We start from the raw sequence: 57,418 nt of genomic DNA, 5'->3' as shown, positions 1-57,418 counted from the left end.
GGGTTGGCGACCAGGGTGTCCGGGTGGATGGTCCGGCCCTCGTCGACGAAGCTCTGCTCGATCTTGGCCTTCGGCGGTTTGACCGTGGTGAGCGAGCCGGGGGCGGTGGCGTCGGTGGCGGCGAACCGCAGCCCAACCTCACGCGCGGCCGGGTCGGGCCAGTTGGCGTACGTGGTGTAGGCTTGGTCCTCGCGTTGCAGCACCGCGGTCGGCTCGTCCATGATGCCGTTGCGCACGTTCCACAGCCAGAAGTCGAACCAGCGGTTCTCGGTCTGCTTGTACGTCCAGGTGCGGCCGTCCGGCAGGGTCACCGACGCGCTGCTGCCCGGGCCGCCGTGCCCGCCCTGGTGCAGCCAGATCTTACGAGGTACGTCGTGCTTGGCGAGCTGGTCCCACCAGCCGGCGAAGTGCTCGGTCTTCACGTTCCAGTCGTTGAGGCCGTGTACGACGAAGACGCTGGCCTTGACGTCCCGGGCGTCGAGGTAGTCGCGATCCTCCCAGTATTTCGAGTAGTCGCCGGTGACCCGGTCCTGCTTCTCGGTGATCGTCGCGAGTTCGTCGGCGCAGGGCCCCTCGGCGCGTGCCTGCCCGGCGGTGAACTGGGCCAGGATGTCGAGGTCCTCACCCTGGTACGTCCCGGGCGCGACGACCAGACCGTTGGCCCGGTAGTAGTCGTACCAGCTGCTGATCGCGGAGACCGGCACGATGGTCTTGAGTCCCTTGACCCCGGTGGTGGCCACCTGGTTGGGCAGCGTTCCGTTGTAGGAGACGCCGGTCATGCCGACCGCGCCGGTGGTCCAGCCGGCGGTGATCGGGGCACCGTTCGCGTCGTACCCCTTTGCCCGGCCGTTGAGCCAGTCGATGACCGCCTTGGTGCCGAGGGTCTCGGCCTGGTCGCCGCTGGTCGGGCAGCCGTCCGAGTCGCCGGTGCCGACGCTCTGACCGAGCACGACCGCGTACCCGCGTGGCACGTAGTAGTCGTCCAGCGAGCCGGGCAGGTTGGCTTTCGCCTGGGCCCGTTGGGCGTCCGCGTCGAGCGCCCGACGCCCGGATCGGTCGGTGCGGCCGTTCTGCGGCAGGTCGTCGACCAGCACGCTCGGGTACGGCACGTCACCCCAGGTGTCCTTGCGGTAGGGGCTGTGCTCGAAGATGACCGGCACCTTGAAGCCCTGCGTGGCGGTTTCCCGGGGGCGGGAGATGTCGATCGCCACCCGGTCGAGTCGGCCGTCGTGATCGGTATCCACCGGCGTCTGGACGAACACCCGTTCCTCGATCGCGTCGGCGAGCGAGAACACCGGTTGGGTCATGCCGTCGACGACGACGATGCCGGTGGGTGTGGGCGCCGTGGGCGGGGCTGCTGCCGCTGTCGCTGCCGCGCTGAGGACCAGGGCGCCGGACACACCGACGCTGAGTAGTGCCAGATGGCGGGGTCGACGCATGCGCGTCTCCCTTCGGTTGGGCTGGTTGCCGGGGGTCGGCAGGGGCCAATCTCGAAGATCCATTCGTCGCCATGCTAGGTCCGGGCGGGCGTTCCGTCGATCCCTGCGGATGTGGATGAGTCTGGTCGCCCACGGTGGTGCTCCCGAAGGGGAAATCAAATCGACATCGAACCGAGCCCGGTGGCGAAACACTGCGGAAACTCCAGGCCGGGCGGGCTGTAAATCACTACGAAGAAGTCTCCCGAAGATCACGTAGCCGTGCATATGATCTTGCCGGGAGTGCCCGAAGAGGCACTTTCGTCCACTTAAGACGAGGAGCAAGATGCTCAGGAAAACGCGGTGGCTGATGGCCGTCGCTGTCACGGCCACGGTGCTGACCGCCGTACCGGGCGGCGCTGCCACGGCTGGGCCAAGCGGCATCGGTCTGACCGGCACCCCCGGTGCCTCCACCGACGGGAAGACGCACACCGTCACCTTGCTGACCGGGGACGTGGTGACCGTACGGAGCACCGGATCGGGATGCCCGCAGGCCACGGTGCAGCCGGTCGACGCGAACGCGGTGATCCGCCAGACCTGCGGGCCGGACGGCCACCTGCACGTCATTCCCGCCCGCGTCGCCTCCCAGATCGGCTCGGTCCTCGACCCCGACCTCTTCGACGTCACCACGCTGATCGCGGACGGTTACGACGACGAGAACGCCACCGAGTTGCCGCTCATCGTGCAGCCCGCCACCGCGTCCGCCCGGGTGGCCGCACTCGGTGACGTGCTGTCGCTGCCCAGCATCGGTGCGGTGGCTGGCCGCGTACCCAAGAAGAGCCCGGCCACCGCGAAGCTGGCGACCAACTCGCTGCTCGCCGGCGCGAAGAAGGTCTGGCTCGACCGCAAGGTCCGCGCCACCGCGCTGACCAACGGCGGACAAAAGGGTGACCTCGACCCAAACCTGGGCCAGATCGCCGCACCCGACGCCTGGAAGGCCGGCTACACCGGCAAGGGAGTCAAGGTCGCGGTGCTCGACAGCGGTGCCGACTTCACCCACCCGGACCTGGTCGGCCGGGTCGCCGACCGGGCCGACTTCAGCGCCGAGGGCGGTGACGCCGTCGACCACAACGGCCACGGTACGCACGTCGCCTCGACCATCGCCGGCACCGGCGCGGCCGCCCACGGCCAGCGTCGCGGCGTGGCGCCGGACGCGCAGCTGGTGATCGGCAAGGTCCTCGATGACCACGGCTCCGGCGAAGACTCTCAGATCATCGCCGGCATGGAGTGGGCCGCCACCCGGGCCGATGTCATCAACATGAGCCTCGGTGGCAGCGACGGCGACGACGGCAACGACCCGCTCTCGCTCGCCGTCGACGGACTGAGCAAGTCCACCGGCGTGCTCTTCGTCATCGCTGCCGGCAACAGCGGCGGTGCGATCTCCTCGCCCGGCTCGGCCGCTACCGCGCTGACCGTCGGCGCCGTCGACCGTGACGACAAGCTCGCCGACTTCTCCAGCCGCGGACCGCTGGTCACCAGCCACGTGGCCAAGCCGGAACTTGTCGCCCCCGGTGTCGACATCGTCGCCGCCCGTGCCGCCGGCACCAACCTGCAGGACCCGATCGACCAGTACTACGAGGGCAGCACCGGTACCTCGATGGCCAGCCCGCACGTCGCGGGCGCCGCTGCGCTGCTCGCCCAGCGGCACCCCGACTGGACCGGTGCGCAGCTCAAGGCCGCCCTCGTCGGTGCCGCCGACCCGCTGACCGGCCTCGACTCGTACGCCGTCGGGGCCGGCCGGCTCAACGCGGCCCGGGCCCTCGGCGGCCCGACCAGCAACCAGCCTGTGGTCAACCTCGGCACCTTCGTGTACCCGCAGTCCGGGACCAGCGAGGCGAAGCTGAGCTGGACCGGTGCGTCGAAGACGGCGACGTCCGTCCTCGACCTCGATGTCGCGGTGGTCAATCACGACGGCCAGCCGGTGCCGCGCGGCGCGGCAGCGCTCTCGACGAGCCGGGTGACGATCAAGGGCGGCGCCACCGCCGGGGCGACCCTCCGGATCAACCGTGGGGCGCTGGCGGCCCGGCCCGGCTTCTACCTGGCCACCGTGACCGCCCGCACCTCCGGCCACAAGTTGGTGTCGACGACACCGGTGAGCTTCTACGTCGAGCCGCCCAGCTATGACCTGACGATCCAAACGAAGCCGATGCCCGGTCTCAAGGACGGCGCGGAGAGCTGGCTCGACGTCGTGATCACCAACCTCACCGACCCGGTGATCTACTACGGCGGGCCCAGCGGCACTCCCGGAGACACCTTCACCACGCGGGTGCCGGCCGGTCGGTACGCGGTCCTCGGCTCGTCGGTCGCCTACTACGTCGACAGCGACGTGCTGGAGACGACGCTCGCCGGCGAGACCGACCTGAGCATCACCGGCAACCGGAGCATCACGCTCGACCCGGCGCGAGCCAAGCCGGTGACGGCGACGGTCGACGGAGTCGCCACCACGGCCAGCAAGATCGACCTCACCAGTCTCCAGACCGCGCCGAACGGTCTGTCCTGGTCGAGCCAGATCAGCGCGTTCGGGGCCGGAACGACCGTACGCACCACTGCACTGCCGAAGCCCAGCGTCGGATCCCGGCGCAGCTGGGCGGCCGTCAACCTCGACTCGCCGGCCGGCACGGCCAAGCCGTACCGCTACAACCTGATCCACGAGTACCCGAACGGCGTACCTGTCGATCCCGCGTTCCGGGTGACCAAGGCGGAGCAGGCGAAGCTTGCCCAGATCGAGGAGCGGTTCCACCAGGCGGACTCGGAGGGGATGGTCACCCAACTGATCCGTACCGGCCTCACCCTCGACGGGCTGGGCCTCACCCAGACCACCGAAGGGAATCTGCCCCCGTACCGCACCGACTACCTTTCGCCCGGCATCCTCTGGTCGGACGAGGGAGTTTACGGTGGCCTGTCGGCCCAGGAGGCGCCCCGCAGCTTCCAGCCGGGCAGTCGGCAGACGAAGGTCTGGGCGCGGCAGCCGCTGCACTCCGGGTTTTACGACGACCCGGCCGGTGCCGGTCGGAGTTGTGCCACCGCACCGTCGCGGACCCGCGGCAACCTGCACATCGACCTGGTGTCGTTGACGGACCAGCACCAGCGCGCCGACTGCCTGCAGGGCAACTCGATCGGCGTGAACCGCAAGCTGGCGCTCTACCGCAACGGCAAGCTGATCGAGGAGAGTGCCCTCCCGCTCGCCGACGTCACCGTGCCGCAGCAGATGGCGGACTACCGGCTGACCCTCGACGTCGACACGAGCCTGATCCTGCCGATCTCGACCAAGGTCAACACCTCGTGGACGTTCCGGTCCGCCGGGCCGGACGGGACCGGGAGTGTGCCGTTGCCGCTGCTCGCGCTGGACTACGCGCTGCCGATGGACACCAACAACCACGCCATCGGCGGAACCGCTGAGCTGACCGTCCGGCAGGCGCACGGTGTCAAGGCGCAGAAGGTGACGTCGTTGCAGGCCTGGGCCTCCACGGACGACGGTGCCACCTGGAAGTCGGCCCGGGTCACCGGGAACGGCGACAGCTACCGGGTTGCGCTGCCGAAGGCCGCCGCCGGGCAGTCCGTCTCGCTGCGGGTGAAGGCAGCCGCGAACGGCGGCAGCGGCATCGACCAGACCATCATCCGGGCGTACAACGCCAGCTGATGGTCACCCCGCTGGTGCGGCCCGGGCCCCCGACCGGGTCGCACCAGCACCCCGCCACGATCATGGGTGGGCGGTGGAGGGGTCACTGGCCCGTCCAGACCGCCTTCGCGCCGGAGTCGCCGGTGCGGACCACGTAATACACGGTGACGATGGCAGCCACCAAGGCCAACACCTGCAACGCCGGGGTCAGCACCCGACCGGACCGACTGCCGTCGGTGGCGCTCGTCTCGGCGGCTCGCGGCGGGACGAACCGGACCAGCGCCAATGCCACGATCGCCAACCCGATGGTGGCCCAGAGCGTGCTGTCGCCGAACTCCTGGTGTGTCTCCAGCGTCGGGACGAATTCGGGAGTGACCCGGTTGGCGGCGCGCATGCGCTCGAAGAAGGCGTCCCCGGAGAGCTTCGCCAGCAGAGCGGCGACCGGCGCGCCCAGGGCCAACAGCCCCAGCACCCAACGGGTGTGTGGCCGGATCGGCGCGACGAGCGCGTAGCCGATCGTCAGGAGAGCCAGCAAGGGCACGAACACGACTGCGGCGTGCAGCACCAGAGGGTGGGCGGGGATGCCCATGAACTCTTCGAACATCGGCGTCTCCTCCGGCGGCATCGCGTGGACGTCGCTCGTCCAACAAGGGACGGTACCGCAATGGCCTGTCAGCCCCCTGCAGCTACGCAGTTCGATCAGCGGTCGCAGCGCAGTGCGGCCAAATCGACGGCAGCGGCCATCGCCCGCATGCCCTCGTCGTTCGGGTGGAGATGATCTCCGCCGTCGAAGAACGGCGAGATCGCCAGCGGGTCGTACGGACTGCGGGTGACCTTGTCGAAGTCGACCACCGCGTCGAACACGCCGCTGTGCCTGATCCAGTCGTTGACACCTTGGCGCACGGCCTCACCGGTGGCGTCGTACGTCGGCCAGCCCTTGTAGGCCGTGACCGTGGCGCCGACGACGCACTTGCCCGCCGCGTGCGCCCGGTCGACCAGTTGCCGGTAGCCGGCGGCCAGGTCGTCCACGGTGACGCCGGACCGGGCCTTGATGTCGTTGATACCGGCGAACACGAACACCGTGCTGACCCCGGGGTGGGCGAGCACGTCGCGATCCAACCGGTGCAGTGCGGCCTGTCCGGCACCGTTGACGAGCACCTTGTTGCCGGAGATGCCCTCGTTGGCCACGCCCTTCACCGTGCTGTCGGGCGCGGCCTGGAGCCGCCGGGCGAGGTAGTCGGGCCAGCGGCGGTTCCGGTCCGTCGTGGAGGCCCACCCGTCGGTGATGGAGTCGCCCAGCATGGCCACCGAGCTGATCGTGGTGGACGTCTGCACGCTGACGGCGTCCAGCCAATACCAGAAGGTCATCGCGTCGGTCCAGTTGGTCGCCGCCTCCTCGGCGGCGTGATCACCCGCGCTCGCGTACGACGTCTGCATGGCCATGCCGTGCCCGCTCATCGGCCCCTGGGCACCGGTAACGTAGAGGCTCACGACGAGATCGCTCTGGGCGGCCAATTCCCCGGGCAGCGGGTCGCTGAGGATCGTCTCCCCGGCTGGGACGGTCACCGACGGCCGCCCGCCAAACATCAGCCGCCGGTTACTGCCCCGGATCAGCTCGGCGCCCTGCCGCTGCAACCCCGCGTAGGCGCTGGCGAAGGTGACCGGGTGGTCGCCGAAGGCATTGGTCAGGCGAATCCGTAGGGCGTTCCCACCGACGCTGGTGCGGACGACCAGCCGGTAGCTGCGCTCGGCGGGCCCGGCGTTCTGCCGGTCGGCACTGGCCGCCCAGGTGACCGCGAAGTGCTGGCCCCCGACGGCCGCCGGTTCGTGCCGCGCCCGCGCCGCGTACCCGACCAGGGGTATGCAGAGCGCCGTGACCAGCGCCGCGAGGGTGGACGCCGCCAGGCGACGCGATGACCCAGCCCGCATCAGAGACTCCCAGTTCACGGAAATCAGTGCGGGCTCTTGCCGAAATTGCTGCCCAGCGCGGTCGACGCAGCGCAGGGCAGCTCGCCCGGGGCCAACTGGGTGTGCGACGGCCGCCAGAGCTCCGCACCCTTCGCGGTGACGCGGGCCAGGATGCAGTCGTACTGGGCGGCCCGCAGGGCCACGCCGACTCTGCCGCCCTGTGCGGTCACCTCCTGCGCGATGGCAGGGTCCAGACTCAGGTCGGCGATCGCCCGGCGGATGGCGGACTCGTCCGGGCCGGCGGCCTGCAGAGCGCTCTTCAACCGTTCGTCGACGCCCCTGAGTGACGGATCCTTGGTGACCGTTGGGGGATGACCGGCCGGGCAGTCGACGTCGTCGTCGCGGCTGTCGTCATCCGGGCCGAGCTGAAGGCGGAAGCAGATCGGCTCGTCGCGTTCGTCGATGACCGAGCCATCCTTGCCGATCTCCACCCCGTGCCCCAGCACACGCAGCACCAATGTCACGCCGGTCTCCCAGTGGGTCTCCCCGGCGACCGTGAGGACCGTGACGCCGGGGTGCTGACCGGCGGAGTGCACGTACTTGTCAGCCTGGTAGAGGTGATCGTACTCGAACCTGAACAGGACCTTGTCGATCTTCTCTGCGGCGTCGGCGACGGCAGTGTCGTGAATCTGGTCAGCTGGGCTGTCAAGAAGGTGCCACAGACCACCACCGACCAGCGCCACCACCAGCAGCATGGCTCCGCTGAGAACCCAGCGCCGTCTTGTCGTGGTCACGGACGGGATTATGTCGCAGCCGGGGCGGCACTGATGCCCCTCGGACGGCTGAACGCGATCCCCGGACGGCCACTTCGGACTCAGGTCACCGCCGCACGCACACCGAGGCCGAGCAGGATCGCACCGGTCAACCGATCGAACACGCGTCGCACATTCGCCCTGCGGAGCAGCCGGGCGGCGGCGCCGGAGACCACGGTCCAGCCGGCGAGCCAGCAGGTGTGCAGTGCGGCGTGTGCCGTGGCGAGGAGCAGCATCGGCACCAGCACCGGTCGACCCGGTTCGAGGAACTGTGGTGCGAGGGTGAGGTAGACGGCGGCGGCCTTGGGGTTCAGGACGTTGCCGAGCAGCCCTTGCAGATAGGGGTGGTCGACGCGCCACGGCAGTCTGCGGGCACGAACCGTCGGTGGCCGCTCGGTTGGGCGGCGGGACGCGGTCCAGAGCAGCCAGACCCCGAGCCCGACCAGGTAACCGGCGCCGACCAGCTTGACGACCCAGAACGCCTGGGACGAGCGGAGCACCAACGCGGCCAGGCCGACAGCGGCCAGGGTGGCGTGCACGTAGAGCCCGGTGACCGTACCCAGGATCACCCACCATCCCCGCCGCCGCCCGCCGGCGGCGACCCGCGAGACGACAAGCGTCAGGCTCGCCCCCGGAGTGGCGGTGATCGGCGCGACGGCGACCAGGAAGCCGAGCACCGCTACGCCGCGCATGCTCAGACCACCACCCGGAAGTGGGTGGTGAGCATACCGGTGTCGTCGTACACGTGGAATGCGACGCCGGGCGGCTGGGTCTGGGTGGTCAACCGCCCCTCGCCCTCCCAGGGCATCCGGAGGGTGGAGACCACGCCCGGCGCGATCCGCAGTGGGCGGCCGGCGAAGGTGCTCGCGGCGGCGGTGTGGAAATGCCCGGTCAGCACGGCGGCGACCTGCGGGTGGGCGGCGACCAGCTCAGCCAGGGGGTCGGCGGGCAGCAGCCGCGTCGGGTCGATGACCGGGTGGTGCAGCACCACCGGCGGGTGGTGGAAGGCGATGAACGTCGGCGTTTCGGCGGGCACCGTGCGCAGTTCGTCGGCGAGCCACGTCATCGTCTCGTCGTCCAGGTGGCCGTCGTCCTCGCCGGGCACGGAGGAGTCGGCGAGGAGGAAGACCGCGCCGGCCACGTCGTGACGGGCGTTGATCGGGCCGGTGCCACCGCTGTCGTCACCGAGCAGACCCTTGCGGTACGCGTCGCGCACATCGTGGTTGCCGGGACAGGTCAGGACCGGCAGCGGGGAGTCGAAGAGCCTCGCGGCCAGCTCGTACTCGGCGACCTCGCCGTGGTCGGCGATGTCCCCGGTGACCAGGATCGCGTCGACCGGTCGGGGCAGGGCGTGCAGGTAGTCCATGACCCGGGCGGTCCGCTCGGCCGATCGGGGATGGCTGTCGAGGTGGGTGTCACTGAGATGCGCGATGACCAGCACGAAGACTCTCCTAATGGTTATTACCGTTAAAGCCATTAGGGAAGCTACGCTAGGCCAGGCCGGCCACACAAGCCGCAACGGGAGGAGAACCACCCATGTCACCGCAGCTCGCGCTCGCCCTGGCCAGCACGATCCGGCACGACGGCAACGGCGGGGTCGCCGACGACCTCGGCGATGTCGCGGGCCTGACCACCTGGCTCCGCGAACAGGCCGAGCCACTGCGGGAGTACGTCGGCGGACTCGACGGCCTCGCCAGCTCGGTCGACGAGCAGATCCGACTCGACGTGGTGGCGGTACGGCGCGCCACCCGTACCCTCTTCGCGGTGGCGGTCCGTCCGGGGCCGCCGAGCCGGGCCGACTCCTCCTCGCTGCTCACCCCGCCGGAGGCGGTCAGCCGGCTCAACCAGGCCGCCGCGGCGCTGCCGGTCCGGCCGGTGCTGAGCTGGGAGGAGGGGGACGCGCCAACGCTCACCTGGCAGGGCGAGGCGGTCGACGCGCGACTGAGGCTCACCGCAGGGCTGGCCCGCGCGGCCATCGAGTTCCTCGCCAGCCCCGCCCACAAGGAGTTGCGCGCCTGCCCCGCGCCCCGCTGCGTACGCTATTTCGTCAAGGACCACCCGCGTCAGGAATGGTGCAAGCCCTCCTGTGGCAACCGGGCCCGCGTCGCACGGCATTACCAGCGTCAGGCCGCAGCTCGATAGCGGATTCCGGCAGCTATCGGGAACGCGGCAGGCAGTCCTTCTTGTACTTCAGGCCCGAGCCGCACCAGCAGGCGTCGTTGCGCTCCGGTGGCCACGCGATTCGCGCGCTGGGTCGAGCCGACACCTCGGCCGCGTAGCCCGCCCGGACCGCCGCGTCGGCCGGGTCGCCGTCACGTCGACCGGCGAACGCGTTCAGCCCGGCCACGGTCGCGGTGAACACGCCCAACCCGGCCTGACCGGCACTCGTCAGCCGGACCAGCTCCTTCTCCAGCCGGCCCCGGTGCGCGTCCCAGTCCGGCCCATACACCTCGGTCAGCGCGGCGTGCTCGGCGAGCAGCCGATCGAACTCGGCCCGAGGCCAGAAGAGCAGGTCCGACCCGGCGCCCCTGCGCTCCCCGGCCCGGCGGACGAGTTGGGTTTCCAGCCGGTCCGCCAGGTCGTCCTGCCGGTCGTGCGGCAGGTTGAGATTCCGGCGTACCCGGTGTCGTTGTTGGAGCAGGAAGAAGAGGACACCGGGAGCGTCCGGCGGGCCGAGATCCACCACAGGGTCGGTCGCGGTGCTGGCCGACGCGGACGCCCCGGCGGCGGTCGCGCGCTCGCCGAGCAGGGTGTCGACCGCCTCGCTCAGCCACGTCTCGGCGGTCGCCGAACGACCACTGGCATCCAGCGCCGCACTGACGTAGGCGGGGGCGTCGGGCTGCACGAGCAGCAGAGGGCGCAGCGCGGTCAATTCCGTCATCGCCTCGTCGTCACGACCGCCGGCCCGGAACAGGGCCCGGGCCCGCAGTGCCCGGGCGAAGCCGGCCCGGGGGTCGTCTTCGGACGGGTACGCCGCCAGAGCCTGCTCCGCGTACCGCAGAGCGGCGTCGGGTCTAGACCGGATCTCGGCGATCTCGGCGGCCAGGGTCAGGGCGTCCCCGGCGTCGTCCGGATCCTCCAGCCGGCCCTGCTCGGCCGCCTCGGCGAGATCGGCGGCGACACCGAGCGGGTTGGCCGTCCCGAGCGCCGAGCGGCGAAGTTCGGCGAGGTCAGCCTTGGTGAGCACGTCTTTCGTCGGCACGATCTCACGGTACGACGGGGTGCTTCCCCCCGGCCCGAGTATGGCCATCTCGTGTCAGCCGTGTCACCCGGGCCGCTGCGCGGTCGTGGCGGTTGTGCCGGTGAGCGGTATGACTCTGAGGTATATCTATACCTCAGAGTCATACCGCTCGTTGTGGTGTCCGCGCGCGCGGACGTCACGCTGCGCAGCGTCCGTTCCGTGCTGTCGGATCCGCGCGCCTCGCGGGTTGATCGGATCGTGCGGGGTCAGCCGTCGCCGCCGCGCCCGGCGGACGCGGCCGGGGCGTTGCCCCAGACCGCCTTCGCCCCGGAGTCACCCACCCGGTAGACCTGGACCAGGTTCGCGGCTGCCACGACCACGGCAAGCACCGCGATCACCACTGCGACCGGAGCAGAGGTACGGCGGGAGGTGGTCTTCTCGCCGGCCGGGCGGGCCTCGTGGCGGTGCAGCCAGAACAGCGCGACGGCGGCGACCAACAGCGGCAGCGCGAACCAGATCAGCATGTCCCCGAGTTCGGCGTGCACGCCCGGGTCGCCGACCCGGCGCTCCAGGTCCTCACCAGTGGAGGAGGCGACCGGAACCGCGGCTGTGGCCAGCGCGGTGATCAGCACGACGAGCCCGCCGTAGCGGCCCCGCCAGGACGGCCGGATGGCCAGCGCGGCGACGCCGATCGCGGCCAGTGGCAGCAGGACCACCACGGCGTGCACCACGAGAGGGTGCAGCGGCAGTCCGTTGACGGTGTCGGGCATGAAATCTCCTCGGCGCTCGGGATGTCACTCCCGTCACCATATTTCGCCATTCTTGCGAAGTTCTTGCGCTCTCCGTTCAGAGTGCGGGCAGCAGCAGCGTGAAGGTCGCACCGCGACCCGGAGCGCCGGCCACCTCGAGCGACCCCCGGTGGGCCTGCGCGACCTGCTGCACCAGGGCCAGGCCCAAACCGAAGCGGCGGCCCGTCCCGTCGGTGCCGTGCGTAAAGCGGTCGAAGAGGCGGTCTGCCTCGGCCGGGTTGAGGCCCACCCCGTCGTCGGTGACCTCGGCGGCAATCCGACCATCGCGGCGTTGCACGGTCACGCTGATGTGCCCGCCAACAGCCACGTGCCCGATGGCGTTGTCCACCAGAGCCGTCAGCGCCCGCCGCAGGGCGGTGCGGGCACCCCGGACCATGACCTCCCCGGTCGCCTCGACGCGAAGCTCGATCTCCCGTTCCCGTGCGTACGCCGACATGCTCGCCACCACCTCGCGGGCCACCTCCGCCAGGTCGACCGCCGTGTTCGGCGGCGGCTGGTGTTCGGCGGCGGCGGACACCAGCAGATCGTCGACGACCTCACCGAGCGCCCGTGTGTCGGCCACCAACTGGTCGAGCTGATCGGTGAGCTGTTCCGCCGGCTGAGTCCGGGCTCGGCGGGCCAGCAACTGCGCACGGGTGTGCAGCACAGTGAGCGGGGTGCGCAACTCGTGTGAGGCATCGGCGACGAAACGGCGTTGCAGGGTCAGCGCGGTGGCCAGGGGAGCGACGGCCCGCCGGGCGAGCAACGCCGCAGCCGCCAGGGCTCCGGCCAGGCCGGCCAGCTCGGCCACGAGCAACGCGATGCCGAGCTGCCCTTGGCGCTCGCGCAGCGGCGCGAGGTCGGCGGCGACCGCCCAGCGGCTGCCATCCGCCCGTTGGGAGACCAGCACGCGGACCGGGTGATCGTCGCCCGCGTCGGTGTCGTATCTGCCAGGCTGCCGCCGCAGCGCATCGTCGAGCACTCGTGTGAGCTTCGGCGACGCGCTCGCGGTCACCTCGGCCACGTCAGCTCCGATCGCCAGCCGGGCCAGGAACTGGCCGGGCGGCGGGTCGTCCACGTCCTCGGCTGTGGTGAGCACCTGACCCAGCTCCGAGTCCAGTGCCTGCGACTCCTGGCGGCTGGTGAGGACGAACATCAACGCTCCGACCAACAGCAGGACGGCGCCGATCGCCCCGGCGGTCTGGGCCACACTGCGTCGTCGGGCACCTTTCAGCCGGACCTCGTCCACGCAGTCAGCCCGTACCGATCCGGTAGCCGAGACCGTGCACCGTACGAATGGCGCCTCGGCCCAATTTGCGGCGCAGGTGATGAACACAAGCGTCGACGCTGCCCGGAGCGTCGGCGTGGTCGAAGGTGGTGCTCAGCAACTCCGCCCGGGTGAAGACCTTCGTCGGCCGGCCGGCGAAGGCACGCAGCACGGCGAACTCGCGGGCGGACAGCGGGATCTCCTCGCCGTCGTCGAGCACCCGGCGGTTGCCCACGTCCAACCAGCGCCGTGGCCCCAGCGGCAGTCGGCTCGCCGCGTCCTGGTGTCGACGGCGCAGCGCCCGGAGCCGTGCCAGCAGCTCGGGGACCTCGAAGGGCTTGACCAGGTAGTCCTCGGCGCCGGCGTCGAGCCCCTCCACCCGGTCGTCGAGGGAGCCCCGCGCGGTGAGGAGTAGCACCGGGAAGGTCACCCCGCGCTCCCGCAGCCGGGTGACCAGGTCCAGACCGTCCAGCACCGGCAGCCCTCGGTCGACGATCATGAGCTGGTAGTCGCGGGCCAGCGCGTGGTGCAGGCCGCTCTGTCCGTCCCCGGCCAGGTCGACCTCGTACCCCTCCTCGGCGAGCAGGTCGGCGAGCAGCGCGGTCAGCGCGCGGTCGTCCTCGACCAGCAGCAGGCGGGGGCGGGCACTCTCCACCCGCCCAGTATTCCTCCTGCCGGATCCCCGTGATCGGAAGCCGCCGCACCGAGCGTATTTCCCCACCGCTTGTGCGCATTAAATACTTGTAGCCGTCAATATAACAACTGCTCCTAAGGCTCTCCGAGTGGACGGTCGGATACCGCCGTTGACGCTTCCCGGATTGGCATTTTAACGCATTATTGCTCCATAGGGATCCGTTACCGTCAGTGATAGAAGAATGTTGCCCAGGTCAACCTTGTGCTCAGCGGACGAGCGCATTGATGCATTGAACTGCGGTTACATCAACAACTGGCTGTCGATGTCGATGGCAGAAGGTCGCCCCGGTTACCCTGCGTGACTGGGTGACTGCTGCACTGCAATCGCTGGTGGAAGGTGGCGACTGGGGGCCTGGAAGATTGCTCGGGGGCGGAGTTCACGTTATAAAGCTGTAACAGGGCGGAAGCATTGGGAAATCATTTGCCGGGCTAACGTTCTACAACTAGAGCCGCCATCCGACGGAAACCCGTTCGGGTGGCGGTGCCATGTGTCAGCACGATGAGGAGGGCGTCCCGCGTGGAGCCGATGGTCACGGAGCCCCAGGTGCTCCGCGCCGGAGAGCCGGACGACGGACGGGTGCAGAGCGCGACGTCGCCCGCCCCGGTCCGGACGGTCAGCAAGTCGCCGACCCGGATCGCCCTCGCCCGGCTACGCCGCGACCGGATCGCGATGATCTGTGCCGCGATCTGTGTCGTCTACGTCCTGATCGCGATCTTCGCGCCGCTGCTCGCCCGGCTGGAGGGGCAGAACGTCAGCGACCTGCACCAGAACCTGATCGACGAGTTCGGCTTCCCGACGATCGGGCCGACCGGCGAACACTGGTTCGGGGTGGAGCCCCGCCTGGGCCGCGACCTCTTCGCCCGCTGGGTGTACGGCGCCCGCCCGTCGCTCATCGTCGCTATCGCCGTCACCACGATCACCACCATCGTCGGCGTGGTCGTGGGCCTGGTCGCCGGCTTCTCCGGCGGCTGGATCGACCGGGTGCTCTCCTGGCTGATCGACCTGGTGCTCAGCCTGCCGTACCTGCTCTTCGCGATCGCGAGCTCCGCGGTCCTGGTCGCGATCTTCGGAGGTGCCGACGGCGCCGGCTCCGAGGACGTCGCCCAGATCCGCTTCATCTCCCTGATCTGCGTGCTGTCGTTCTTCGGCTGGGCGAGCCTCGCCCGCCTGGTCCGGGGGCAGGTGCTCTCCCTGCGTGAGCGTGAGTTCGTCGCGGCGGCCAAGGTGCTCGGCATCCCGACCCGGCAGGTGCTCTTCAAGGAGTTGCTGCCGAACCTGGTGGCACCGATCGTCGTCTCCGTGTCGCTGGCCCTGCCCGGCTACGTGGTGGCCGAGGCCGGTCTGACCGTGCTCGGAGCCGGGCTGATCGAGCCCACCCCGTCCTGGGGCCTGACGATCTCCGCCGCCACCACCTACTACCGGGCGGACCCGCTCTACCTGTGGCTGCCCGTTCTCGGCATCACGATCCTGGTGCTCGCCCTGAGCCTGCTCGGCGACGCCGTGCGCGACGCCTTCGATCCCCGGACCCGTCGATGAAGACGCCCTGGGTTGGAGGGGAAACACGGACCCCGCACGTCGGAGGTCCGCTGACTGAAAGAAAAGGCAGGAGTATGTCTGTGAGGCAACTCAAGGTTGGTCTCGCCGCCGCCCTGGCCGCCACCATGGCGGTGGCCGGCTGCGGCAGCCCTTCGTCGAACAACGGCAGCAGCGACGGGGGTGGCGCCAAGGGCATCGAGACCCAGGAGAGCGCGTTCGACCCGGCCGCCAAGGGCCCAGCGGCCGAGGTGCCCGGCGCCAAGAAGGGCGGCGTCATCACGGTCTTCTCCCAGCTGACCCCGAACACGTTCGACCCGACCGACACCTACTACGCCGACGCGCTGGCGATCGAGAAGCTGATCTTCCGCAGCCCGACCCAGTTCGCGATCCGCAACGGCAAGCCGGTGCTCGTGCCGGACCTGACCGACCTCGGCACCGTCTCGTCGGACAAGCTGACCTGGACGTTCAAGATGCAGTCGGGCATCAAGTACGCCGACGGCAGCGAGGTCAAGGCCGAGGACATCGCGTACGCGATCAAGCGTTCGTTCGCCCACGACGTGTACGCCAACGGCCCGACGTACCAGCTGACCACCTTCAAGGACGGCGACAAGTACAAGGGCCCCTACGCCAGCGGCGACTCCTTCGCCGGCGTCGAGACCCCGGACCCGACCACGCTGGTCATCCACCTGGCCCGGCCGTTCGCGGACCTGCCGCTCTTCATGACCTTCCCGGTGTTCACGCCGATCCCGAAGGCCAAGGACACCAAGGAAAACTACAAGAACAACCCCCTCGCGACCGGGCCGTACCAGTTCGACACCTACACCCCCGGCACCGAGCTGAAGCTGAAGAAGAACCCGAACTGGGAGCCGAACACCGACGCGGTGCGGCACCAGTACGCGGACGGCTTCGACTTCAAGTGGGGCGGCGAGGAAGCGAAGACCCAGCAGCAGGTGCTCAACAGCGCCGGCGAGGACGCCAACGCCCTCAACTACGGCCCCATCGACGCCTCGCTGATCCCGCAGGTGACCGGTGACAAGAAGGCCCAGCTGATCCAGGGCGAGCAGCCCTGCACCTACTCGGTGCAGATGGACACCCGCAAGATCCCGCTGGAGGTGCGCAAGGCGGTCGCCAAGGCGTACCCGTACGACCAGATCAACAAGGCCGGCGGCCTGAACAGCTTCAACTCCCAGCCGGCCAGCACCGTCCTGCCGCCGAGCGTGCCGGGCTACACCAAGTACGAGCCGCTGCCGGGCCTGAGCGGTGTCGGCCAGGGCGACCCGGCCGGAGCCAAGGCCGACCTGGAGGCGGCCGGCAAGGTCGGCTTCGAGCTCAGCTGGTACTACGACAACACCAAGCCGATCCCGCAGCAGAGCAACCAGATCCGGGTCGACGCGCTGAAGGCGGCCGGCTTCACCGTGAAGCCGATCGGTGTCACCACCGCGGAGCTGCGCTCCAAGATCGCCGGCTACGACGCTCCGGTCAACATGGGTCAGCAGCCGCAGGGTTGGTGCTCGGACTGGCCGAGCGGCGGCAGCTGGTTCCCGGTGCTCTTCCAGACGCACAGCATCTCCGACAACCTCAGCTGGGGCGAGCTCAGCGACAAGGAGCTGGACGCCAAGATCGACGAGATCGCCAACCTCCCGGCCGACCAGGCCGTCGCCAAGTGGGGCGAGTTGGACAAGGAGATCATGGGCAAGTACGTGGCCCTGCCGCGCTACTACGGCAAGCTCGCCTTCGCCATCGGCACGAACATCGGTGGCGCCGAGGGCGACGCCTCCGCAGGTGAGCCGTTCTACCTGAACATGTTCCTGAAGAACTGATCTCCCGCACTCCCCGTCGTGGACGCCGGCCGGCCTCCGGCATAGTGCCGGCCGGCGTCCACCCCTCTCCCCGTTCCGGCTTGGGCTCCCAGCCCGGGCCCGCTGCCACCAGGAGCCTCGGCGGTGCTCATCTACATCCTGCGACGGATCGCCAGCGCGGTCTCCGTCGTCATCGTGACGCTGGTCGCCAGCTTCGGGCTGTTCTTCATAGCGCCCACCGACCCGGCCGGGACGATCTGCGGCCAGCGCTGCACCCCGGAGCGCTACGCCGACATCAGCGCCAGCCTCAACCTCGACGAGCCCGTCGTGGAGCAGGTCGGCGGCTATCTCAAAGGGCTGGTGGTCGGGCGGACGTTCCACTCCGGTGGTACCGCCATCGACTGCGACGCGCCCTGCCTCGGCTACTCGTACACCCTCGGCCAGCCGGTGACCAAGCTGATCGGGCAGGCACTGCCGATCACCGTCTCGATCGTCCTCGGCGGCGCGGTGGTGTACCTGATCGTCGGCATCCTCGCCGGCGTCATCGCGGCCCGAAGACGAGGCACCTACGTGGACCGACTCATGGTCGGCACCTCGCTCGGGATCAACGCCGTGCCCTACTTCGTGTTGGCGCTACTCGTCTCGCTGTACGCGACGTTCCTGCCGCACGCCGCCTACCACCCGCTGCTGGAGAACCCGCTCACCTGGGCGGGCGGGCTGCTGGCCGCCTGGCTGACGCTCGGCCTTGCCAACGCCGCCTCCTACACCCGCTACTCCCGAGCGTCCATGATCGAGACGCTGGGCGAGGACTACATCCGCACCGCCCGCGCGAAGGGCATCAGCGAGCGCCGGGTGGTCTACCGCCACGGCCTGCGCGCCGCGATCACCCCGATCGCCACCATCTTCGGCGTCGACCTGGCGATCCAGTTGACCGGGGCGATCTTCACCGAGGCGATGTTCGGGTTGCCCGGCCTCGGTGTGCTGACCCTGCGCGCGTTCAACCAGTACGACCTTCCGGTGCTGATGGCCGGCGTGCTGGTCGGCTCGGTGGTGCTGGTCGTGATGAACCTGCTCGTCGACATCCTCTACACGATCCTCGACCCGCGAGTGAGGCTGGGATGACCGAACCGCAACTGCTGTCGACCTCGGACCGGCGACCCGAGACGGTCTCTCGCGCCCGTCGGACCGCCGGCGACCGCGCCGCTGGGCAGTCCTACCTGGAGGTCAAGGACCTCACCGTCACCTTCCCGACCGCCGACGGCCTCGTGCGGGCTGTGCAGGGGCTCAGCTACTCGCTGCCACTGGGCCGCACCCTCGCGGTGGTCGGCGAATCCGGCTCCGGCAAGAGCGTGTCCAGCATGGCCATCATGGGCCTGCACGATCCGCGCAACACCCGGATGACCGGCTCGATCACGGTCGGTGGCGAGGAGATCGTCGGCATGCCGGCGGCCGAACTCCGCAAGCGGCGGGGCGCCAACGCGGCGATGATCTTCCAGGACCCGCAGTCGTCGCTGCACCCGTACTTCACCGTCGGCAACCAGATCATCGAGGCGTACCGGGCACACCACCAGGTGTCCAAGCGGGTGGCCCGGGACCGCGCGGTCGACATGCTCGGCCGCGTCGGCATCCCCAACCCGGGACGCCGCCTGGACGACTACCCGCACCAGTTCTCCGGCGGCATGCGGCAACGCGCAATGATCGCGATGGCTCTGGTCAACGACCCCAAGCTGCTGATCGCCGACGAACCCACCACCGCCCTGGACGTCACTGTGCAGGCGCAGATCCTCGACCTGATCATGGAGTTGCAGCAGGACTTCGGCTCCGCGGTCCTCTTCATCACCCACGACCTCGGTGTCGTCGCCGAGATCGCCGACGACGTGCTGGTCATGTACGGCGGACGCGGCGTCGAGTACGGCCGGGCCGAGTCGATCCTCGGCCAGCCACTGCACCCGTACACCTGGGGTTTGCTGGAGAGCATCCCGGCGGTCTCCGGCGAACCGGCCCGGCTGCACCCCATCCCCGGCACGCCGCCCAGCCTCCTCGCGCTGCCTACCGGCTGCTCGTTCCACCCACGGTGCGAGTTCGCCGGCCGGGTGCCCGGCGCCGCCTGCTCGGTCGACCTTCCGGAGCTGGCCTCCCGCACGGCGGACACCACCCGGACCTCCCGCTGCCACCTGACCGACCCGGCCGGGATCTTCGAGACCGACATCCTGCCCCGGCTGCCCTGAAGGAGCACGAGATGACCACCACGACCGACACCGCGACCCGTCCGGTGCCCGCCGAGCAGCCGGGCGGGCCGGGGGCGCCGCTGCTGGAGCTGCGGGATCTCCAGATGCACTTCACCGCTCGGGGCGACGGATGGTTCGGCCGCGAGGCTCACCAGATCCGGGCCGTCGACGGGGTGTCGCTGCAACTGCGCGCCGGCGAGACGCTCGGCCTGGTCGGCGAATCCGGATGTGGCAAGACCACCACCGGCCGCATGATCACCCGGCTGCTGGAGCCGACCGGCGGGCAGGTCCTCTACCAGGGCACCGACATCACGCACCTGAAGGAAAAGGACCTGCGCCCGTACCGGCGGGAGCTGCAGCTGATCTTCCAGGACCCGTACTCGTCGCTCAACCCGCGGCACACGGTGGGCACCATCATCGGCGCACCCCTGCGGGTGCACAACCTCGTACCCAAGGGCAAGGAGCTGGACCGGGTACGCGAGTTGCTGGAGGTGGTGGGCCTCAACCCCGAGCACTACAACCGGTACCCGCACGAGTTCTCCGGCGGCCAACGGCAGCGCATCGGCATCGCCCGCGCGCTCGCCGTACAGCCCAAGGTGATCGTCGCCGACGAACCGGTCAGCGCCCTCGACGTGTCGATCCAGGCGCAGGTGATGAACCTCCTCGAAGACCTGCGCAAGGAGTTCAACATCGCGTTCGTCTTCATCGCGCACGACCTGGGCGTGGTGCGGCACTTCTGCGACCGGGTAGCGGTCATGTACCTCGGGCGGGTCGCCGAGATCGCCGACCGCGACGCGCTCTACGGCACCCCGCAGCACCCGTACACCCAGGCGTTGCTCTCCGCCGTACCCGACCTGGGAGTCGTACGCGGCGGTGCGCCGAAGTCGCGGATCCGGCTCGCCGGCGACGTGCCCGGCCCGGCGGACCCGCCGGCTGGCTGCCGCTTCCGCAGCCGCTGCTGGAAGGCCGAAGACGTCTGCGCCACCACCACCCCGCCGCTGCTGCAGGTGGGCGACGGGCACGGGGCCGCCTGCCACTTCGCGGGCGCACTGGAGGAGCCGACCGCCGCAACGGCGGCCTGATTGCCGGCCGGGCGGCGGCGTCATGGACGCCGCCGCCAGCCTGGTTCGCTCAGAACTCCTCGTACACCGCCGGGTCCTGGTCCGCGAGCCGTCCGTCCGGGCGGCCCAACGCGGTGATCGCCTCGACCTCCGCGTCGGTCAGCTTGATCCCGAACACGTCCAGGTTTTCGAGCTGCCGCTGCGGGGAGGCGGCCTTCGGCAACGGAATCACCTGGCGGGTCACGTGCCAGGCCAGGATGATCTGCGCCGGGCTGACGCCGTGCGCGGTCGCGATCTCCACGATGACGGGATGCTGCTGCAGGTCGTTGCCGTGGCCGAGCGGACTCCACGCCTGCACGAGGATGCCCTGCTCCCGGTGGTAGTCGACCGCCTCCTGCTGCGGGAAGTACGGATGCACCTCGATCTGGTTGACCACCGGGGCGACCCCGGTCTCGGCCACCAGCCGTTCGATGTGCCCAGGCAGGAAGTTGGACACGCCAATGTGCCGGACCAGGCCGCGCTCGCGGGCCTCGATCAGCGCCCGCCACGCCTGCACGTACAAGTCGACACTCGGGTTCGGCCAGTGGATCAGATACAGGTCGATCCGGTCGAGGCCAGTGCGGAACACACTCTCCTCAATGGTGGTCAACGCCTCGTCGTAGCGGTGGTGCCGACCCGGCAACTTCGACGTGACGACCAACTCGTCCCGCACGTCGCCCGCCGCACGAGCGGCCCGGCCAACAGCGCCCTCGTTCTCGTAGTTGAACGCCGAGTCGAGCAACCGGTAACCCGAGCGGATCGCCTGACCGATCGCGTCGACACCCGCCGAGCCGTTCAGTTGATACGTGCCGAGCCCGATCGTCGGCAGGGTGGTGCCGTCGGCAGCCGTCAGGTGCGGAATCGTCATGGTTGATATACCTTTCGTCGACCCTGACTGGACCCTACCCGCACGAGCTGCGCTCCTGTGCAGGCATGATCCGAGGCAGGCTGCGGCCCTGCCCCGGATCGCGATCAGTGCCGCTAGCGGTTACCGGTGATTGCCCGCCCCGTCGACGACTCGCCGCTCAGCAGCGGGTCGGTACGCCGCTCGCTCTCTGGTAGATCCATCGCCGCGGTCAGGAGGTTGGCGAGCCGGCAGGTGTCGTCCAGCCGTTGCCCCTTGCCGGCCCAGTCGTCGAAAGTGAGCCTGATGTTCTCGTCCGTGGTGATGACGTCCAGGACGGGGCCCCGCTTGTCGCGTTCGCGGAACCGCACGTAGCGAATGTCCGAGAGGGGAAACTCGCGTTCGATCGTGCCTTGTTTGCGCACTGCGTTCTGTGCCGAGATGAAGAAGCGTTCGGATGTCACTCCCAGGTAGGCGTCCTCGCCGAGGAAGCGGTCGAGATTGACATCGGCGATGGCCAGCAAGGGCTCCTCGCCAGGCACGACCCAACGCAGGATCCGCAGTAGGTCGTCCGGCACAGCCTCATTGAACACCGTGAGAGGCGGATCCAGCCGAGGGGGTTGAGTGTGAGCACGGTTGCGCAGGGTCGCCACCCGCTCGGCCAACGCCTCGGCCATTCCAACCGAGTCGCGGATGTTCTGACGCTTGGCGGTGAACGGCAGGCTGAGCTCGGTCGGAAGCTCGGCGAGCAAACGGCACTGACGTTCAAGGCCGGCGAGGAGACCCGCCACGTCGTCCATGGCTCGGGTGTGCTCACGCTGAGTCTCGGCGACCAACTCGGCCAGAAGCCGTTCGTTCTCGACCGCATTCGCCTCGTCGCGGCTGATGTGACCGGCGCGTAACACCTGAGAGCGATACCAGGACCACTCCGCCATGAGCATGCCGTGCGCGTCGGCGAGAATCTGCTCGATGTTCTTCAAGATGTAGGCGCGCCGGCTCTGTCCGTCAGTGTCGAGCGCCTTGATGTGCCTGCCGACGAGCGACTTGAAGAGAAGCCGTTGCTTGCGCAGGTCTGGGTCCCTCGTAGCAATGGTGGCGAAGATGTGGTCGTTGACGGTGCCGGCGGCCTGGGACTCACGCACAGCGCGCATCGTCGTTTCGTGCAGGCCGAGCAGCGTCGTCCACTGATCCTCGTGCAGAGCCTGGAGAACATTACGGGTGAGTTGAACGTTCTCGTCGATACGACGTGAGATTGATGCCAGCTGCACCTGCAGCGCCAGGAGCGCAGCGGCCGGCCCGAGCACAGCGAGTATGGATGCGGTCTGCAACCCTGCCGCCGGCGCCCAACGCACCGACGCGGCGATCTTTCCCTTGCCTGTGACGAGCGAACCCAGGTTCCAGCCGCCCGATGTCATCGGTCGCGCCGTCTTGAGCGCCTGCAAAGTCTCGGGCGCCAAACGCACCAGCCCCTGCACGGTGCTCGCGCCCTGTGCGCCCTGCGCGGCCAGATTGCCGATGCCCGAGGCCATCGCGAGTTTGTCGGTCAGATCTTGGCGCGTCTGAGCGCTCATCATCTCGAAGGGAATCACGTCGAGGTCGACGGGCGGCTCGTCCGCGAAGAGCACGGCCACTCCCGGCTCGACCTCGACCAGGCTGACCGTCGGCCCATCGCTGGGGGTCACGGTGGCCGCGGGCACGTTGTCGACGGTTATGGAAAGTTCGTTCTCGGATCCCTCGGCCTCAGGCGCCATCCCACATCCTTCATGATCGACAACGGGAATATCACAGTAGGTGTCAATGTGGTCACCCCGGCTCAACCGGAGCGGCACCTGAGCGCGCGGACTGTCCACACACGAGTGGCCGAATAGATTGAGCACGAGGTGTGCCAGCGCCTCGGGTCGCCACAGGTTGGCTGAGTCAGCTATCGGTTCGTGGTGCTGACGGTCGGCTGGAGGCGCGCGAGCAGGGTGCTCACCTCGGTGTGCAGGCGACGCAGTTCCGCCGCCGTGGGGGCCAGCTCGTAGCAGTGGTGGTGCGTGGCGGCGGAGAGCGTCGCCCAGGCGAATGCCACCCGGCGAGCGGTTTCGGTGCCCGGACCGAGGCGGCCGCGCAGCATCAGCTGTTTCGCACGGCCCTGCCGGCACGCCGCCACGGTCGGTTTCACCCGCCGCCAGTAGGCGTCGATGCCACCTTCGAGGGCGAGTCGGATGAGGCAGGCGCAGGCGCGCGGCCACCAACCCCCGGTCACCGCGACGCTCCCGAGCAGACCGGACCCGTGCAGCAGCTGATCGGCCGCCGCCAGGCAGCGCTGTGGCGTCGGCGCGGTCACGACAGCGCCGTCGCGAGGAGGCGGGCGTCCGCGACGAGGCCGGGCAGGTCCGCCGGGTACGCCCCGTGCACACCTTCCCGGCATGCCTGGTACGCGTTGACGGCCCGCCGTCCGTGTCGCCGGCTGAGCCAACCGAGCACGTCGCCGCCCTTCTCGGCGTCGTCGAACGCCGCCAGGGCGATCGTGGTGGCGACCCTCCGGGACGCGTCCTCGATCGCCTTCTCGACGTCGGCGTGCGGGACGCCCCGGGCGACCCGGTTCCGCCAGACCACCCGATGGCAGGCTGCCTCCACCGCCGAGCGGCACAGTTCAGCGACCACCGGTCCGCGTACCTCGGCGGGGATCTCCTTGCTGTGCGCCAACGCGGACGCGTCGTCCAGGTAGCGGGTCACCGGGTCCGAGCCGGGCCGCAGGGTCACCACCGACTTTTCCGCACGGTGCACCTCGATGATGCGGGCGTCGCCGAGACCGAGCCGGGTGACCGCGTCGGGCAGTCGCGTGTCGTGGGTGAAGACCACCACCTGCCGCTGCTCGGCCAGCTCCGCGAGGACCCGGGCGAGACCGTCCACCTTCGCCGGATCCATGCTCTGCACCGGGTCGTCGACGATGATGAACCGGAACGGGCTCTCTGGGGCGCAACTGCGGGGCAAGAAGGTGGCCAGCCCGAGCGCCTGCATCTCACCCTGGCTCATCACCCCCAGCGCGGTGCCGTTGTCGGCGCCATCCACGCTGACCGGGAACACGACTCGCCGCCGGGTGTTCGCGCCCTCCAGCGTCATCGAGCCCAGCTCGACGTTGCTCTCCTGCCGCAACTGGGCCCAGATCCGCTGCGAGTGCCCGGCGAACGGCGCGACCCGCTCGTTGCGAATCTTTCCGCCGGTGTCCTTCAGCCACGCGCGCGCGGCCTTCAGCCGGGTCAGGGTCGCCTCCCGCGCCGGCAACCCGCTGGCAGCGGCCACCCACTCGCGCACGTCGGCCGCAGCCGCCCGCCAGCCCGTGTCGCGCTGCCGCAGAAACCCTTCGGCGTACGCGCGGGCCGCGTCCGCCGCCGCCACCACCGCTGGGTAACGCGCGGCCAGGTGGGCAGCCAGTTCAGCCGGCTCCCCGGGTACGCGCCGCAGCGCGGCCACGGCGTCGCGCAGCGCCCCGACCGGCGGCTCCGACCCAAGGCTCTGGTTCTCGGGCACCGCGAGGTCATCGATCAGGTGGTGCGTCTGCCGCAGCAGAGCCGTCAACCGGGTCGTGGCCGTCTGGGCGGCGACGCTGCGCTGCCGAAGCTGGGTGAGCGACTGCGCGGCGGCGGCACGCCACCCACCGTCGAGGGTGCCGGCGGCGCACACCGGGCACGACCCGTCGCCCTGATCGTCGTGGTGTTCGAGGGCGAGGCGCAGCAGTTCGGCGCTGCGCAGCGCGGCCCGGGACCGGCCACCGTCGTACCGCTGGGCGTCGACCGCCGCGTCCCGCAGCTGACCGGCCAGCCGAATAACCTCCTCGACCGGCGGCGGGGCGAGGGCGGCGAGCTCCCGGCAGAGCAGCATCGCTCGGTCGCTTGTCGCCTCGTCCGGCTCGTCGAGGATCGCCGTCACCGCGGCGAGGTCGACCGCACCCCGGCCGCGCAGGAGTGCGGCGGTCCGCCGAGCACGGTCGTCAGCGATCCCTTCGAGCGCGTCGACCAGGGCGGTGCGCTGTCCGCGTACCTCCTTGATGGTGGTGTCGTGCGGACGGGCGGCGCGCAGCAGACGCTGGTCGGCGTCGGTGAGCGCGTCCAGCCCGAGGATCGCGAAGAGCGCGTCGAAGAGCTGGCTCTGCGTGCCGGCGGCGAGCTTGCCCAGCTCGGCGGCGGTGAGGAACGGTCGGTACAGCTCCAGCGCACGGGACAGACCCAGCTCGGACAGGTCAGCGTGCCGGCCCTGGGCGCTGGTGACGGTCACCTCGGCGTCGGCCAGCTCGGCCCCGACCGGCCAGGCCCGGTTCACCCGGGTCGGCGTGGCCACCCCGTCGACGCGCAACTCCACGCCGACCCAGCACGGGTCCGGGTTGTGCAGGTTGCGCCACCCCGTACGCCAGACGCTGGTCTTGTCGGCCCACCGGGCGCTGTCACCGGTCAGTGCGAGTTCGGCGGCCTCGGCGAAGCTGGACTTGCCGGAGCCGTTGCGGCCGACAACCAGCGTGAAGCCCGGCCCAGGGCCGATCGGGACGGTCCGTTCCGGGCCGACGCCGCGGAACCCGGCGACGGTCACCGACTTCAACCAGATCCGTTCCGCCGGACCATCGCCGGTCGAGGCGCGGGGGTCGAGCCGGGTGGGAGCGCCGGCGAGGGCGGCGGTCAGGTCGTCCTCGCCGGCGAGTGCGGCGAGGACGAGCTCGGCGGTCTCGGTCGGTACGTGGTCGGTGGCGGCCAGCCGGTCGAAGATCAGCTCGATCAGCGGTGCGGTGGGAGGCTGGGTCATGGTCGTCTCCAGGCGTGTGGTGTCCGCGGGCCGACGGCTCGTCGGCCCGCCCGGGGTGAGCGGTGGATGTGCGGTTGCGGCGGTCGCGCGGTCAGAGCGTGGCGTTCGCGTGCCAGTCGCGCAGGAACGCGTCGACCAGGGCGTACGCCCGGGGCCGCAGGGCGAACGATTCCTCCCGGCGGCGGCGGGCCATGTGGCACAGTGCGTCGGCAGCCTCGTTGAGCGGGTGGCCGCTGTGGCCCTTCACATGCGCGAAGGTCAGGTCGGGGCGGTGGGCCACCTGCTCGGCAAGCCGGACGAGGGTCGGTTTGTCGGACCAGCGGCGTTGCCGCAGGCTGTAGCCGACGGGCATCGCGTCGGTCTCGCCGGCCTGCCAGCGGTGTAGGTATCGCAGGGCTGTCAGGCTGTCCAGCAGCACGGTCATGCCCGCTGGCACTTCCTCGTACCCGGTGAGCAGGTAGTCGACCGCGCGCAGTTCGTCGACGAGCACCCGGGACTTGCCGGTCGGGTCGAGCCGGCCGGTGCCTCGCCCGAGCAGACCGTAGTGGCCGTCGCTGACCATGTACCCGATGCCGCCGGAGCGGCCCTTCCAACTGGCGTCGGTCGCGGCCACCAGCGGACCGGACGCCGGCGCCCAGCGGACCACCCTGCCGCGCCCGCGCTCCTGGTCGGAGTGCGGCGCGCAGTCGGCCATGCGCTCGGAGTGCTCGGTGTGCTCGGCGGCGAGGCGCTCGGCGGTGTCGAGCAGTTCGCCGGCCGAGGCCAACTCGTCGTAGTCGACGGCGGTGAGTGCCAGGTGGACGGCATCACCGACGCGTTGACAGTCGTCGCAGCGGCTCGCGCGGGTGTAGGGACGAAGGACGAGGACGCGCTCGTGTAGCGGCGGGGGAGCAGGGCCAGGGCGCGGAGGAACTCATCGGGACGCACGACGCCTCCTGACGTCTTGTGATGGGGACACGCTCATTGAGTTCTCACAGCTCCGACACGTCGGTCACGACGGCGGTCAACTTGTCGCCGGAGCGCTTCGTGCTGGCCGTCTCCTCCTGCTGGACGGAGGCGGAGTCACCGGTCACCTCGAAGGTGTTGATGATGGGGTCCTCGGCGCCCCTGACCTCGTACGTCACCTCGTAGGTGCCGGACGGGTCGAGGCCGTCGCCGTTGTAGGTGACGTCGATCCGGTAGGTGATGTTGCAACCAGCGCTGCCAAAGCACTGCTTCCGCAGGGTCTTGACCGCGAGCTTGAAGTCGCCCTTCGTCGGGGTGTCGTAGGCCGGAGCAGCCGGCGCCGTCGTTGCGGGCGCGGTGGTCGGCGCTGCGGCACTGGTGGGGGTGGACGCGCTAGGGCGGGACGCGGTGGGGGCTGCATTGCCCTGATCGGGCTGCTCCCCGCCGTTTGTCGTGGCCAGCAGCACGCCGCAGCCGCTGAAGCAGAGCAGCAGCACCAGGACAGCGCCGGCGACGATCCACCGGAGAGGGGACTTCGGCCGGGTGACGGGCTGCGTGCTGGTGATGCCCACGGTTTGGGGTTGAGCCGACGGCTCGGTCTGCGGGTCCGGCTCGTGCTGGGACTCGGTCACGGTTTTCTCCTGTTCGAGCGGCGGTGGGGATAGCTGGTCCGGGGATGCTGTGGAGCTGATGTCGTGGACGGATCAGGCCGACGGGATGCCGACGACCTCGACCTCGACGCCCTCGTTGCGCAGGGACTTCATCGCCCGGTAAAGCGCGACCTGGGCGAAGGTGAAGAGCGAGTCCACGGTGAGCGGCTTGCCGGAGCCGAGCGCGATCGCGTAGATGACCTTGCGGGGTCGGAAGCCCGGATCGATGACCCGCCCAGACGGCTGCCGCTTGACCATCTCGACCAGTGCGGTGCGGGCGTCAGCCTCGTACCGCAGTGCGTCGACTGACACCTCGCCCTGAGCGAACAGGTGGCTCAACGCCGAGCTGCCCTTGGCGCGCTTGACGTGGATCAGCTCGTCGCCGGGCCCGAGCAGGTCGCAGGCCTCGATACGGCGGGGGTGCTGGTTCGTCCGTAGCAGCTGCCGGTCAAGCAGGGTAAGACCGCAGACCTCCGCGGCGTGGACGTTGTACTTCGCCTCGTCCGTCAGATCGGTGGTCCAGGGAGGGAGTGCGAAGCTGGCTGGTCCGGCCAGGATCTGCTCGATCTCGTCGCGGAGGAACTCGCGGTGCCGGTCGCCGATCTCGTACCAGCCGCCCTCATGTAGCAGGAGTTGACTCTCACCATGTGCGAGTTGCGCGGTGATCCACTGCGACGCGGCAGTGGAGCCGATCTCCTCCTCGCCGGCCGCGTCCGCGTAGAGGGTGACGCGCCCGCCGCAGAGCGACGTCCACCGTTCGCCGTCCGGAACGCCCTCGGTCTTCGCGAGCACGTCTGCCAGCGTGAGTTCCGCCAGGCGCACCGGGCGGAGGCCGGACTTCTGCACCCGAAGCTTGTACGACTTGACCCGCTCGATTTCGCTGAAGACCCGGCCCGGTACGGCCAACCCGACGTCCGCAGGATCCGGTGACGCGAGCAGGCGGTCCAGTTGCTCCTCCACCTTCGACAGCCGTGGGTCCCGGGCGGGCACCGGTCGGATCTGGGTGATGAACTCCAGGTCAGCGAAGGGTGCTTCCTGCTTGCAGACCCGGTTGATCTCCCGCAGGTCAGCGAGCAGGCTCGCGGGTTCGACACCGAGGTGGATACGCAGGCTATCGCTGCCCTCGACCGGGGTGGCCTTGCCCGTGGACCGGCAGACGGTCAGGTTCTTGTTGAACGTCCGCCCGCAGACCTGGCCGACGATCTCGCCCCACTTGTCGATGCCGTACATCCGAATGTGCTGACCGCCCGGGACCATGTTGCGGTCGACCCGGCCGGTGGTGCCGAACACCCTCCGGCGTACCTGCTTGATCTCGTCGGGAGCGAGCGAGCGCACCGCGAAGCCGATCCCGAAGCCCGAGTTGGCCAGGTCCAGATCGACCATGTGACGGCCGACGGTGCCGTAGGCGAGCGCGTAGACGTGGTCGTCGACCGCGACGAGCAGCGCGGCACCGCCACTGCTGAACCCGAGGTCGGTCGTCTCCCCGGTCAGCGAGGCGAGCACGTCGCACCAGTCGGCCCGCTGGCGCGGCACCGTCCCGTGCACCAGCAGCGCCGGCGCGCCGGCCACCAAGCGCTCCTCGACCGTGAAGCTGTGCTGTCGCACGTAGCGGTGGTTCACCGCGTCGTGCAGACCATCGACGGTCGGCGCCACCCGCTCAAGCTGGTAGACCGACGTCAGGTAGGTGCCCTCCGGCCGTTCGGGCAGGTCGAGGTCGAAGAGGGTGGGCGTTTCGTAGGGCGGACGGGTGACGTCCTTGCGGACGACACGGCGGTTGGTCGGTCTGGTCGTGGTCGGCTGGCTCGCACGGCGCACGTCGATCTCCTCGCGTTGAGAATCGGGGTGGCGGTGGTGCGGGGGGAGGGGTGCGCCGAGGGCGGGCTTCGCGGGTCCCGCCCTCGGCGCGAGGGGTCAGCTCAGGGCGACGGTGACGCCGCCGGAGAACATCGAGTCGTGCAGCTCGAGCTTGGTGAGCTTGACGTTCTTCGGGATGTCGAAGATCACGACGCCGTTGACCTGGTTGCCGGGGTTGATGTCGTTGAGGAACGTCTCGGCGTTCTTGTTGGCGTAGATCGCCGCGCCGGAGTCGGCGGAGTATTCGGTGCCGTCGGCCGCGTACGCCTTCTGGCTGCTGCCGTCGAACATCTGCGCTTCCTTGCCGATGTTCTTGACATTGACGGTGACCAGGCAGAACTGGCCCTGCGCCTTCGCGCCGACCACGTCGGTGCCGATCTTGGCGACGCCGCACTTGGACGACTTCACCGTGAACTCGAACTTCCCGTCCCGGGCCGGCTGACCGATCTTGGCGGTCTTGGCCGGCTTCTCCTCGCTCTTGGCGCCGCCCGCGTTGTCACTGGCGCCGCCCGCGTCGTTGCTGGAGTTGCTCGCATTGTCGGTCGAGCCAGCGCCGCAGCCGAGGGCGACGACAGCGGTGGCGAGCAGAGCGAAGGTGGCCATCTTGCGCATGGGGGTACTCCTGTCGTTACGAAAAGGGGGATGCCGCGGCTTCGTGCCGCCGGCTCGGTGATGCCGCTGAATCAAAACAGCTACGAACGCGTCAGTGCGAGCACAAACCCATCGAAGCACTGATAACCCGGGTTACCAGAGATGCAGCTGGACCGAGCGCCGGCAGGCGTCTACTGTCGACGCGACCGCAGAAGGCGTTCCGGGAGGGAGACGATGGCCGTGAACACCCTGCTCACCGACCTGATCTCGCTGCCTGAGGTTGCGGCCCTGGCCGGTGTGCGCCGTCCGGTCGTCACGACCTGGCGCCGCCGCCACCCATCCTTTCCGGCCCCCGCTCAGGTCGAGGCGGGGCGCCCGCTCTTTAAAGCACGCGACGTCGTCGAGTGGTTGGTGGAGACCAATCGAGCGGTCCGCTCCACCATCGAGCCCGACCTTCGGCTCCACCTGCTCGCCTGCCTGCCACTGCAGGCCGGCGTCTCGACAGGTGTCGGCCGTCGTCGCAATCTGCGACCGCAGGAGTTGGTGGGCACGATGACCGCGCTCATCTGCCTGCACCACCTCGATGACGAGCCGCTGCGCCCCGCCGGCTACACGGACCGGCAGGTGATCGACGCCCTCCGCGAACGAGCGGCCGAGGCCGACTGGGACGACGAGCTGCTGCGCAGCGAAATTGACACCCTGCCGTCGGACGCCGCCTGGCTCGCTGAGGTCGTCGACGAGCTGATCGAGGCCGCCTGGGGTTGCGCCCAGGCGTACGAGCGTGTGCTCGCCGCCCGACAGCGGTTCGGCGTGCAGGCGCTCTACGAGGAAGCGGTCACGCCGCAGCTAGCCCGATTGATGGCCAGCCTTTCCGGTGCCCGGGAACGCGCCGACGAGCAGGGGTACCTTCAGGTGGCCGACTATCGGGCTGGTGCTGGTGATCTGCTGATGGCGGTGCGGCATGAGCTCGGCGATCACGAGCCCGTGGCGATCCACGCGGCCGACTCCGACCCGTTCCTGGTCCGCATCCTGCGTCGTCGGCTGGCGGTGCAGGGCCTGTCACGCGGCAGCTGGCAGGTGGAAATCGCGCCGGGCCCGGCCACGGGCAGCTGGCCCGCCGATGTCGTGCTCGTGCACGTGCCGTACCGGCCGTCCGAATCGCGCACCGACACAGACCCGTTCGCCGAGATAAACGAGGTCGCCCGTGGGCTCGCCCCGGGCCAGACCGCCGTGGTGCTCGGGCCGGCGGAGCTGCTGGTGGACGCACTGCCGCCCTATCGGACGGCGGCCCGCTCCCGTAATGAACTGCTGAGCACCGGTCGGGTCGAGGCAGTCGTGCAGCTTCCCGGCGGCCTTGCATCCTTTCGGCCCGGCTACCGGACCGCGCTCTGGGTGCTTCGGAGGGAGGATCCGTCACCGTGGCAGGGGCGGGTGCTCCTCGCTGATGTCGCCGACCGCGCGTTGACGGAACGTGTCGTGGACGAGCTCATCGTCGACATCGTGACCTGGCGGCGGAACGGGCACCGTCCCGAGGAGCACCTCCGGGCGTACGCCAGCCAGGTGAACATCGCCGATCTCACTGCGCCCCGACGCCCCCTCACGGCCCGGCGGCCAGCCCGTGCGCGGGACGCCGTACGCGACGGTCGGGTGACGGTCGCCGAGGTCACCGAGATGGAGGTCGCGCTCGACGACCTCGCGGGGCCACGGCCACGCCTGCGCAGCCGCCTGGCCGCGCGCGACGAACGGGAGCCACCCGTCACCCGGTCGATCAGCGCCCTGGTCCGCAGCGGGCACCTGCAGATCGTCTCCGGCGTGCGGGTCGCCAGGGAAGACGCGCTGACGGACGGCCACCATCCAGTGATCGGTCCGGACGAGGTGGTCGGGCGAGCGCCGATCGGCTCCCGGCTGATCGACCGTGTGGTCTTCGCCGAGCGCTACCCGAGGGCGCGCCCGACAGAGCCGGGGGACGTGATCGTCAGCCTGACGCCTACGCTGCGGGCCCATCACGACGAGGAGGGCTTCTCCGTTGTCGAGTTCCCGACCCGGGTGGTGCGGATCCTGCCCGACGGGCGATCCGGGTTCACGCCGCGGGTGCTCACCGCGCTGATCAACGCCACGCCGCAGCGACGGGCACCCGGCGCGATACGGCCCTCGTCCCGGCTCACCGACCTGCAGCTCCCCCTGCTGGCACCGGCCGACGTCGCCCGCCTCGATGCGCTGCTCGCCGCGTCGGAGGTGCGTCGTAACCTAGCCCGCCGTGAACTCGATCTGCTTGACGACCTCCACCGCCGCGCTGTGGCCGGGCTCACCGACGGCACCCTGACCATCGCGGAGGGGCTGCCACTGACTGGACCGCCCCGCACCGAAGAGCAAGACTGACCGCACCGCAACGAACGCAAGGAGCAGCATGCCCCCCAGGAAGAGGGCTGCCGGGCAGAACGCACTGCCCGGCATGCCGACCATGGCCGACCTGCGCGACACACTCTGGAAGGCCGCCGACAAGCTCCGGGGCTCGATGGATGCCGCGCAGTACAAGGATTTCGTCCTGGGGCTGGTCTTCCTCAAGTACGTCTCCGACTCGTTCGAGGAACGGCGCGAGCAGATCAGGCAGGAGGTGCTCGACCAGGGCATCCCTGAGGACCGGGTCGACGCCTTCCTCGACGACGCCGACGAGTACGCCGGCCAAGGCGTCTTCTGGGTGCCGGAGGAGGCGCGCTGGACGTACCTGGCGGAGCGGGCCAAGGGCGGCGAGATCGGGCTGCTGCTCGACCACGCCATGGACGTCATCATGAAGGCCAACCACTCCCTGCTCGGCGTGCTGCCGAAGATCTTCAACCGGGACAACGTCGACCAGCGGCGTCTCAGCGAGCTGGTCGACCTGATCACCGACGCCCGCTTCACCGGTCACGGAGATCGCCCGGCTCGGGACGTGCTCGGGGAGGTCTACGAGTACTTCCTGGAGAAGTTTGCCCGCGCCGAGGGCAAGCGTGGCGGCGAGTTCTACACCCCGCGCAGCGTCGTGGGGCTCCTGGTCAAGATGCTGGAGCCGTACTCGGGACGGGTCTACGACCCCTGCTGCGGCTCCGGTGGCATGTTCGTGCAGGCGGAGAAGTTCGTGCTCAACCACCGGGGCCGGCGCGACGACATCGCCGTCTACGGCCAGGAGCTGAACGAGCGCACCTGGCGGCTGGCGAAGATGAACCTCGCTATCCATGGCATCTCCGGCAACCTCAGCCCGCGCTGGGAGGACACCTTCCACGCCGACAAACACCCTGACCTGCGCGCCGACTTCATCCTCGCCAACCCGCCGTTCAACATGTCGGACTGGGCCCGCAGCGCCCAGGACCCGCGCTGGCGCTATGGCCTGCCACCGGCCGGCAACGCCAACTTCGCGTGGCTGCAACACATCGTCTCGAAGCTCGCCGAGCGCGGCACCGCCGGTGTCGTTCTCGCGAACGGCTCGATGTCGTCGAAGCAGTCCGGCGAGGGCGAGATCCGGGCGGCGATGGTCGAGGCGGACTTGGTCGCCTGCATGGTGGCGCTGCCGCCGCAGCTCTTCCGCACCACGGCGATCCCGGTCTGCCTGTGGTTCTTCGCCAAGGACAAGGGGCCGCAGGGAGCGAAGAAGCTGACCGACCGGCGCGGGGAGGTGCTCTTCATCGATGCCCGCAACATGGGCACGATGGTCGACCGCACCGAGCGTATCCTGACCGACGACGACATCGCCAAGGTCGCCGGCATATACCATGCCTGGCGCGGCACCGCCTCCTCCCGAGTTGAGGACCGGAAGTACGAGGACGAGCCCGGCTTCTGCTACTCGGCGACGCTCGACGAGATCCGTGAGCACGACCACGTGCTCACCCCGGGACGCTACGTGGGGGCGGCGGAGGTTGACACGTCCGACGATGAGCCAATCGCCGACAAGATTGAGCGGTTGAAGAAGGAGCTCGCTGCTCATTTCGACGAGTCCGGCCGCATCGAGCGTCTCGTCCGCGCGCAGTTGGAGCGCCTCGATGTCTGAGTCGACGACCCTTGGTGCACTTGTTGCCGCCGGCCATTTGGAGCTAGGCGATGGCTACCGCACGAAGCGGTCAGAGCACGGGCAGCCCGGGCTGCCGATCCTTCGCGTCGCGGAAGTTCTTGACGGGACAATATCGCCCGCCTCGGAGGACTATGTCAGCGATGCCTACCGGCGAGCGATGGGCGCAAAGGTTTCACAGGCCGGCGACGTTGTCTTGACCACAAAGGGTACCGTTGGTCGAGTCGCCACTATTCCCGAAGGGTCCCCGGAATTTGTTTACAGCCCCCAACTCTGTTACTTCCGTGTTCACCCCGGTTCGCCACTGAGCGCTCGCTACCTGTACTACTGGTTTAAGAGCGACTTCTTCTGGTCTCAGGCCGGATCGCGGAAGAGTCAGACGGACATGGCTGATTACATCAATCTTGCAGATATCCGGTCTCTTCAAATTTCTCTTCCGTCTCCGTCTTCTCAGCGGGCAATCGTCGAAGTGCTCGGGGCGTTGGACGACAAGATCGCAGTCAATGATCAAATTGTCCAAAGCTCTCATGGGCTCATCCAGGCGCTATGGACGAAGTTGGCACTCGGTGCCCAGGACTTCGTGCGGGTATCGGACGTGGCAGTAGTTGATAAGGGCTTATCGTATAAGGGGGAAGGTCTCGGCGGAGGTGCACCGCTTGTTAATCTCGGCAATTTCGGTTCAGATGGCCGATTCAAAGTCTCTGCTCTGAAATTCTATGACGGAGAGTCGAAGGATCGTCATTGGGTCAACCGCGGCGACCTAATGATGGCGAACACCGACCTTACCCAGCGAAGAGATATTCTGGGTCAGCCGGCACTGGCATTGATCAACGCGGACAAGGCCCTATTCACACACCACGTATTTGTGATCCGGCCGGGTGTCGGGTTGGAGGACGAAAGGCTCTGGCTCTACGGTGCGTTCCGGGATCCGCTCTTCCGCGACCGCGCCATGACCTACGCAACGGGAACTACTGTCTTGGCGCTACCGCGAGACGCAGTTCTCTCATACAAGTTGCCATGGCCCGAGCAGGCGGCCAGACGGAACTGGACGGGCATCTCCCAGTCTCTCGTGGACAGTTCGAACGCCCGCTCTGAGGAAAGTCGTCAGCTATCGCAACTGCGCGATTCCTTGTTGCCGGGGTTGATGTCGGGCGCGATTAGCGTGCGGAGTGCGGAGAGGGTTGCGGAGGACGCGTTATGAGCGCGAACAGATCCTCGCAGTTGCAAGACATGACGGAGGCGCAGTGGGAGGCGCTCGCGTTGGAGGCGTTGGCCGAGGTGAGCTGGGAGTACATACCCGGATCGTCGGTCGCGCCCGGGACGGGGGAGCGTGAGTCGTGGGCAGAGGTGATCTTGCGGGGCCGGCTGCGCGACGCAGTCGCCCGGCTCAACCTGCAGCTTCCTCCGGCGCAGGTCGACGAGGCAGTCGCTCAGGTGCTCACCGCCCAGTCGCGGGATGCCGTCACCGAAAACCGGCGCTTGCACGAGCTGATGGTCAAGGGCCTGCGGTCCGTGGTCTACACCGACCAGCACGGTGCCGAGCACAACCCGATCGTGCGGCTCGTCGACTTCCGGGACGAGGCAGCGAACGACTACCTGGCCGCCAACCAGGTGACCGTGACCGAGGGCGATCACAAGCGCCGCTTCGACGTCGTCTGCTACCTGAACGGGCTGCCGGTCGGGCTGATTGAGTTGAAGAAGGCAGGCGACGCCTACGCCGATCTGAGGGGTGCCCACCGGCAGGTCGGCACCTACGTCGAGGAGTTGCCACTGGCCTTCCGGGCAAACGTGGTCTGCCTGGTCTCCGACGGAATTACCGCTCGCTACGGCACCGCCTTCACCCCCTTCGAGCATTTCGCCCCCTGGAACGTCGACGACACCGGCGAGCCGGTGCCGCAACCCCCGAAGCACGACGACGACGTGGCGCTGAACCTGGCCCTCTATGGCCTGTTCACACCGCGCCGGTTCCTGGAACTGCTCCGCGGCTACATCGCCTTCGCCGACGGCGGAGGCGGCGCAATCAAGCGGATCGCCAAGCCCCACCAGTATTTCGCGGTGGAGAAGGCCGTCCGTAAGACGATCGAGGCGACCCGCAGCGACGGCAAAGCCGGCGTCGTGTGGCACACCCAGGGCTCCGGCAAGTCGATGGAGATGGAGTTCTACGCCCACCAGGTCGCAACCCACCCCAGCCTTGGCAACCCGACCATCGTCGTCATCACCGACCGCACCGACCTGGACGAGCAGCTCCTGGAGGCCTTCGCCGCGAGCGAGCTGCTGCCGGAGCGGCCGGTGCAGGCGGCCACCCGGGAGGGCCTCCGCACCGAGCTGACCAACCGCCGCACCGGTGGGGTCATCTTCACCACCCTGCAGAAGTTCGGGCGTACGCGGGAAGAGCGCGAAGCGGGCCGCCACCACCCGCTGTTGTCGGACCGGCGCAACGTCATCGTGATCGTCGACGAGGCTCACCGCAGCCACTACGACAGCCTTGACGGTTACGCGCGGCACCTCCGTGACGCCCTGCCGCACGCGACGCTCATCGCCTTCACCGGCACGCCGATCTCCCACGTTGACCGGGACACCCAGGCGGTTTTCGGCAACTACATCGACATCTACGACCTGACCCGCTCTGTGGACGACGGTGCCACCGTCCGGGTCTACCACGAGAGCCGGCTCATCCCGGTCGACCTGCCCGCCGATATCGACCCGGAGACCATCGACGAGCGAGCCGACACTGTGACCGCCGGGCTGGACGACGCCGAGAAGGCCCGCCTCCAGCGCAGCGTCGCGGTGATGAACGCCGTCTACGGTGCCCCCGACCGGGTGGAAGCCCTCGCCGCCGACCTGGTCGCGCACTGGCAGACCCGCTCCGAGCAGATGCGCAAGTACATCGGTGGGCCTGGCAAGGCGATGATCGTCTGCGCCACCCGGGACATCTGTGCCCGTCTCTACGACGAGATGATCGCGCTACTGCCGGACGGTTGGCATTCGGACGCCGATGACCTCGGCAAGATCAAGGTCATCTATACCGGTGGACCGGACGACGAGCCGCACATCCGCAAGCATGTCCGACGGCCGTCACAGACGAAGGTAATCCGGGCGCGGGCGAAGAACCCCGACGACGAGCTGGAACTCATCATCGTCCAGTCGATGCTCCTCACGGGGTTCGACTCTCCGTCGTTGCATACGCTCTACCTCGACAAGCCGATGCGCGGCGCGGCGTTGATGCAGGCGCTCGCCCGGGTCAACCGGACCTTCCGTGGCAAGGAGGACGGTCTGCTCGTCGGGTACGCCCCGATCACCCAGAGCCTGCACGAGGCGCTCGCCGAATACACCAAGAGCGACCAGGACGCCAAGCCCGTCGGCCGGGACACCGACGAGGCGGTGGCCAAGCTGCGGGACCTGCACGGCGTCCTCTGCGAGACGATCCTCGCCGGTTACGACTGGCGGGGTGTGCTGGAGTCCGGCGCAAAGAACGCCTTCATGAACGCCGCCTTCGGCACCATCGATTACCTGCGCGACCCGAGCCTGCCGGAGAACCAGCCGGAGCCGGGCGAGCCGAATCTCGCAGAGCGCTTCCGGCGTGCCGCTGCCACCCTCGACCGGCTCTATGCACTCTGCTCCAGCAGCGGCGACATCAACGACCTCCGTGACGACATCGCGTTCTTTCAGGCCGTACGTGTCTGGATGGCCAAGTTCGACGTGGAGGACCGCCGCTCGCGAGGGCTGCCTATCCCGGCGGAGGTGGCGCTGTACCTGCGGCAGCTGACTGCCGGCGTCATCGAGGCGGGCGGGGTCACCGACATCTACGCCGCCGCCGGCATCGACCGCCCGGACCTGTCTCATCTGGACGAGGCGTACCTGGAGCGACTGCGGGCCTCAAAGACGCCCAATCTGGCAATCGAGGCCCTCCGTCGAGCCATCGAAATGACGATGCGTAAGGTGACCAGGCACAACGTCGTGCGGCAGGAGGCCTTCTCCGCACGGCTTCTGGAGCTGATGCGCCGCTACACCAACCAGAACCTGACCTCGGCCGAGATCATTGCGCAGCTGGTAGCGATGGCGAAGGAAGTGAGCGCCGAGGCCGAGCGGGGTCAGCAGTTCAGCCCCGCGCTCACCGACGACGAGTTGGCCTTCTACGACGCGGTCGCAGAGAACGAGTCGGCCGTCGCGGCAATGGGGGACGGGCAACTCGCCGCCATCGCTCGCGACTTGGTCAAGTCCGTCCGCCGGTCCATCACCATCGACTGGACCTCCCGCGACGACGTACGCGCCAAGCTCCGGTCCACCATCAAGCGTCTACTCGCCGTGCACGGCTACCCCCCGGACGCTGCCGAGGAAGCCATCCGGCGTGTGCTCCTGCAGACCGAAACCTTCGCCGAGGAGTGGTCACCCGACGCGCTAAGCTGACCGATCTCTCCAACACCGTCGAGAGGGCACCCTTCATGCCATCGCGTCCTCGATCAGCGCCCGTTACGGCCTTGTGGTCCCGTGCAGATTGGCTCGCGTTCAAGGCGGTCGCCGATGAGTGACCTGCGTGCCGTCGTCGAGCAGTGCGTGGAACGGCAACAGCGCTACCGCCAACCTGGCCAGCGGCTCAACGAGCAGAACACCAAGGCCGCTCTAATCGACCCGGTGATCCGGGCACTTGGCTGGGATCTCTTCGACACCGACGAAGTGCACCGTGAATACAAGCGGAGTGGTCACGAGAATCCGGTCGACTACGCCTTGCTGCTGCTGCGCACCCCGCGGCTGTTCATCGAGGCGAAAGGGTTGGGGGAGAACCTCGACGATCCGCGCTGGGCCAATCAGACCATCGGCTACGCGACGATGGCTGGCGTGGAGTGGGTCGCCCTGACCAACGGTGCAGAGTGGCGGGTCTACAACGCTCACGCCCCAGTGCCGATCGAGGACAAGCTTTTCCGTTCGGTGCGGCTGGAGAACGACATCGATGCCGCGCTCGAGTTGCTGTGCCTGCTCAGCAAGGAAAACATGGGGGACAACCGGATCGAGCAACTGTGGAAGAGCTACTTCGTTGACCGGCAGGTCCACGCCAAACTGACGGATCTGTTCGCCGGATCGGATCCCGCGCCCGGACTGGTTGACCTGCTTGACAGCCGAATGCCGAGGCTGAGCCGCGAGGAAATCCGCCAGAGCCTTGTCCGGGCGCGGGCCACCTTCGACTTCCCGACGTCGATGGCTGTAGCCGCGCAGGCCCAAGCGCCGCCCTCTCCACCGCAGGCGTACAAGCCTCCCGTGCAGCGGTTGGCGCCCGAGCCGGCCCCGCCGCCGGCGGCGTATCAGTCGCCCCCGACCAGAAGCTCGAAACGAGGATCACCGGTGACGCCGAACGAGCGGAGGCTGAAGCTCGTGGATCTTCTTGCAGCTGGGCGGCTGCGGCCGGGGACTACGCTCTTTGGCCGCTACCTCGGTGAGCAACACACAGCGGAGCTGTTGGCGGATGGTCGGGTCCACTATCGGGAAGACGTTTACAACTCACCCTCCCGCGCGGGGGAGGCGGTGAAGATCGCGATTCATGGCCGGGACATCACCGATACCCGCAAGGCGACTGACGGGTTCGACTTCTGGCAGGCGCAGGATGCGGTAGCGGGTGACGTTGTCAAGCTCAAGGAGATCCGCCGTCGCGTCGCCTCGGGCAGGTAGCAATGCCATCTGGATGGCTTGGACTGTCCGACATCATTGCTGTGCTCGATGACGAGCGGTCGCTCGACGATCTGCGGCGGTACTTCGCTACCGGCCCGCAATCCTGCTTGTTCACCGGCAGTCAGTTTGAGGCACTGGGCGGCGACCCCAAAGGCATGTTTCGTGACGTCGTGACCGCCGAGGACTTGATCGCTGTCGAGATGTTAAGCGTGCGCGTCCCGCCCATGGTCGCGCTCGAACTCCTGCAGGGCGAGCTCGGTCAGCAGATCAGTGATGAGCTACGCGAGATACCGATCGCTGTGGACCTGAGCGATGAGAAGGCAAAGCGGCACATCGACGACAACGGACCGGCAGACCGTGCGTGGCACCTCCTTATGGGCTGTCATGGCGTGAACAAGACCATCGCGGGGAAGCTTCTCGCCCGCAAACGACCGAGGCTCATCCCGGTCTATGACAATGTCGTGGCCTGTGCCCTGCGCGGCCGCCGTGGATTTTGGCTCTGGTTGTACGACCAGCTCCGGGCCGACGGCTTCAGCCTGACTCACCGGCTGCGGAGACTTCGCGCCGAGGCCGGTATCCCAACTCTGGTGTCCGACATCCGAGTACTCGACATCGTGCTCTGGATGCGTCACCAGCCTCAACACCAGCGCATGAAGTGCCCTGGCATGACGATACCGAGGAGAGCTGAAACGGACCTCCCGCTGCAGCATTAAACCGTATCGTGCAGCTTATGTGTGAAGAGGGCCACTTGCCTGAAGGTGCGGTCAACCTCTTTGGGTAGCCTTCAACGAAGATTCGCCAGCTTTCAGTAATGCTGCCGGATTTTAGATTCATGATGACATAATGCCGCTGTTCTCTCGCGGATCCGGGAGCGCGAATCCGCAACAGATGACGACGAGTAACTGAGCCCAGACGCCCAGCGCGCCCGGCAGGAGCACCGGGTGTGCCGGGCACGGCTACCGCTCAGCGGATGGACTTGTGCACGTGAACGAAAACGGACCAGGCGGCGGGTGAGAAGGTGAGGGCCGGTCCGGCCGGGTCCTTGCTGTCACGCACCGCGACGACACCGGGCAGGTTGTCGGCGACCTCCACGCAATCGCCTCCGTTGCTAGCCACTGCGGGTGCTCTTGCGCCACTCGGCGTCAGCCAAATCAGCCATGGTGGACCTCCCCAATGATCTTATCGATGAGCCGCCTCGATTGTGCCTCATCAAGGGTCAAGTCATCGAGGCTCGCCCACACCTGCTCGTAGGCTGCATACTCTTCGGGTCGGTCCAGGTAAAGGGCTCCGGTCCGCGACTCGCAGTAGACGACTGGGGGCTCGGGGATGGTCCGTTTGCCGGTCGGGAAGTCGAGGATGACGAAGGTCCCCGCCTCCGCGCCTCGGTGGGTCCCAGCGGTCAGCGGGAGCACTCGGACCGCGACATTGGGCATCTTCCCGATCTCCAGTAGATGACGAAGCTGGCCGGCCATGGTTGCTGCGTCGCTAACCCTACGGAGCAGCGCCGCCTCAGCCAGGATTACCTTGAGTTTGGGTGCCCGAGGCAGTCGCCGATGGAGAAGAGCCTGCCGTTGCAGTCGTGCCTCGACCAAACGCTGGCGTTCCTCCTCCGTCACCGCGTGACGATGTAGGTAGATCGCCAAGGCATAGGCGCGCGTTTGGAGCAGTCCGGGAATCAGCGCTTCATCGAAGCGTCGGATGAAGGACGCGGCCGATTCCAGGCCGACGTACAGCTCGAACCAGCCGGGGACGGCGTCGCCGTACGAGTGCCACCAGCCCTTGGCCTTGGTCTCGGCGGCCAGGGCGGTGAGGGCGCCGGCCAGGTCGGGCGTCGCCGCGTACAGCTCGCACATGGCCTTGACGTCGAGTGTACGGACCGGGCCGAGGCCGGTTTCGATCCGCCACATCTTCTGCCGGCTCCACTGCGTCGCCTCGGCCGCGCCGTCCAGCGTCATCCGCGTCTCGGTGCGTAGCTCGCGCAGCGCCCGCCCGAGTTGCCGTCGCGGCACTGTCGATCCCATGTCGTCGGCCATCGGCTCCCGCCCTCTCCGTGTTGCATTTTGTTGCATCCGGACGCCATCGGTTAAACGCGCTGCTGTTGCCCCCGGGTATCAATTCCCTGGGCGGCTATCACACAGATCAATTGCGTCTCTGGCCATACAAGACACCCCCGACATGGGCCATGAACGCGCCATCAATACGCGCGTCTGATCGGCCTGCTGTCGGTGCAATGGTGTAACGGGAGGTCTGCTCGGCCGGACGTCGTTGGAGACCATCATCGGGATGGGCGCGACCCGTACGCGAGGGTGATGCCGCACCACGACGAGCCGCCTGATGGTCCGCGCGTGCCGGCCCGGCACGTGTCCCGTGCCGGGCCGGTGGGCGGCTGTGGAGTGGTCAGCGGGGACAACATCCCTCAGGCGGCGACTCCGGGGAACACCACGAGCGATCCGTCGCTGCTTCGCTCGATCTCGATCGCGACGTCAGCTTGGTGACTTACCAGGTTGAGATCATCGCCGAAGGCGCGAAGGCGATATGTAGACTTGAGTAGGTCGTCGACCTCGCCCTGGGTGAACATGATGCTTCTGAAGCCGCCGTTACGCTTCAACTCAAGAGTCGACAGCCGCAGTAGGACTCCGTTGATGCCTGATTCCAACTCGTCGACGCGGCGTTCGTCGTCCTGCAACGTTCCGACGAAGCTCTTGAACGGATTGCTCGTCCCCGCCAGCTGAGCGTGTTCAACTGCTTGCAGCACCATCACTCGACGCTTGAGAGCAATGGCGAGTCGCGCGAGCTCCAGGTGTGCGCGGAATACACCGCCCTCCTCGTTGATGCCGGGGAAGGCAGTCGTCAGGGCGCCGACCTCCACCGGACCGTCGGGCAGCGCAGCCAACGCATCATGCCATTTGACGAGCCGACGCTTCGCTCGTTCGATCGCCGTGCTGATCGCGTACGACGAGGAGTCCAGCCCCAACGACAGGCCGACCCGGCCCTGGTCGAGGAGAATCGACGTCGCCTTGTCAATCGCGTCACGACAACCGTCCAACTCGCTGCGTTCGGTCTCCAGACTGTTCTCGTGCAACTGCTCCAGCAGGTCGTTGATCCGCTCGATTGCCTTCTGGCGTTGGTGATCGGCGTGGGCGCTGACGCCGACCGCGACGGCCATCAGCACCAGCGGCGCGGCCACTGTCAACATGCCCGCGCTCGCCACTGCTATACCGGCCGTGGTGGCCGAACCGGTTGCGGCACCCGCGACAGCGGCCCTGCTACACACGGGATGAAAGGTGGCGCCAGCGACGATGCGGCCAGCCGAGTTGACCAGCGGGCCGCGAACAGCTCCCGCGGCCGCCTTCGCGGCCATGGGCCGGACAAGTCCCTTACCGACCTGCGCGGCGACCTTCGCCGGCACCACCATCCGGTAGAGCACGTCGCCGGTAGCGGCGACGTTCAGCGTCGGAGGCGCTGACTTCGCGGTCTGCGTCACGAGCTGTGACAACTGCTGAGCGAGCGGACTGGCCGCATGCAGTGGAGTTCCGCCGCTCCGGTCGCGCTTGGTCGAGATCGGATGCGCTTCCAGCGTGGCGATCGGGGCATCCGCCAGCGTGGCCAGGACTGTCCTCAGCTCTGCGAGTCGAGCCGGTGTGATGCCCTCATCACCCAGCACGTCCGGCACGCTCACGGCGTCCGTGGCGAGTGTCCATACCGGCACAGCGGCTTTGCCATCAGCGGTCACATTCTGTCCCTCCTGAGACTGCACATCACCATAAGCGGTGGTAGCGACGCCAACAACAGCCTCAGGTCGGCGTACGTAACCATTGCCCAGAATGTCGCCGCAATTCGCTATGCGGTGACTGGCGCCGTTTCGGCGTTAGGGGTGGCTGTGCGCGGTCGCCAGAACTGGTCCTCGGGGCGGGTGCTCAACAGGTCGTCCAGTTCGCCGTCATCGCCGGACCACAACTCGTCATCGCCGGGCGGGTCGAGCACGTAGGCGGTTGTCCCGGCGTGGGTGAAGGTGCGAGGCGACCATCAGCGACAGCGGGTGGCTTCCGCCCACCGACAGCGCCTCCACCTGCACGGCGGCTCGGGCGAGTTGCCCGTGGATGAAGCTCGGCGACTGGTGAGTGCCCTTGCACTCCAGGATCACGATCCTCATTCGCCTGCGGGTCTTCGTGGCGTGGTGGCCGAGCAGGAGGTAGTCCGGCCGCAGCTTGGAGCGCGAGACCGACTCCACCGCGCCGATGCCGTCCACGAAGCCGGCCTTCAACGCCACCTCTACGTCGACCGCGTGGAGCGTCCAGCCCCGATACTGCCGGCGCAGCAGATTCTTGGCGACGACGAGGGCCAGGCCGATGCCCAACTGCTCGGATTGGGTCACCTTGTGGTGTTGGGCGACCTCGTTGGCATCCGGCGTCAGCACAAGAAGCCCACCGCTTTAGGTCAGCGTGGCGCAGTAGCGGACGGCGGCCCAGTGCCGAGCCACCTGCGACAGCGGGGATGCGGTCAACAGGGCGGTGGCCACCCCCAGCTCATGCAGCACCTGTGCCGGGCTGGTCCGCATCCCGCCCTTGCCGACGTCCACCGGCGTCAACGTCTTTGGTGCCAGTAGGCCTCGCGCTTCTTGGCGTGTGCCGTGGCGTACCGGAGCACGTCGTCGACGAGTTGGGGGGAGGAATGCAGAGAAGAGTCGGTGTACGGGACGAATTGCTAGGCGCGGCGGCGGGTCACAACGAGACGATGACCGGCTGGACCTGGACGTTCTTGGTCAGCTGCTGCGGCGAGGGGACGGGTGTGCTGATGTTGACAGATGTGCTGTAGCCGTAGATGACGGCCCCGTCGAGGTGGTTCGCGCCCGGCCAGTTCGACTCCAGGCGGACCGCCATCTGGGTAGGAAGTTGGTCACTTCCTCGGCGCACGACCGGATCAGGACGACGCTCGGGGTGGCGGTCAGGTGGGTGGCCAGCATTCGGGCCAGATTTTTGTAGATCCAGCCCCAGTCCTTGGCGCAGGCCTCGGCGTCACCGCTCTCCTCGTCGTTGCCGTGTGCGCGGATGCACAGCGGCTCGCCCGCCTGCACCCCGGCCAGGTAGGTGGCCAACTGCCGATCCGCCTCGGCCTGCGTCAGGCCGGCGTCGATGGGCAAAAGTGCACCCCAGGCATCCGCACCCGATTCAGATCCTTCAGATTGCCCACGCGTGTTCGGATCCTGTGTGGCCACGATGAACATGACACTCTCCGTTTGCGCGAGTCGTCTGATTCAGAGCCGCCGGAAGCAGATCATCGGCAGTCGAAGAATCACCCTGTCGGCTATCCGGCTCAAAGGCTTCTGCTGATGGCGGGAAACTGTCGACTAACCCGGAGCCCGTCCCCTGGCACCGCTCATCCGCGCGAAATTCCCAGAAGCGAAACCGGCGAACCGCGGAACGATCTTGAGCAATGGACGGCGAGGTGCTGCAGCAAGTTGCTTGCCCCAGCTTGCGAGCGTTAGGTGAGCGGTCCGAAGTGGACGTACGGCTGAGGTGACCTGTGGGCTCAGTCGATATGTTGGTCGGCATGGCGTACCGGAACTACACGGCCGATGGCAGTTACTGGACGGTTCGCAAGCAGGGTTCCATCTATTGGGTCGCCCGCATGCGTCGAGTCGACGGGTCCTACGAGTGGCTGGACACCTGGGGCGGCTACGAGCGCGCCGGTGCCGCCGCCGGTGCGGCCGCACAGCTCGCCTACAACCAGGCCCGGGAAGACGTGCTCAAGGAGTTGGTCAGAACGTTGCACACCGCGCTGGACGGAGCCGGTCTGGGGGCGTTGCCCACTCCCGCGCCGGTGCGGCCCCCCGACCGGTCGCAGCTTCCGGCGGCCGTCGAACTGGACGAGCCTGAGGACTGACCGCGGGTAGGCGGGGCGAATGCTGTTGGTGGAGGCGGAACGCGAGGTCGAAGTGGCACCGGACCTGCTGCCTGCCACCCTCGCCCGCGCCGGCGTCGTCCTGATTCGGCAGGGGTCAGTTGCCGAAATCAGGGCGCTACTTGACCGCTGGACGGTCCCGGTCGACCATCCTCACCAGGTCGCAGACGGACTGACCGTCATCGCACCCCGCATCCGCACCAACGATGGCGACAACGAAGCCGGCTTCACCGATCTGCCCCTGTTGCCGCACACCGATCGCAGCCTGCACGCGCAGCCACCGAGTGTGCTCGCCACGCTGATGCTCGCCCCGGCTAGGGCCGGGGGAAGCGCAACCCTGGTGGACGGTGCCCGGGTGCTGACGCTCGTCGGCCGTCGGGCCGACGAGGCCGCGATCGCCAATCTGCGGCTGAAGACGACGACCGGTCAACCCGGCCCACCTGTTGTCGAGTTCACCCCCGACAACGCTCGCATCCGCTACCGCGATGACCGGATCGCCCGTCCGGACAGCAGCGACGGGCGTACGGATCTCGTGACCGAACTACGTCGCCTGATCTCTGAGACGACCCGATCCCTGCACCTGGGGGCGGGCGACGGCTACCTCGTACACAATCATCGCTTCTTGCACGGGCGACGGGCCTTCATCGGCGATCGGCGTTTGGTCCGGTTCCTGGCGAGCGTCGATAGCGACCATCCGTATGCCTGGTTGAACCGGGGGTTTTCGATTGCGAGTTCCTAGACCACGCCCGACACAGTCGTCACCGCAGAGCCGCGCCCAACTCGTCGCCGCGCTGTCGAGAGTGCCGCCGCCGACCGACGCGGCCTTTCCGCAGGCGGTCCGAGCCGTCATCGAGGCGTACTCAGATCCCGAGCCGCTACTTCGAGCCATCCTCGACGATCACGCCGTTCGGACCCGGTCCCGGTTCGCGGCACTCTACGCGCTCCTGCTGCGATTGCGACGCGAGGAACGCCACGCCGAGTACGGCTCGGTCGTCCGAGATTGCGAGGACGAGTTTGGAGCCGAGCCCTATTTCCACACCTTTCGCGCGATCGTGGCCCGGGCCAAGGGTGACCTCGCCTCGCTCCGCAGTTCTGTTGAATACTCCCGCCAGGCAGTCGCCTCGATGCCTGACGTGGCTGCCGTGGTCCACCAGTTGGCGGCGTTCTGGATCGAATACCTTGAACGGCTGGAGGAGCCCGGCCCCGCACGTAACCTCGACGAGGTGGAGCGGCACGTGGACCGGGCAATCACTTTGACCCAGGGTCGCATTGCACACTATTTCGAGACGAAGGGTCGGGTGCTGGCGCTGCGGGGGGAGTTCGAGGCGGCCCGGGCTGCCGTTGGGCAGGCGATCGAGCTTGAGCCGCGCGCCTCCCGGGACCACCTGCGCCGAGTCACCCAGTACCAGTCGAGCCGTATTCGGATCGATTTGATGCAGGAGCGTGCCCGGTGGGCCCAGACCCACGCCCGCTTCCGCACAGAGTTGACCGAGTTCAAGGGCCAACAACTGCAACTCCTGGGTCTGCTGGCAGCCGTGGTGGCATTCATCGCCACCGCCAGCAACATCGCCAGCCAGAGCAGCGGCGTAGAGGGCATCCGGCTCATGCTCGTGGCGTCCGGCGCGATCGGCGTCGTTTTCGGTACGTTTTCCCTTGTCAACAACAGCCGTGTTCGCCGGGTGGCCGCAGCGGTCGTCATCGGGTGCGCCATGATCGGGGCGGGAATGTTCGTGCCAGCCTCGTGGATGTTATGAGAATTGGACCAGCCATGAAGGTAGGAGAAGCGATCACCTCCGCCGGGGGCACGCGGGCGAACGAGGACCGTGTCGGCCACCGCGGCACCCTCGCCTGGGTTATCGACGGCGCCACCGACCTGTACGACGACACCGCACTGCCCGCAGACAGTGACGTGCAATGGCTTGTCGACATGATCGGGGAGCGGTTGGCTCGAGCCGGCGCCAACGACTATCGAGCATCGGCCGGAGCGCTGCTGACGTCAATTGCCGCGGACGTGGCCCGCGAGCAGGCGGCCCTGTCATTCCCCGCGAGCAGGGTGCCGCCGGCCTGCTCGATAGCGGTCTGCGTCGACCAGGGCACCGGCTACGACCTCGCCCGCATCGGCGATGCGACCGCCGTCGTCGAGGGCGCGCGGTCGGTGGTCCTGTCCACCGGCTATTTCGATCGTCGCGAAGCCGCAGCGGTAGCGACGAATGAGGGCGAGGCGGACCGGGTCGTCGCAGCGATGCACCAACGCCGGCTGCACACGATGACGTCAGGTGATGTCGAATCGGTCTTCTCCGGACACCCGGAACGCCGGCTTCGCCCGCACACCCTTCGCGCCGAATGGACGGGCACCGACTGCATACTGCTGTGCACGGACGGCTTCGCCCGGCTGGTCACCGATTACGGGCTCTATTCCTCGTGGACTAAGGTGATCGCCGATGCGCGCGATCGAGGGCTGCATTACCTGGAGAAGCTGATCAGGGATGCAGAAAGCAAACCCGGCAGTGGCGGCGGTCGGTTCAAGCGGGCGGATGACATCGCCGCACTCCTGCTAACCACGAACTGACCTCGCGCCGACGGAAGGACCGCCGCATGACCGAGCGACCGCCGTACCTGGTCGAGAGAAACCCGGGGTACGTCGAATACCAGCTACCGATCTCAGTCAAGCTCGTTATCGATCACCACGGCCGGGTGCCGCTGTTGCGCAACGAGCGCGACGAGTGGGAGCTGCCCGGCGGCAAACTCGAGGTCGGCGAGACGCCCGAGGACGGCGTCTGCCGGGAAGTCGCCGAAGAGCTCGGGCTGACCATCACGAAGGTCGACATCATCGACTCCTGGGTCTACGTGATCACGCCGATCCGGCACGTGTTCATCGTGAGCTTCGGCGCCACCTACGTCGGCGACGAAGCCCTCGTTTATTCCGCTGAGCACAAGGAACTCGGCGTGTTCACGTACGACGAGGTGCCTCATCTGCACATGCCTGAGCCCTACAAGCGGACCATCCAGCGCTGGCGTAAGCGCCGGCTGACTTAGCGGGTCCGGTTGCGCCAAGGTCGGCGCGTGGACCACCGTTGGGTAGCGGCTGTCGTAGGCGCGCTCGACGTGGATGGGCCGGCATACCCATCCTGAGCGGGGCTGCGTAGGAGCGTGCGCTGGATGTCCTTCGCCACCACAAGAGCTGCCGGGGTAACCGTTGCGCTATCAGATCCACTTCGAGAAGGAACTGCCCGCCGAGGCGCTACGGCGATTCCTGAACGAGGACTACGGCATCTCACCGGGCGCGGTCTACGTCGGGCGAATCGAGGACCGGGCAGTCGACGACCCGCGGCCGGTCGCCATGCTCAATCCTCCAGACGAGGACGAAGGATTCGGCTGGATCCTGACCGGCGGCACCGAACTCGCCGACGCCACCGGTCAGGGGGAGCGAGAGTTGGCGGCGACCCTGGCCCGCACCTTCGGCGTGCGGGCACTGGTCGACGACGGCAGCATCCACCCCGACCGGTGGTTGCTGGTCAGCACCGACGGCAGCAGCGGTCGGGTCCTCACCGATGAGGATGCCGCCGCCGACGGCGACCTGCGGATCGTGCACGCGCTCGAACCGATCAGCGGAGAGCCGCAGCTCGCCGTCGTACCACCGCCGGACTGGGCCCGCGACTGGTGACCAGCACCCATGTCCTGCTCGCACACCAGCGGCGACACCGCATTTAACTGACGCGTCCATCGCGCCTGGCAGCGGAGATGAAGTCGGTCCATGCCTGCGCGGTGAAGGTGAGTAGCGGTCCCCTGGAATCCTTCGAGTCGCGGACGGCCACGACCCCGGAGAGGTCCATGGCGACCTCGACGCACGCGCCGCCGTTGTCGCCGCTGCGCGTGCTCTTGCGCCAGGTGGCGCCGGTCAGGTCAGTCATGCCGCATCTCCCCGGAGATTCTCTTGATCATGTCAGTCGATTCTGCCTCGTCGAGGGCCAGCGCATCCAGCCCTCTCCAGACGCGTTCATATGCGGCCAACTCGTCGGGCTTGTCGAGGTAGAGCGCCCCTGTCAGCGACTCGCTGTAGACGACCGACGGTTCCGGGGCAGCCCTGCCGCCCTTGGTGGCGGGGAAATCGAGGATCATGAAGGTGCCGGCGACGGCACCGGGCTGTGGTCCGGCGGCTAATGGCAGCACCCGGACGGACACACTTGGCAGTTCTGTCAGTTTGAGCAGATGGTCGAGCTGTGCGGTCATGACGGTCGGGCTGCCGACCGTGCGTCGAAGTACCGCCTCTGACAACACCGACTCCAGCCGTGGCGCCACCGGGAGTCGCCGGATGAGGAGTGCCTGCCGCTGGAGTCTCACTTGGACGGCGCCCTCCCGCTCCTCGTCGCTGAGCATCCTGCCAAGCCGGAATAGCGCGTCGGCGTAACTCTTCGTCTGCAGGATCCCGGGGATCAGCGACTCGTCGAAACCTCTGAGCCGGGAGGCGGCAGATTCCAGCCCTACGTACAGCTCGAACCAGTTCGGCACCGCATCGCCGTACGCGTGCCACCAGCCCTTCGACTTCGTCTCCGCGGCGAGCCCGCGCATCGCCTCGGTCATCTCAGGCGACACCCCGTACAGCTCGCACATCGCCTTGACGTCGAGCACCCGGACGGAGCCTTGGCCGCACTCAAGGCGCCAGATCTTCTGCCGGCTGTATTCGAGGGCCTCGGCGGCGGCGTCGAGCGTCACCCCGGCCTCGTTGCGGAATTGCCGCAGCAGCCGGCCGAGTTGCCGGCGCGGCACGGTCGATCCGATGTCGTCGGGCATCCGCACACTCCCTGGTTCCAACACGCAACACTGCGTGACCTGCTCCTGCAACTCATACGGGTTGCAACAAAGAAAGTCAATGCACAGCAGCGAAATTGCGGTGTAGAACGTTGCGCTTCCACTGCGGACTGTCGCAGGCTGATCACAGCACGGCGGCCGGCCGGTCCCCCCGGAACGGTCGCCGTGCTTCCCCGAACACCCTCCGCCCCTGCGCATCAGGAAGGCAGGCAGACATGAACGCCAAAAACCAGCGAGCAGAGCCGCTGAGCGGTGGCGCGACCTACCGCTTCAGCGCGTACACCAGTCTGCTGCCGTGGCAGGTGCGCGAGCGCCGCTTCGCGCCGACCGGGCTCGGGCGTCGCGGTCTCAACCCCGACGACGTGTACGCCTTCCTCGACCGGGTCGCCGGCGACATGGCCGCCGTCTACGCCGCGCTCGCCGAGAGCCGCCGCGAGACTGCCCGGATCAAGGCCGGGCTGCGTCGCTGGCAGACCGATCAGGCCCGCGCCCGCAACGAGGGGGACCACACCCAATGAGCCAGCGGTACGTCATCCACCTGCCCGTCGTCGCCAACGACCTGGCTGCCGCGCAACGCCTGGCCCGGGTCATCGGCCGGTGGATGCTGGTGCTGCCGATGGCGGACCCGGGGGAGACCACCGTCTCCGAAGAGGACCAGCAGTTCCTCCGGCACCGGGTCTTCTGCGACCTGCGGCTGCCTGGGGGCCGGCGCTGCCTCCTCCGCGAAGGCCACGACGGCGACTGCTCCCGTCGCTTGCGGCGGTGAGGTCAGCCGTCTCCGCCCGAGCGCTGGATCAGGTGCTGCACCCACCTGTCGAACTTGCTGCTGGCCCCGCCGAGCAGCCCGGCCAGATCTTGCTCGGTAACCAGCCCACGGTCGGTCAATGACGCGACGAGGCTGCGCAATCGCCGGTGGTCGTCGGCCTCTGAGGGCTCGACCGGGCCGCTCGTGCCGACGTGCCGTTGCAGGTCTTGGAGGATGTCCATCATCTGGGGCAGCGTCTCGATGATCTGTGAGAGGCCGGCCTCGTGCGGGCTCGACGAGCCACGCAGGTCCTGCAGGGTCAGGGCGACCGACATCGGGGTGACGATGTCAGCGTCCGTGGTGATTGAGTCGATCGCGCGGCCCAACTGCTCCTTGGCTGAGTGCACGCTGTCCAGGTCAGTGTGGTCGACCAGGATGGTGCGCATGCCCTGCACGTCGAAGGGGAGCTGCTGCTCCTTCGCCATCAGCTGCACGAACGGCTTGCGCAGCGCGTGCCGGACGGCCAGCTCGTAGAAGACGTTGGCGTTCTGGTCGGTGAGGTCGGCGATGACCAGGTCGTTCTGGATGATCCGGTCGAGCACCTGCGAGGTGATCAGACCGGCGCGTTCGATCTCGTCGCCCCGGATCGCCTGGAATCCTCGCGCCTCGACCACCGGGCGAATGACGTGCTTGAGAATCTGGTCGCTGCGTCGGCGGATCTCGGAGTTCTCCGGGCCGATCGGAGCAATCACGAAGCATTCGCGGCGGGTCGGCTGCCCGTTGGCGTCCCCCATGCGGCACAGCGTAAAGCAGATCGGCAAGCCTCGCTGTCACGCCGGCCGTGCCCCGGCCCGCTCTCGATCCCAGTGGGCCCGGTGTGCGGCGAGCCGTCTATCGGCGTCCGCCGCGGCTCCGGCGGCGACGGGTTCGTGGGCCCAGCCGTCGAGGACCGGTGCCATGCCGTCGACCAGGTGCCGGCCGACGGTGGTCAGGCGCGGCTGCGCCATCAGCTCCTGGACGGTCTCGGCGGCGGCTCGAGTCCAGCGGACGAACTCGACCTCGGCGTGGTGCCGGGCTGCCCGGTGCTGCTCGACAAACCGTTGACGGCGCCAGAAGCCGGCCACCCCCAGGTGGGCGTAGGCGCCGTGCAGGAGACCCTCCAACGGTCGGGGGTCGGGCCGCCATGGCGCGTAGAACAGGTCTTCCGGACCCGGATCCACCAGCGGGAACAGGTCGATCAGCGCGGCCAGCTTCAGGTGCTGGACCTCGTGGGCGAGGGTGACCGCCGCGGAGCGGGCATCCGGCGGCAGAGACATCGCCACCGATCCGAACGCGTGTTGAAACGTGCCGCTGCGTAGGCCGGCACGGGGGGTGGCGAGCGGCACCAGGGCGCAGAGTGCTGCCGACACCTCCTCGGCGATCGGCCGATGTTCGTCGGTGAGCAGGCGCCACGCCCCGCGTAGCCGGTGCTGCCACCGACCCGGGTCGGTGACGGGGCCGGTGATCGGCTGGGCGCCGCGCTCGACCGTCGTCGGTACGTGCCGCCACGTCCCGGTGTCCAGCAGCAGCCGCAGCGCGAGCCCACCGTGGGTGGCGCGCAGTTCGGGGAAAGGCCGCCACCGATGGTCGGGCGTGTGGTCGTACCCGATCATGGTTCGCTGCCCGGCGCAGCGCACCTCGGCGCGCCCGTCGGCGCACCGCACCCCGGCGCGGGTCGCCGTGGGGTCGACCCGCAGGGTGCCGAGGCCGGGCAGGTCCAGCCGGCCCGGAGTGGCCGGGTCGAGCGGCACGTCCAGGTCGGCGTCCGCGCGGGCCCGCACCGCCGCAGCCGCCGCAACCGCCGCGAGCAGACCGGGGTACGCCGCCGCGTGTTCGCCCCGGCGTAGCAGCGACGCGGTGCCGACGGCCCAGGCCGCGACCGGCGGGTGGCCCCACGCCGTGTGGCGGTGGGACCGGTCCAGCCCACCCACCAGCTGGTACGCCGCCTCGACCGCCGCCCGGTCCGGATGGTTCACCCGGTGCGTGAGCACCATGACTGCCCGCATCAGCAGCAGGTTCTTGCTGTGCTGCGCGGCCTGCAGCAGCTGTACGGCGGCCGGACCGCCCCGGCCCGTGGCGAGGTCGTCGAGGACGGCACGCGGCAGCAGATGCCCGGTCGGCGTCACCGGGCACCCTCCCGCAGCGTGGCGACGTCCCGGCGCACGGTGCGGCGGATGTGGTCGATGAGCCGGTACAGGTCGGCGCAGTACACCGACGGGTTGTCGAAGCCGCTGCCGGCGCGCCAGCGATGCGTGTAGAGCCCGCCCCCGCAGACCAGATGCAGATCGCAGGCGCGGCACTCGGCGGCCAGCGTGGCCACCCCGGCCTGTTGTGCCCGGACGCCCGGCTGGTCGAGGGCGGCGTCGAAGGTGTCCCGGTCGACGTGCAGGCCGGTGTGCCCGGCACCGGCGTGGACGGCGCCGAGGGTGTCGTCCATCTCGATCGCGCCGTCGGTCTCCACCACCGCGACGGCGACTGGGCTGACCCCCACCCCCGCGAGGCGGGAGGAACCGCCGAGCAGGAGTTGGATGATCTCGTCGAAGAGGCGGATCCGGGTCTGTTGCCCTCGGTCGGCGTACCACTCGTCGAAGATGGCGGTCAGCCAGGCCGCGTACGGGGCCTGCGCCGGGTCGGGTGGCCGGCCGGCGGGCGGTGCGGTCCAGGTGCCGTGCGGTAGCAGGAAATCCACCACCGGTGGGCGGTGCGTCAGCAGAGCACGGTATGTGGTGACCGGGTCGTTGCGCAGATCGACGGTGCACAGCAGCCCGTTGAACAGCCGCCGGTACGACCCGGTGAGCCGGTGTAGCGCGGCCTGGACCCGATCATGGCTGCCCCGCCCGTCCGGCCCTCGCCGGTGCCGGTCGTGTGCCGCGCGGTCCCCGTCGAGGCTGACGCTGACCCGTACGTCGAGCCGGTCGAAAAGCCGTAGGAAGGAGTCGTCCAGGCGGACACCGTTGGTCTGCACGGTCACCCGCGCCGGCACCGGGGCGGCACCCCGCCGCAGCAGCTCGACGGCCCGTTCGATGCCGGAGACCCCGGCCAGGAGCGGCTCCCCGCCGTGTAGGACGACGCGCACCCGTTCGAGCCGATGCCGGCGGGCGTGCTCGCCGATCCGCTCGCCGGTGCGCGTCAGCGTCGCCGTCGACATGGACCGGGGCCGGGACCGCCAGCGCTGGTCGGCCATCGTGTAGACGTAGCAGTGGTCGCAGGCCAGGTCACAGCGGCTGTGCAGCTTGACCACGAACTGTCGGAAGGGCACCGGGCGCCCCGGTGGTGCGGCGCGGAGAACCGCGCCGAGCGACGGTCGATGGCCGCCAACGGGTCCGGGCATCAGATGCTCCGCCGTCCTGTCGATCACCGGTCAGGCCACCTGCCAGAATGGAGCATACATCGACATGCGACGTTCCGCGTGCCGCCGCCGACGAGCCGGTGCCGGGGTGGTCCCGTCGTACCTGGTCCGGCCGCCGTCCGGCTGTCGGCCGAAGGTGGGGCGCACGGTTATCATGAGCACACTCAGCGGATACGGCCACCAGTCGATGTCCGGCCCGGCGGTGCGGCCGGCCGGGCGGGGGCGCGACACGGAGACAGGCGGTGGTCGAGGATGGACACCGGTGAGGACGACTTCCGTTCCGAGCTGATCGACCTCACCGAACTGGACTTCGCCGAGTTGGACGCTCTGCCGGGCACTGTCCTCTTCGCCGCGTTGCGGCGGCTCGATCACCGCGCCGCCACGCCCGGTGACCAGTATGCGGGCTTCGAGAGTGCCCTCGATGGCGACGACTGACCCCACGGGCGCCGCGTCCGACGCGGCGACCCGCACCACCGCCCGGGCCGGGGGAGAGCCATGAACATGAGCAGGGATGAGACACCGGGTGCGGCCACGATCGTCTCGTTTGTGTCGCCCGGCGACGACACCGGCCGCAGCAGCGCGGTGGCCAACGTCGCCTGGATCCTCGCCGGCAACGGCAAGAAGGTGCTCGCCGTCGACTGGTGTCCGAAGACCCCTCGGGTCTACGACTTCCTGCGCCCGGTCCAGGTGGATGCCGTCCCGGCGGCGCGGGAGTTGGGCGACGACCTCGCGGCCGTGCTCACCCCCGCACCCGACGTATCACCGGTGCCGACCGCGACGGTGGCCGCACCGGCCGCGCCCGAGCAGGGCACCCTCTACCGGTACGCGGTGTCCGGCTCGACGGCCAGATTCGCCATGGTCGGTCTCGGCGCCACCGCCGGCGGCCCGCCCAGCGGGGATGCCGCGCGGATTCGACAACTGCTCCAGCAGGCCGACTACGACTACGTCCTCATCGACGCCCCGGTGGACCTGAGCGAGTCGGGGATCACCCACAGCGCCGTGCTCAGCGATGTCGCGGTGGTCTGCATGCCACCTCGTCGGCTCGCGGTGCAGCAGGCCGCCGCGCTCGCCAAGGAGTTGCAGCAGCGGGCCATCGGCGGAATTCGGGTGCTCGCCGCGCCAACCCTGCACGAGGTCCCGGAGGCGGGGCACGGCGAGTCCCGCGACTACGTCCGACAGGCCTTCGCCTGGCTGCTCGAGAGGCCGAACGGTGACGCCAACGGTTCCGCGGCGGTCGGGATCGTCGAGGTGCCAGGGCGCAACTACGACACGTTCGAGGACGTGCTGTCCGTGCTCGCCGACGAGTCGGACGACGCGAGCAGCCCTCTGTCCGCGTACGAGCGGATCACGGAGTGGGTCACCGGAGGTGAGGTCACCCGGGCGGCCACCGTGCCGGAGCGCCTCCGTCGACGCTACCGGCGTGCGGTTCTCTTGGAGCAGGCGGAGAGCCTCGGCGACATCGTCGTGGCGTACGACCCGGTCGACCGGCCGTGGGCGGACTGGATCGGTGGACAGCTGCGCCGTACCGGGGCACGGCCGCGCCTGTGGGCGGTGCGCCCCCGCGTCGAGTGGGATTTCGGGCCGGACACCACCGTGCTGGCGGTCCTCTCGCCGGGGCTCGCCGACACGTTCGGGGAGAGCCTGACCGGGCTGCGCTCGGGGGCCGCAGGCCCACCGGCGGAGGTGCTCGGCGTGCTCGTGGCGGGCGAGTCGTGGGGTGAGCCGTTCATCCCCGAACGGGTCATCGACCTGCGGGGGGCCGAGGCGATCCGGGCACAGTCGTTGCTGTTGGGGCAACTTGGTCTGATCGCCCCCGCCCAGCCTGCTGGCGACCTGCGGAACGTGCCGCGTTTCCCGGAGGACTTCGAGCGGAGGGTGCGCTTCAACGTGCCGCCGCGTAATCCGTCGTTCGTCGGCCGGGACGACTACCTGGAGCGGCTACGCGACCACCTCACCCGCGAGGACGGGCCGGTGACCCTCACCGGCGGGGCAGGGGTCGGCAAGAGCGAGTTGGCCCGGGAGTTCGCGCACCGCTTCGCCTACGACTACGACGTGGTCTGGTGGATTCCCGCGCAGGACCGGGAGAGCGTCCAGACTGGGCTCGGCGCGCTCGCCGACGAGATCAAGGCGGTGGACAGCACCGGGGCGGCGGAGGCTGCCCTGGAGGCGCTCGCCGCTCCTGGTGGCGCCTTTCAGCGTTGGCTGCTGATCTACGACAACGCCGACGACGCCAACGTGTTGACGGGTCTGCTACCGCGCGCTGGCGCGGGCCACGTGGTGATCACATCCCGGGACGACGGCTCGTCCGGGCTGCCGGCCCCTCTGGAGCTCGCCGCCTTCACCAATGACGAGAGCGTCGCCATGCTGCGCCGGGTGCTCGGCATCGGCACCGAGGACGCCCGGTCGATCGCGGTGGCGCTGGAGCACCTGCCGTTGGCCCTGCGCCTGGCCACTGCCTGGATGCGTCAACGTGTCCTGCGGCTGGAGCGGGGCGGGGTGCCCAACCTGGAGGCGGTGGGCCAGGGTGTCCGGGAGTTGCTGGCCGCGCTGGAGTGCCAGCCCGACGAGGACCTCGGCGAACGGATTCCCGGGTCGCACACCTCCAGCGTGGCCCGGGTTCTCCGGATCACGCTGGAGGCGCTGCGCGCCACCCCGTTCGGGGAATTGGCCATCAGGCTGGCCGAGCTCAGCGCGTTCCTCTCCCCGGAGGGCATCGGGCTGCCCCTGCTGCGGTCCACGTCGATGTTGACCCAGCTCGCCGCCGCGTCCGGCACGGACGCCGACAAGATGCTGCTCGACGCCAAC

At 68.7% G+C, this 57,418-nt stretch carries 52 protein-coding genes and 1 pseudogene (2 of these 53 only partly in view); 24 read left to right on the top strand and 29 right to left on the bottom strand.

Annotated elements, in window-relative coordinates; all coding sequences use genetic code 11:
• A protein-coding gene (locus ACLQ28_RS29190) for a Xaa-Pro dipeptidyl-peptidase (RefSeq protein ID WP_425689468.1) crosses the window boundary here: on the bottom strand, positions 1-1,439 show its 5' portion. It extends 445 nt beyond the left edge of the window; only the first 1,439 of its 1,884 coding nucleotides appear in the window; the start codon lies at positions 1,437-1,439; the stop codon falls past the left edge of the window.
• 322 nt (positions 1,440-1,761) lie between these two features.
• Here ACLQ28_RS29190 and ACLQ28_RS29185 point away from each other — a divergent pair, with 322 nt between their 5' ends.
• A complete protein-coding gene (locus tag ACLQ28_RS29185) occupies positions 1,762-5,115 on the top strand; it encodes a S8 family serine peptidase (RefSeq protein WP_425689467.1) in 3,354 nt (1,117 codons plus the stop codon).
• Positions 5,116-5,197: 82 nt separating this feature from the next.
• Here the strand turns inward: ACLQ28_RS29185 and ACLQ28_RS29180 are convergent, their stop codons facing one another.
• From ACLQ28_RS29180 to ACLQ28_RS29160, 5 genes are all read right to left on the bottom strand, one after another.
• Positions 5,198-5,698: a DUF2231 domain-containing protein gene (locus tag ACLQ28_RS29180; RefSeq protein ID WP_425689466.1), complete on the bottom strand. Its 501-nt coding sequence runs from the start codon at positions 5,696-5,698 to the stop codon at positions 5,198-5,200.
• Positions 5,699-5,793: 95 nt separating this feature from the next.
• Positions 5,794-7,023 (bottom strand): SGNH/GDSL hydrolase family protein, encoded by a 1,230-nt coding sequence (locus ACLQ28_RS29175; RefSeq protein WP_425689465.1) that lies wholly within the window; start codon positions 7,021-7,023, stop codon positions 5,794-5,796.
• A gap of 23 nt (positions 7,024-7,046) precedes the next feature.
• Positions 7,047-7,796 (bottom strand): hypothetical protein, encoded by a 750-nt coding sequence (locus tag ACLQ28_RS29170; RefSeq protein WP_425689464.1) that lies wholly within the window; start codon positions 7,794-7,796, stop codon positions 7,047-7,049.
• A gap of 80 nt (positions 7,797-7,876) precedes the next feature.
• A complete protein-coding gene (locus tag ACLQ28_RS29165; protein WP_425689463.1) occupies positions 7,877-8,506 on the bottom strand; it encodes a LysE family translocator in 630 nt (209 codons plus the stop codon).
• A gap of 2 nt (positions 8,507-8,508) precedes the next feature.
• The gene (locus ACLQ28_RS29160; protein WP_425689462.1) at positions 8,509-9,255 is read right to left on the bottom strand and encodes a metallophosphoesterase; all 747 of its coding nucleotides are present in this window, start codon (positions 9,253-9,255) and stop codon (positions 8,509-8,511) included.
• 95 nt (positions 9,256-9,350) lie between these two features.
• Between ACLQ28_RS29160 and ACLQ28_RS29155 the strand changes: the two genes are divergently transcribed.
• Positions 9,351-9,956 carry a CGNR zinc finger domain-containing protein gene (locus ACLQ28_RS29155; protein ID WP_425689461.1) on the top strand — a complete coding sequence of 202 codons (606 nt, stop codon included), beginning with the start codon at positions 9,351-9,353 and terminating at the stop codon, positions 9,954-9,956.
• 13 nt (positions 9,957-9,969) lie between these two features.
• Here the strand turns inward: ACLQ28_RS29155 and ACLQ28_RS29150 are convergent, their stop codons facing one another.
• From ACLQ28_RS29150 to ACLQ28_RS29135, 4 genes are all read right to left on the bottom strand, one after another.
• Entirely contained in the window at positions 9,970-11,016 is a 1,047-nt protein-coding gene (locus tag ACLQ28_RS29150) for an SEC-C metal-binding domain-containing protein (RefSeq protein WP_425689460.1), read from the bottom strand.
• A gap of 245 nt (positions 11,017-11,261) precedes the next feature.
• Entirely contained in the window at positions 11,262-11,765 is a 504-nt protein-coding gene (locus ACLQ28_RS29145; RefSeq protein ID WP_425689459.1) for a DUF2231 domain-containing protein, read from the bottom strand.
• 76 nt (positions 11,766-11,841) lie between these two features.
• Positions 11,842-13,032 carry a sensor histidine kinase gene (locus ACLQ28_RS29140; protein WP_425689458.1) on the bottom strand — a complete coding sequence of 397 codons (1,191 nt, stop codon included), beginning with the start codon at positions 13,030-13,032 and terminating at the stop codon, positions 11,842-11,844.
• Between the two features lie 4 nt (positions 13,033-13,036).
• On the bottom strand, positions 13,037-13,705 hold the full coding sequence (locus ACLQ28_RS29135; RefSeq protein ID WP_425689457.1) for a response regulator transcription factor: 669 nt from the start codon (positions 13,703-13,705) through the stop codon (positions 13,037-13,039).
• A 564-nt stretch (positions 13,706-14,269) separates the two neighbouring features.
• Here ACLQ28_RS29135 and ACLQ28_RS29130 point away from each other — a divergent pair.
• The 5 genes from ACLQ28_RS29130 (at position 14,270) to ACLQ28_RS29110 (ending at position 20,389) form a co-directional block, all read left to right on the top strand.
• Positions 14,270-15,280 (top strand): ABC transporter permease, encoded by a 1,011-nt coding sequence (locus ACLQ28_RS29130; protein WP_425689456.1) that lies wholly within the window; start codon positions 14,270-14,272, stop codon positions 15,278-15,280.
• A gap of 80 nt (positions 15,281-15,360) precedes the next feature.
• A complete protein-coding gene (locus tag ACLQ28_RS29125; protein ID WP_425689455.1) occupies positions 15,361-17,100 on the top strand; it encodes an ABC transporter substrate-binding protein in 1,740 nt (579 codons plus the stop codon).
• Positions 17,101-17,223: 123 nt separating this feature from the next.
• Complete coding sequence (locus tag ACLQ28_RS29120; RefSeq protein ID WP_425689454.1) at positions 17,224-18,201, top strand: ABC transporter permease; 978 nt, start codon at positions 17,224-17,226, stop codon at positions 18,199-18,201.
• Positions 18,198-19,307 carry an ABC transporter ATP-binding protein gene (locus ACLQ28_RS29115; protein ID WP_425689453.1) on the top strand — a complete coding sequence of 370 codons (1,110 nt, stop codon included), beginning with the start codon at positions 18,198-18,200 and terminating at the stop codon, positions 19,305-19,307. Before ACLQ28_RS29120 ends, ACLQ28_RS29115 begins: the two co-directional genes overlap by 4 nt.
• Before the next feature lie 11 nt (positions 19,308-19,318).
• The gene (locus ACLQ28_RS29110; RefSeq protein ID WP_425689452.1) at positions 19,319-20,389 is read left to right on the top strand and encodes an ABC transporter ATP-binding protein; all 1,071 of its coding nucleotides are present in this window, start codon (positions 19,319-19,321) and stop codon (positions 20,387-20,389) included.
• A gap of 49 nt (positions 20,390-20,438) precedes the next feature.
• Here ACLQ28_RS29110 and ACLQ28_RS29105 read toward each other — a convergent pair whose 3' ends face one another.
• From ACLQ28_RS29105 to ACLQ28_RS29085, 5 genes are all read right to left on the bottom strand, one after another.
• Entirely contained in the window at positions 20,439-21,275 is an 837-nt protein-coding gene (locus ACLQ28_RS29105) for an aldo/keto reductase (RefSeq protein ID WP_425689451.1), read from the bottom strand.
• 113 nt (positions 21,276-21,388) lie between these two features.
• On the bottom strand, positions 21,389-23,002 hold the full coding sequence (locus ACLQ28_RS29100; RefSeq protein ID WP_425689450.1) for a hypothetical protein: 1,614 nt from the start codon (positions 23,000-23,002) through the stop codon (positions 21,389-21,391).
• 170 nt (positions 23,003-23,172) lie between these two features.
• Complete coding sequence (locus ACLQ28_RS29095) at positions 23,173-23,580, bottom strand: hypothetical protein (RefSeq protein ID WP_425689449.1); 408 nt, start codon at positions 23,578-23,580, stop codon at positions 23,173-23,175.
• On the bottom strand, positions 23,577-26,030 hold the full coding sequence (locus ACLQ28_RS29090; RefSeq protein ID WP_425689448.1) for an AAA family ATPase: 2,454 nt from the start codon (positions 26,028-26,030) through the stop codon (positions 23,577-23,579). The genes ACLQ28_RS29095 and ACLQ28_RS29090 overlap by 4 nt, the downstream gene beginning before the upstream one ends.
• A 91-nt stretch (positions 26,031-26,121) precedes the next feature.
• On the bottom strand, positions 26,122-26,643 hold the full coding sequence (locus ACLQ28_RS29085; protein WP_425689447.1) for a ribonuclease HI: 522 nt from the start codon (positions 26,641-26,643) through the stop codon (positions 26,122-26,124).
• A gap of 60 nt (positions 26,644-26,703) precedes the next feature.
• Here ACLQ28_RS29085 and ACLQ28_RS29080 point away from each other — a divergent pair, with 60 nt between their 5' ends.
• Entirely contained in the window at positions 26,704-26,910 is a 207-nt protein-coding gene (locus ACLQ28_RS29080) for a hypothetical protein (protein ID WP_425689446.1), read from the top strand.
• A 91-nt stretch (positions 26,911-27,001) separates the two neighbouring features.
• Here ACLQ28_RS29080 and ACLQ28_RS29075 read toward each other — a convergent pair whose 3' ends face one another.
• The 3 genes from ACLQ28_RS29075 to ACLQ28_RS29065 form a co-directional block, all read right to left on the bottom strand.
• Entirely contained in the window at positions 27,002-27,607 is a 606-nt protein-coding gene (locus ACLQ28_RS29075; protein ID WP_425689445.1) for a hypothetical protein, read from the bottom strand.
• A gap of 72 nt (positions 27,608-27,679) precedes the next feature.
• The gene (locus ACLQ28_RS29070) at positions 27,680-29,440 is read right to left on the bottom strand and encodes a DUF6119 family protein (protein ID WP_425689444.1); all 1,761 of its coding nucleotides are present in this window, start codon (positions 29,438-29,440) and stop codon (positions 27,680-27,682) included.
• A gap of 96 nt (positions 29,441-29,536) precedes the next feature.
• Positions 29,537-30,091 (bottom strand): DUF4352 domain-containing protein, encoded by a 555-nt coding sequence (locus ACLQ28_RS29065; RefSeq protein ID WP_425689443.1) that lies wholly within the window; start codon positions 30,089-30,091, stop codon positions 29,537-29,539.
• Positions 30,092-30,304: 213 nt separating this feature from the next.
• Here ACLQ28_RS29065 and ACLQ28_RS29060 point away from each other — a divergent pair, with 213 nt between their 5' ends.
• From ACLQ28_RS29060 to ACLQ28_RS29035, 6 genes are all read left to right on the top strand, one after another.
• Complete coding sequence (locus ACLQ28_RS29060; RefSeq protein ID WP_425689442.1) at positions 30,305-32,449, top strand: hypothetical protein; 2,145 nt, start codon at positions 30,305-30,307, stop codon at positions 32,447-32,449.
• Between the two features lie 28 nt (positions 32,450-32,477).
• Positions 32,478-34,091, top strand: coding sequence for a type I restriction-modification system subunit M (locus tag ACLQ28_RS29055; RefSeq protein WP_425689441.1), 1,614 nt, complete (start codon positions 32,478-32,480; stop codon positions 34,089-34,091).
• Positions 34,084-35,310, top strand: a complete 1,227-nt coding sequence (locus ACLQ28_RS29050; protein WP_425689440.1) for a restriction endonuclease subunit S — start codon at positions 34,084-34,086, stop codon at positions 35,308-35,310. Before ACLQ28_RS29055 ends, ACLQ28_RS29050 begins: the two co-directional genes overlap by 8 nt.
• Complete coding sequence (locus ACLQ28_RS29045) at positions 35,307-38,516, top strand: type I restriction endonuclease subunit R (protein WP_425689439.1); 3,210 nt, start codon at positions 35,307-35,309, stop codon at positions 38,514-38,516. Before ACLQ28_RS29050 ends, ACLQ28_RS29045 begins: the two co-directional genes overlap by 4 nt.
• Positions 38,517-38,630: 114 nt before the next feature.
• Positions 38,631-39,770: a hypothetical protein gene (locus tag ACLQ28_RS29040; protein WP_425689438.1), complete on the top strand. Its 1,140-nt coding sequence runs from the start codon at positions 38,631-38,633 to the stop codon at positions 39,768-39,770.
• A gap of 41 nt (positions 39,771-39,811) precedes the next feature.
• A complete protein-coding gene (locus ACLQ28_RS29035) occupies positions 39,812-40,483 on the top strand; it encodes a DUF6308 family protein (RefSeq protein WP_425689437.1) in 672 nt (223 codons plus the stop codon).
• Between the two features lie 250 nt (positions 40,484-40,733).
• On the opposite strand, the pseudogene ACLQ28_RS29030 reads toward ACLQ28_RS29035, so the two are convergent.
• From ACLQ28_RS29030 to ACLQ28_RS29005, 6 genes and pseudogenes are all read right to left on the bottom strand, one after another.
• Positions 40,734-40,929, bottom strand: a pseudogene (locus tag ACLQ28_RS29030) (DUF397 domain-containing protein).
• Positions 40,922-41,803, bottom strand: a complete 882-nt coding sequence (locus tag ACLQ28_RS29025) for a helix-turn-helix domain-containing protein (protein ID WP_425689436.1) — start codon at positions 41,801-41,803, stop codon at positions 40,922-40,924. The pseudogene ACLQ28_RS29030 and the gene ACLQ28_RS29025 overlap by 8 nt, the downstream one beginning before the upstream one ends.
• 383 nt (positions 41,804-42,186) lie before the next feature.
• Entirely contained in the window at positions 42,187-43,503 is a 1,317-nt protein-coding gene (locus ACLQ28_RS29020) for a hypothetical protein (RefSeq protein ID WP_425689435.1), read from the bottom strand.
• A 228-nt stretch (positions 43,504-43,731) separates the two neighbouring features.
• Positions 43,732-44,187 (bottom strand): hypothetical protein, encoded by a 456-nt coding sequence (locus tag ACLQ28_RS29015; protein ID WP_425689434.1) that lies wholly within the window; start codon positions 44,185-44,187, stop codon positions 43,732-43,734.
• Between the two features lie 15 nt (positions 44,188-44,202).
• A complete protein-coding gene (locus ACLQ28_RS29010; protein ID WP_425689433.1) occupies positions 44,203-44,349 on the bottom strand; it encodes a hypothetical protein in 147 nt (48 codons plus the stop codon).
• Between the two features lie 183 nt (positions 44,350-44,532).
• Entirely contained in the window at positions 44,533-44,910 is a 378-nt protein-coding gene (locus ACLQ28_RS29005; protein WP_425689432.1) for a hypothetical protein, read from the bottom strand.
• 410 nt (positions 44,911-45,320) lie between these two features.
• Between ACLQ28_RS29005 and ACLQ28_RS29000 the strand changes: the two genes are divergently transcribed.
• The 6 genes from ACLQ28_RS29000 (at position 45,321) to ACLQ28_RS28975 (ending at position 49,335) form a co-directional block, all read left to right on the top strand.
• Positions 45,321-45,653 (top strand): hypothetical protein, encoded by a 333-nt coding sequence (locus ACLQ28_RS29000; protein ID WP_425689431.1) that lies wholly within the window; start codon positions 45,321-45,323, stop codon positions 45,651-45,653.
• Positions 45,654-45,672: 19 nt separating this feature from the next.
• Positions 45,673-46,410: a TauD/TfdA family dioxygenase gene (locus ACLQ28_RS28995; protein WP_425689430.1), complete on the top strand. Its 738-nt coding sequence runs from the start codon at positions 45,673-45,675 to the stop codon at positions 46,408-46,410.
• Between the two features lie 214 nt (positions 46,411-46,624).
• Positions 46,625-47,425 carry a hypothetical protein gene (locus tag ACLQ28_RS28990; RefSeq protein ID WP_425689429.1) on the top strand — a complete coding sequence of 267 codons (801 nt, stop codon included), beginning with the start codon at positions 46,625-46,627 and terminating at the stop codon, positions 47,423-47,425.
• Positions 47,374-48,240, top strand: a complete 867-nt coding sequence (locus ACLQ28_RS28985; RefSeq protein ID WP_425689428.1) for a protein phosphatase 2C domain-containing protein — start codon at positions 47,374-47,376, stop codon at positions 48,238-48,240. The genes ACLQ28_RS28990 and ACLQ28_RS28985 overlap by 52 nt, the downstream gene beginning before the upstream one ends.
• Before the next feature lie 26 nt (positions 48,241-48,266).
• Entirely contained in the window at positions 48,267-48,707 is a 441-nt protein-coding gene (locus ACLQ28_RS28980; RefSeq protein WP_425689427.1) for an NUDIX hydrolase, read from the top strand.
• Between the two features lie 160 nt (positions 48,708-48,867).
• Positions 48,868-49,335 carry a hypothetical protein gene (locus tag ACLQ28_RS28975; RefSeq protein ID WP_425689426.1) on the top strand — a complete coding sequence of 156 codons (468 nt, stop codon included), beginning with the start codon at positions 48,868-48,870 and terminating at the stop codon, positions 49,333-49,335.
• 43 nt (positions 49,336-49,378) lie between these two features.
• Here ACLQ28_RS28975 and ACLQ28_RS28970 read toward each other — a convergent pair whose 3' ends face one another.
• Positions 49,379-49,582 carry a DUF397 domain-containing protein gene (locus tag ACLQ28_RS28970; protein WP_425689425.1) on the bottom strand — a complete coding sequence of 68 codons (204 nt, stop codon included), beginning with the start codon at positions 49,580-49,582 and terminating at the stop codon, positions 49,379-49,381.
• Positions 49,575-50,462 carry a helix-turn-helix domain-containing protein gene (locus ACLQ28_RS28965; RefSeq protein ID WP_425689424.1) on the bottom strand — a complete coding sequence of 296 codons (888 nt, stop codon included), beginning with the start codon at positions 50,460-50,462 and terminating at the stop codon, positions 49,575-49,577. The genes ACLQ28_RS28970 and ACLQ28_RS28965 overlap by 8 nt, the downstream gene beginning before the upstream one ends.
• A gap of 233 nt (positions 50,463-50,695) precedes the next feature.
• Between ACLQ28_RS28965 and ACLQ28_RS28960 the strand changes: the two genes are divergently transcribed.
• Complete coding sequence (locus ACLQ28_RS28960; protein ID WP_425689423.1) at positions 50,696-50,998, top strand: DivIVA domain-containing protein; 303 nt, start codon at positions 50,696-50,698, stop codon at positions 50,996-50,998.
• A complete protein-coding gene (locus ACLQ28_RS28955; RefSeq protein ID WP_425689422.1) occupies positions 50,995-51,246 on the top strand; it encodes a hypothetical protein in 252 nt (83 codons plus the stop codon). Before ACLQ28_RS28960 ends, ACLQ28_RS28955 begins: the two co-directional genes overlap by 4 nt.
• A 2-nt stretch (positions 51,247-51,248) precedes the next feature.
• Here the strand turns inward: ACLQ28_RS28955 and ACLQ28_RS28950 are convergent, their stop codons facing one another.
• Genes ACLQ28_RS28950 through ACLQ28_RS28940 form a run of 3 tightly spaced genes read right to left on the bottom strand, consistent with a single transcriptional unit; the run spans position 51,249 to position 54,595 of the window.
• Positions 51,249-52,019, bottom strand: a complete 771-nt coding sequence (locus ACLQ28_RS28950; protein WP_425689421.1) for a hypothetical protein — start codon at positions 52,017-52,019, stop codon at positions 51,249-51,251.
• A 36-nt stretch (positions 52,020-52,055) separates the two neighbouring features.
• Positions 52,056-53,390, bottom strand: a complete 1,335-nt coding sequence (locus tag ACLQ28_RS28945; RefSeq protein WP_425689420.1) for an HEXXH motif domain-containing protein — start codon at positions 53,388-53,390, stop codon at positions 52,056-52,058.
• Positions 53,387-54,595, bottom strand: a complete 1,209-nt coding sequence (locus ACLQ28_RS28940) for an FxsB family cyclophane-forming radical SAM/SPASM peptide maturase (protein ID WP_425689419.1) — start codon at positions 54,593-54,595, stop codon at positions 53,387-53,389. The genes ACLQ28_RS28945 and ACLQ28_RS28940 overlap by 4 nt, the downstream gene beginning before the upstream one ends.
• Before the next feature lie 270 nt (positions 54,596-54,865).
• Here ACLQ28_RS28940 and fxsA point away from each other — a divergent pair, with 270 nt between their 5' ends.
• Positions 54,866-55,048 (top strand): FxSxx-COOH cyclophane-containing RiPP peptide, encoded by a 183-nt coding sequence (fxsA, locus tag ACLQ28_RS28935; protein ID WP_425689418.1) that lies wholly within the window; start codon positions 54,866-54,868, stop codon positions 55,046-55,048.
• Between the two features lie 66 nt (positions 55,049-55,114).
• Positions 55,115-57,418: the 5' portion of an FxSxx-COOH system tetratricopeptide repeat protein gene (gene fxsT, locus ACLQ28_RS28930; protein WP_425689417.1), read on the top strand. The gene runs 1,524 nt beyond the window's last position; 2,304 of the gene's 3,828 nt are visible here — the first part of the coding sequence; its start codon is at positions 55,115-55,117; its stop codon lies off the right edge, out of view.

This window comes from Micromonospora sp. DT201, from assembly GCF_049841575.1.
Taxonomy (GTDB): domain Bacteria; phylum Actinomycetota; class Actinomycetes; order Mycobacteriales; family Micromonosporaceae; genus Micromonospora.
The sequence above is the reverse complement of the archived record's forward strand: the minus strand, read 5'-3'. Positions and strand labels throughout refer to the sequence as shown.

Excerpts from the sequence above, each read along its gene's own strand:
- ACLQ28_RS29185 (WP_425689467.1), top strand. The coding sequence starts at position 1,762 with ATGCTCAGGAAAACGCGGTGGCTGATGGCCGTCGCTGTCACGGCCACG.
- ACLQ28_RS29180 (WP_425689466.1), bottom strand. The coding sequence starts at position 5,698 with ATGTTCGAAGAGTTCATGGGCATCCCCGCCCACCCTCTGGTGCTGCAC.
- ACLQ28_RS29175 (WP_425689465.1), bottom strand. The coding sequence starts at position 7,023 with ATGCGGGCTGGGTCATCGCGTCGCCTGGCGGCGTCCACCCTCGCGGCG.
- ACLQ28_RS29165 (WP_425689463.1), bottom strand. The coding sequence starts at position 8,506 with ATGCGCGGCGTAGCGGTGCTCGGCTTCCTGGTCGCCGTCGCGCCGATC.
- ACLQ28_RS29155 (WP_425689461.1), top strand. The coding sequence starts at position 9,351 with ATGTCACCGCAGCTCGCGCTCGCCCTGGCCAGCACGATCCGGCACGAC.
- ACLQ28_RS29145 (WP_425689459.1), bottom strand. The coding sequence starts at position 11,765 with ATGCCCGACACCGTCAACGGACTGCCGCTGCACCCTCTCGTGGTGCAC.
- ACLQ28_RS29130 (WP_425689456.1), top strand. The coding sequence starts at position 14,270 with ATGGTCACGGAGCCCCAGGTGCTCCGCGCCGGAGAGCCGGACGACGGA.
- ACLQ28_RS29115 (WP_425689453.1), top strand. The coding sequence starts at position 18,198 with ATGACCGAACCGCAACTGCTGTCGACCTCGGACCGGCGACCCGAGACG.
- ACLQ28_RS29110 (WP_425689452.1), top strand. The coding sequence starts at position 19,319 with ATGACCACCACGACCGACACCGCGACCCGTCCGGTGCCCGCCGAGCAG.
- ACLQ28_RS29105 (WP_425689451.1), bottom strand. The coding sequence starts at position 21,275 with ATGACGATTCCGCACCTGACGGCTGCCGACGGCACCACCCTGCCGACG.
- ACLQ28_RS29100 (WP_425689450.1), bottom strand. The coding sequence starts at position 23,002 with ATGGCGCCTGAGGCCGAGGGATCCGAGAACGAACTTTCCATAACCGTC.
- ACLQ28_RS29090 (WP_425689448.1), bottom strand. The coding sequence starts at position 26,030 with ATGACCCAGCCTCCCACCGCACCGCTGATCGAGCTGATCTTCGACCGG.
- ACLQ28_RS29065 (WP_425689443.1), bottom strand. The coding sequence starts at position 30,091 with ATGCGCAAGATGGCCACCTTCGCTCTGCTCGCCACCGCTGTCGTCGCC.
- ACLQ28_RS29060 (WP_425689442.1), top strand. The coding sequence starts at position 30,305 with ATGGCCGTGAACACCCTGCTCACCGACCTGATCTCGCTGCCTGAGGTT.
- ACLQ28_RS29055 (WP_425689441.1), top strand. The coding sequence starts at position 32,478 with ATGCCCCCCAGGAAGAGGGCTGCCGGGCAGAACGCACTGCCCGGCATG.
- ACLQ28_RS29050 (WP_425689440.1), top strand. The coding sequence starts at position 34,084 with ATGTCTGAGTCGACGACCCTTGGTGCACTTGTTGCCGCCGGCCATTTG.
- ACLQ28_RS29045 (WP_425689439.1), top strand. The coding sequence starts at position 35,307 with ATGAGCGCGAACAGATCCTCGCAGTTGCAAGACATGACGGAGGCGCAG.
- ACLQ28_RS29040 (WP_425689438.1), top strand. The coding sequence starts at position 38,631 with ATGAGTGACCTGCGTGCCGTCGTCGAGCAGTGCGTGGAACGGCAACAG.
- ACLQ28_RS29025 (WP_425689436.1), bottom strand. The coding sequence starts at position 41,803 with ATGGCCGACGACATGGGATCGACAGTGCCGCGACGGCAACTCGGGCGG.
- ACLQ28_RS29000 (WP_425689431.1), top strand. The coding sequence starts at position 45,321 with ATGGCGTACCGGAACTACACGGCCGATGGCAGTTACTGGACGGTTCGC.
- ACLQ28_RS28995 (WP_425689430.1), top strand. The coding sequence starts at position 45,673 with ATGCTGTTGGTGGAGGCGGAACGCGAGGTCGAAGTGGCACCGGACCTG.
- ACLQ28_RS28980 (WP_425689427.1), top strand. The coding sequence starts at position 48,267 with ATGACCGAGCGACCGCCGTACCTGGTCGAGAGAAACCCGGGGTACGTC.
- ACLQ28_RS28970 (WP_425689425.1), bottom strand. The coding sequence starts at position 49,582 with ATGACTGACCTGACCGGCGCCACCTGGCGCAAGAGCACGCGCAGCGGC.
- ACLQ28_RS28965 (WP_425689424.1), bottom strand. The coding sequence starts at position 50,462 with ATGCCCGACGACATCGGATCGACCGTGCCGCGCCGGCAACTCGGCCGG.
- ACLQ28_RS28960 (WP_425689423.1), top strand. The coding sequence starts at position 50,696 with ATGAACGCCAAAAACCAGCGAGCAGAGCCGCTGAGCGGTGGCGCGACC.
- ACLQ28_RS28955 (WP_425689422.1), top strand. The coding sequence starts at position 50,995 with ATGAGCCAGCGGTACGTCATCCACCTGCCCGTCGTCGCCAACGACCTG.
- ACLQ28_RS28950 (WP_425689421.1), bottom strand. The coding sequence starts at position 52,019 with ATGGGGGACGCCAACGGGCAGCCGACCCGCCGCGAATGCTTCGTGATT.
- ACLQ28_RS28940 (WP_425689419.1), bottom strand. The coding sequence starts at position 54,595 with ATGCCCGGACCCGTTGGCGGCCATCGACCGTCGCTCGGCGCGGTTCTC.
- fxsA (WP_425689418.1), top strand. The coding sequence starts at position 54,866 with ATGGACACCGGTGAGGACGACTTCCGTTCCGAGCTGATCGACCTCACC.